This is a genomic window from Carnobacterium sp. AT7, assembly GCF_000171855.1.
Lineage (GTDB): Bacteria > Bacillota > Bacilli > Lactobacillales > Carnobacteriaceae > Carnobacterium_B > Carnobacterium_B jeotgali.
This window is the reverse complement of record NZ_ABHH01000008.1, coordinates 1-57,671: the sequence shown is the minus strand read 5'-3', so window position 1 is coordinate 57,671 and position 57,671 is coordinate 1. Positions and strand designations below refer to the sequence as shown.

Genomic DNA, 57,671 nt, shown 5'->3' with positions numbered 1-57,671 from the left:
AAGTTTATGGAAAAACAGAAGTTCATGAAGGTTTCTCAGTTGGAATGGAAGTTACCCAACCAGTTGACGTTTTAGTTAAAACAACGATAAACGACGTAACCTATTTTATTGATAAAAATGATGAATGGTTTTTTAATGGGTATGATTTACAAGTTAGTTTTGATAAAAAACGTGATGAACCTATTTATCACTTTAATAAGAATTAAAAAAAAGCCTCATACAACTCTTATCTTATAAGAAGAGTTTTGTATGAGGCTTTTTTATGAGATTAAACCGGCATAATAACCGGTAAAATCATAGGGTGACGTTCAGTCCGTTCATATAAGAACGGTTTTAAGCTTTCAATAATTGTATTTTTCAAAGATTGTTCTGTTACTTTGTCGTTTGCTAAGCTTTTATTTAAACTTTTCGTCATGACTTGTTGCGCGTCATTGATTAGTTCTCCTGATTCACGCATATAAATAAAACCACGTGAAAGAATATCCGGACCAGCTAGTACTTCTTTCGATTTGTAATCAATGGTTACAACTACGACTACTAAACCTTCTTCAGATAAAAGTTTACGGTCTCGTAAAACAACATTACCAATATCGCCTATGCCTTTTCCGTCTACATAAACATCCCCAGCTTCGAAGTGTCCAGCATGTCTAGCAGAATCTGCCGTCAATGCGATTACATCTCCGTTGTCTAAGATGAAAGAATTCTCTTTTGGAATTCCAACTAGTTCAGCAAGTCCAGCATGAATTTTTTGCATTCTGTACTCACCATGAACAGGAATAAAGTATTTAGGTTTCATTAAACGAAGCATCAATTTTTGTTCTTGTTGACCACCATGTCCAGATGTATGAACATTATTTACTTTTCCGTGAATAACATTTGCCCCAGCTTCTGAGAGTAAATTAATTACTCGATTTACACTTGAAGTGTTACCTGGAATAGGAGAACTAGAGAAAATAACAGTGTCGCCTGGTTGAATAGAGATTTGACGATGGGTTCCGTTAGCGATACGACTCAAGGCCGCCATCGGTTCACCTTGCGATCCGGTACATAAAATAATGCTTTCGCTTGCAGGAAGGCGATTAATTTCTCTTGGTTCTACAAAAGTTTCTTCAGGAGCAGTAATGTAACCTAATTGACGACCAGTTGCAACAGATGATTCCATGCTACGACCAAAAACGGCAATTTTTCTTTTCGTTTTAATTGCTGCATTTGCAACTTGTTGCAAACGAGAAATATTTGAAGCGAAAGTAGCAAATATAATACGTCCTTCTACTTTCTGCATGATGCTTGTAATGGATTCTCCAACTACTTGTTCCGATTTTGTAAAAGTAGGGACTTCAGCATTAGTACTATCTGACAATAGTGCAAGTACGCCTTCATCTCCTATTTTAGCCATGCGATGCAAGTTTGCGGGTTCTCCAACTGGAGTGAAATCAAATTTATAGTCACCTGTTAAGACAATATTTCCAGGTGGCGTTTTAACCACAATACCAAAAGCTTCGGGAATACTATGAGTTGTTCTGAAAAAACTCACACTTGTTTTACGGAATTTAATTACATCATCTTCACCAATTTCATGCAATTCAGTATCACGTAATAGACCATGTTCAGTCAATTTATTGCGAATCAAGGCAGAAGCTAATGGACCAGCATAGATAGGAATATTAGCTTGTCTTAGTAAGAAAGGAATCCCACCAATATGATCCTCATGTCCATGTGTGATCACTAAAGCTTTTACTTTATGAATATTTTGTACAATATAACTATAATCAGGAATAACATAATCGATTCCTAATAGATCGTCTTCAGGAAATTTAATACCGGCATCAATAATGATGATTTCATCTTGAAATTGAACACCATACGTATTTTTACCAATTTCCCCTAAACCCCCAATGGCAAAGACAGCAGCTTCGTTATTTTTTATAGAAGGTTTCATTAGTTAAACTCCACTAGTTTGAAGTCGGGACTAGTTTTTTCATATTCTAAATATTTACCATCAATTTGTTGAACAAATTCAATATTGTAGGGGGTATTTTGTTCAACTAATTCACGAGCTTCAACAACACTTCCTGCTTCTAAATAAAGTGTTTGCGTATCTTCTCTTTTCGGATTTCTTAATTTTGTTTCTTGATAATTGATTTTAAAAATCATTTATTTCTCTCCTCTGTAAACAATCTTTATTTGTAAAGATCATTTCGTTATTTTTATAAATACTTGGTGAAGTGTTTTGCATTACGAGAAATCAGCCTATGAAATAGTTTCACAGTTGATCAAACGAAAACCACGTCAGTTTAATTCCTTAACATGAATGTAAAGCGGCTAGAAAAAATCCTGGTTCATTCTTTTATTCAGTTTAGTATTTTTCCCGAACTAGTGGTTGTGGTAAGTACACAACAGCTATTTTTATTTTAACATAATTCATTAATTAAGTATAGAAAGTTAGTTATCATGAAAAAGAGTTGAGGTGACAATTCAATTCATTTGAAAAAGCTAGAGATGAGACTGCTTTAAAATTATAAACTATGCTATAGTATAATAGATATTTTTTTTATGGCTATTGTATAACGTAAAAGTCTATTTTTGTTTATACTGTAGATAAAGAAAGAAGCCTAGCAGCGCTAAAACTAATTTATAAAACAAGGAGATGATAAAATGAATTTAATGTGGAGATACACTATGAAATATAAAAAATTAGTATTTTTGAATTTTTTATGTGTTTTTGGGTTTATCCTAATTGAATTAGGGTTGCCAACATTATTGGCTCAACTGATTAATGAGGGGTTAATGTTTAATGACTTTGATGTCGTAACTTATTATGGAAAATGGATGCTTGTTATTTCTGTAATTGGGTTATTTGGATTAATTGGATTGGCTTATACGGTTAGTAAAATTACGACAAGGATTGTTCGAGATATCAGGAATGATATCTTTGAGAAAGTTCAATCTTTTTCACATAAAGAATACAATGAATTTGGTGTCTCATCTTTAGTAACACGTACAACAAATGATGCTTTCCAAATTATGGTATTTTTACAGATGGTGCTCAGAATAGGAATGATGACACCTCTTATGTTCATTTCAAGTTTTATAATGATTGTGCGTACTAGTCCATCATTATCGTATATTGTGTTAATTGCGGTTCCTTTTTTATTAGGAAGTGTTTATTTTATCGGAAAGTATTCAGGTCCGTTATCAAATAGACAACAAACGAATTTAGATGACATTAATTTAAACCTACGAGAAAATTTAACTGGATTAAGAGTCATCCGTGCATTTGTAAAAGAAAAATTTCAAGAACAACGTTTTCATGAAGTGAACGAAAATTATATGACGGTTTCTAAAAAGTTATTTAAATTAATGGCTTTAGCCATGCCGATTTTTTCAATCGTTTTTAACTTTATTTTTGCGATTGTGATTTGGCAAGGAGCGATTGAAATAAATTCCGGCGATTTACAAGTGGGGAGTTTAGTAGCCTTTATTGAGTATATCTTCCATGCTCTTTTTTCATTCATGATGTTCGCTAATATTTTTACGATGTACCCAAGAGCAGCCGTTTCTGCAAGACGTATCCAAGAGATATTTGATACAGAACCCTCGATTACTGAAAATGAGAATGGCGTTACAGAAACTAAAACGCATGGCTATCTAGCATTTGAAAATGTAACTTTTGCGTATCCAGGTAATACAGAAGAACCTGTCATTGAAAATATTAGTTTTACCGTTAAACCGGGAGAGACTACTGCTTTTATTGGCAGTACTGGGAGCGGTAAGTCTAGTTTGATTCAACTGATTCCACGTTTTTATGATGTTACTAAAGGGCGTATATTGGTAGATGGAGTAGACGTGAGAGAGTATAAATTAAGTGCTTTACGTCAAAAAATCGGTTATATTCCTCAAAAAGCCTTATTATTTACCGGAACAATTTCGGATAATATGCGTTATGGAAAATGGAATGCAAATATAAAAGAAGTTGATGAAGCTTCAGATATTTCGCAATCAAAAGACTTTATTTTAAAGAAACCTAATAAGTTTGATGAGTTTTTATCTGAAGGTGGAAGCAACATGTCAGGTGGTCAAAAGCAAAGGTTATCTATAGCACGAGCCATTATAAAAAAACCAGATATCTATGTTTTTGATGATAGTTTTTCGGCATTAGATTACCAAACCGATGCGAAATTAAGAGCGCGTTTGAAATTAGAAACAGAGAATGCGGCTGTTTTGATTGTTGCGCAACGTGTAGGAACAATCATGCATGCTGACAACATTATTGTCTTAAATAAGGGTGTGATGGTTGCTCAAGGGACACACGAAGAGCTCTTGAGAAAATCAGATGTCTATTATGACATTGCGTCATCACAATTGTCGAAGGAGGAATTAGCATGAGTCATATGAAGGATTCTATTCGTCGCATTTGGCAGTACATTAAACCTTATAAATTAGGATTTTTCTCTGCTATAGGACTAACCATTGTTTGTATGATTGTCAATGCAATTCAGCCTTTCATTATAGGGTTAGCAATGACAGAATTAGGAAAAAACGTCGCAGACATGTTAAAAGGAACTCCTGGTGCAACTGTTAATTTTCCTTATATTTTCAATATTGTTCTTATTATTTTAGGGATTGCAGCTATTTACCAAGTTACATTGTATTTATCTTCTTATATCATGACAAATGTTGTACAAAATACGATGCGAGATTTAAGAAATGAAATTGAACAAAAAATCAATCGTCTTCCAGTAGCGTATTTTGATCGCAATCAACAAGGAAACATACTCAGTCGTGTAACGAATGATGTGGATTCTATTAGTAATGCTATGCAACAAAGTCTGGTTCAAATGGTTAATTCGTTTATGGGAATCCTATTTGCCATTGTGATGATGCTCTATATTTCTATCCCATTAGCTTTAGTCATTATGGCTACAATCCCGCTTTCTTTTATCATTTCTAAAGCAGTAATCAATAAGTCTCAACCTTATTTTAAAGGTCAACAAGAATCGCTAGGAGCTATGAACGGACATGTGCAAGAAAGTTTTAGTGGCTTTACCGAAATCAAGTTGTATGGGAAAGAAGATGATAAACTAGAAGAATTTAAAGAAATCAATGAAATGTTGAATAAAAATGGTTTTAAAGCCGCGTTTATTTCGGGAATCATGAGTCCACTAGTTGGATTTGTTTCCAATGTAGCTTATTTTGGAATAGCTATAGGAGGAGGATACTTAGTTATTATAGGTACGTTATCTCTTGGAAATTTACAAGCGTTCACGCAATATATTTGGCAAGTTAACCAGCCTATTTCTCAAATCACACAACTCTCTGGAGTTATCCAAAGTGCAGCAGCGGCTATAAACCGCGTTTTTGAAATTTTAGATGAACCAGAAGAACTAATCAATGAAGCCGAACGCCCACTGCCTTCTTTAATAGAAGGAAATGTTGACTTTGAACATGTAGCATTTGGTTATGCGAAAGAGAAAACATTGATCAGTGATTTGAATGTTTCTGTAAAAAAAGGGCAGACGGTAGCTGTTGTCGGACCTACAGGAGCAGGAAAAACAACCTTAATCAATTTATTGATGCGTTTTTATGATGTAGATAAAGGAGCTATCAAAATTGACGGAATCGATACCAAATCGATGTCGAGACAAGATGTACGTTCTTTATTTGGAATGGTTCTGCAAGATGCTTGGGTCTATAGTGGCACCATTGCCGAAAATATTCGTTTTGGTAAATTAGATGCAACAGATGAAGAAGTAATTCAAGCAGCAAAAACAGCTAATGTCGATCATTTTATTCGTACGTTACCAGATGGATACAATATGAAACTAAATAAAGAGACATCTAACGTATCTTTAGGCCAGAAGCAGCTTTTAACCATCGCACGTGCTGTAATTTCTGATCCGAAAATTTTAATTTTAGATGAAGCGACTAGTTCAGTAGATACTCGTTTAGAAAGTTTGATCCAGAAAGCGATGAAAAAGGTAATGGAAGGCAGAACAAGTTTTGTCATTGCCCACCGCTTGTCTACTATACGTGATTCGGATTTGATCTTAGTTATGGATCAAGGAGAAATTATTGAACAAGGAACACATGAAGAGCTACTTGAAAAAGGAGCATTTTATGCAAATCTTTATAATAGCCAATTTAGTGAAGAAGAGTAGACTGAGTAAGTAGTAAAACAATCTTGAAGATCCCTAACTGTTGGGTCTTCAAGATTGTTTTTTTGGCTCTTCGTCAAATAGTGTGAATGGTTCTAAAAATTCTTTCGGAATAGACGGATTTGCTTGTAAGAGCCCTGGTACCGTCTTAAGCCTAAAGTCTTAAGATCTTTCAAGCCTCAAACACCGCTTAAACGCTAAAGCGTTAAAGCGATATAATTCGCATTGAATACTTTACAGGGCTACAAGCAATCCTATTCCTCCAGAAGTGTTAAGCATAGACTAAATTCATCTATCTAGACTAAAAAGTATAGAGTCGTTTTTTTTCTATCTGGTAGTTCACAGTATAAAAAGGTACAATTGCTTAGAAGTATGAATAAGAAGGGAAGAATTTAAATATGCAAAAGAAAATGATTTTTTTTGATATTGATGGTACTTTAGTAAATGACCAAAAAATAATTCCAGAAAGTACTAAATTAGCGATCAAAGAGCTGAAAAAAAATGGCCATGAAGTCGCAATTGCTACCGGTAGAAACTTATTTATGGCACAGGGAATTATTGATGAGTTAGATATTAGCAACTATATCGTTTGTAACGGAGCAGCAGGATATTTGGATAAGAAACAAGTTTATGAAAATCCGTTGGATCACGCTCAATTAGAGAAATTAATAAAAGTTGCGGATTCAAATAACCATAATATCATCTATGAAACTCCGGATACCTTAAGAAGAAGAAACGAGGAAGCTGATGTTAAAATAACGACGGCCATGAAATCTGTCGGATACGGCGTTCCTAAATACGAACCAGATTTTTATTTAAACCATTCGTTAGTTCAATGTTTGATTTTTTACCGAGAAGATGAAAAACAATATTATGAAAGTGGTCAGTTTTCGAAATTCCGCTTTGTACGCTGGCATGAATCTGGAGTAGATGTCCTACCGCATGATGGTTCAAAAGCTGCGACAGTTTTAAGAGTAGCATTAGAAAATGGTTATTCTGTAGAAGATACGATTGCATTCGGAGACGGTTTAAACGATTTAGAAATGATTGAAAAAGTTGGAACCGGAGTAGCGATGGGAAATGCTTTGGAAAGTGTGAAATTAAGAGCGGATAAAGTAACAAAAAGTTGCAATGAAGACGGGATTTATATTGCATTGAAAGAACTAGGTTTGATATAATAGAAGGAGTAAAGTTCAGCTGTTAGAATGTCTAATTGACAGCGGTTTACTCTGGGGTCTTGGTATAATGGGATTACGACTGGCTGGCAGCCAGTTAATACGGGTTCAATTCCCGTAGACTCCATCACACAATTTATAATAAGTCGTTAAAATGTTGGTATGAAAGTATCCTTAAGACGTTTTAACGGCTTATTTTTTATTAAAATTTAAAAAATAATTAAAGGAGTTGGTGCAGAATTAATAAGGAATAGTCTGTTTATTTTTTTTTTTACTGTCGGAGTAGCGGTGTCCGTTGCATTGCTTAAAAAAGAACCATTATCAGTATTGATGATGCGAGCTTAATTTGAAAGTTTGAATTATTAGTCAAATGGAACATAGTTTAGTATCTATTTGATAGCTATTAAGTTAGTAACTCTAAATGAAAACCTTTTCACAATGAATGCCAAATTAGAAGAAACTACAGATGAAAAAGCATTTTGTTTAGGAGAGAGTAGTCATGAGTTCTTTTATTTTACAGATTAGAACTTAATTTCTAACCACCAAAGTTAAGCGATTTTTATTTTAATTGTAGAATAGACGAACAAATGATGGTTTTTTGAGAGGTTAGTTAGAGTAAATTAAAAATCTGTACATTTTTTCACAGAAATGCACTTTTGGAGGATATAAACCTTGATTCTTAATTTAAACGTGTTAGAATTGGAGTTGAATTTAATTTTGTGAAATTAATCTAGGAGGACTATCAAAATGACAGAAGGCAAAACTAACATTAGTACAGCTTCATTAAAAGTGATGGCAGGATGGGGAATAGACACAATTTATGGAATTCCTTCAGGAACTTTAGCCCCTTTAATGGAAGCTTTAGGTGATCAAAAAGAAACAGATATCAAATTCCTTCAAGTAAAACATGAAGAAGTTGGAGCAATGGCAGCTGTAATGCAATGGAAATTCGGTGGAAAATTGGGTGTTTGTGTTGGATCAGGTGGCCCTGGTGCTTCTCACTTAATCAATGGTCTTTATGATGCAGCGATGGATAATACACCAGTTTTAGCTATCTTAGGATCTCGTCCACAAAGAGAATTAAACATGGATGCATTCCAAGAATTAAACCAAAATCCAATGTTTGATCATATCGCAGTATACAACCGTCGTGTTGCATACGCTGAACAATTACCAAAATTAATCGATGACGCAATTCGTACTGCTATCTCTAAACGTGGAGTTGCTGTATTAGAAGTACCTGGTGATTTCGGTTACCATGAAATCGATAATGATGCATTTTACTCATCTGGTCACAGCTACCGTGATTTCGTTTCTTCTGCAATCAACGAAGCAGATATCGATGCAGCTGTTGAAGTATTAAACAATTCTAAACGTGCTGTTATTTATGCAGGTATCGGAACTATGGGACATGGTCCAGCAGTTCAAGAATTATCTCGTAAACTTAAAGCTCCAGTTATTACAACTGGTAAAAACTTTGAAACTTTCGATTACGACTTTGAAGGATTAACTGGTTCAACATACCGTGTTGGTTGGAAACCAGCTAACGAAGCTGTTAAAGAAGCAGATACAGTTCTTTTCGTTGGTTCAAACTTCCCATTTGCTGAAGTAGAAAATACTTTCGCAAATGTTGAAAACTTCATCCAAATTGATAACAACCCAACAATGCTTGGTAAACGTCATAATGCAGATGTTGCTATTCTTGGAGATGCTGGTGAAGCAGTTCACTCATTACTAGAAAAAGTAGCACCTGTTGAAGAATCAGCTTGGTGGAATGCTAACTTGAAAAATATTCAAAACTGGCGTGACTACATGACTAAGTTGGAAACAAAAGAAAATGGTCCATTACAACTTTATCAAGTATACAATGCTATCAACAAATACGCTGATGAAGATGCAATCTATTCAATTGATGTTGGTAACTCAACTCAAACATCTATTCGTCACTTACACATGACTCCTAAAAATATGTGGAGAACTTCTCCATTGTTTGCTTCTATGGGTATTGCACTTCCTGGTGGTATTGCTGCTAAGAACGTATATCCTGATCGTCAAGCATTTAACTTAATGGGTGATGGTGCGTTTTCAATGAACTATCCAGATGTTGTTACTAACGTACGTTACAACATGCCTGTTATCAACGTAGTATTCACAAACACTGAATATGGATTCATCAAGAACAAATATGAAGATACAAACAAAAATACTTTTGGTACTGAATTTACTGATGTAGACTATGCTAAAATTGGAGATGCACAAGGTGCGGTTGGTTTCACAGTAAGCCGTATTGAAGACATGGATCAAGTAATGGCTGATGCTGTTAAAGCTTATAAAGCAGGTAAAACTGTAGTAATCGATGCTAAAATTACAAAAGAACGTCCAATTCCAGTAGAAACATTGAAATTAGACCCTACATTGTACAGTGCTGAAGAAATTAAAGCTTACAAAGAAAAATATGAAGCTGAAGAATTAGTACCATTTAGTGAATTCTTAAAAGCTGAAGGTTTAGAATCTAAAGTATCTAAATAATTTTATTGGATATCACTTAGTTTTTAATAGAAAGGTGAGTCACCATGTTAAAGTGGTGACTCACCTTTTTTTGTTAGGCAGATTTTATAAAGAAGTTAGTATAGGGTGCTGTTATGCAATCTGTACAAAGAGGTTATAAAATAATCGAAGTAGATAGTAATCTCTTTATTATTAAACACTATACAGATGAGATCTTTGAGAATGGGATTCAATGTAGAGATAGGGTGTGATTAATACAGTATTTATAGAAAAAAATAAATAATCATATATTCTTAGTATTATTGTAGTAAAATAGTAGCAACATACTTGAAAGGAAATTTCGAAAATGGATTTTAAAAGATTAATTCTATAAATTTTCGAAAAACTACAACGACCTTGCACAGGTGTTATTAACTGGTAATTTTAAAAAAGCTCCTAAGAGTTTTGGTAAAGATCTCTATGATGATGATTTTATGTCTAGTGAAAATAGGATACTGTTCAGTGTGCTGCTAGGAAAGAATTAGATAAAACTGAACGGCAAGAGATGCCATCTTTTATTGATGGATTATTGGGGTTTAAACCTAGTAATATAAGGTAATAAAGTAAGCTTTTTTTATACAGACCAAGAAATTGAGTTTAATTACCTAGTAAAGAAAGTCTTTTTGAAGCTCGTTTTGAATTAGTTAAAAAAATTAATGGTTATTTTAATTCTAGTATTGACATAAAAGCACCCTCATCTTTTAATGGTAATAATATAACCCGAAACTAATGTTTGATAATTAATTTTGTTGCATAAGATAATGAAATTCGTTTGTTAGATTGCGCTTGAAGAAGAGTAGTATGATAACTAACGTTTAGGTATCATTTGTTTTAAAATGATATTAATTTAAATGCGAGTATAGAATTTGAGTAAACTGAGAAAAGTTATTGTAGTAATAAGTTTGTGCTTTGAGAGGAATGTGAAGAAATGAGTAAGATCTCTAATCCAGTCATCTATGAAACAGATTATAGCTATGAAGCAGTGAAAAGTTTAGAAGGTGGAATTCTTCAAGAAGTAGGACCTAACGCAAAATACCTATTAGATTATCCCACGGTTTACATCGTTCATGATGAGAAAAAGAGTCGCGAATTTTCAGTTTATATCGGAGAAACTTCTGATATAAGACAAAGAACCAAACAACATCTTATTGAAGATCCCAAAAAACGGGAAGATTGGGAAAGTCTCGCAAATTCGGATAATTCAAAAATGTACATAATAGGCCATGATTATTTTAATAAATCATTGACATTAGATATTGAAAATAAATTGATGATGTATATGTCTAGTATCGATTCGGTTCAATCTGTGTATAATCGAAGAACCAATCAACAAAAAGAGTATTATACGGTAGATAAATTAGATGAGATTTTTTCTAATATTTGGAGAAAACTAAGAAAAAAGAATAAAACTCTTTTCCCTGTTGAAAAAATAATTAAAGACTCTGCTCTATTTAAAGCTTCGCCATTTCATAAACTAAGTGATGAACAAATCCAAGCTAAGGATAAAGTTATCTTAAAAATTATGGAGGCTTTAACGAGAAACCAGTCGGGAGAATTGATTTTAGTAACAGGAGAAGCTGGTTCAGGCAAAACAGTTTTAATGAGCAGTCTCTTTTACGAATTAAAACAGCTAGCTCAAGAAGAGTCAGAAAATATTGTTTTACAAGAAGCAAATAGTTATTTGTTGGTAAATCATGAGCAACAGTTGAAAGTTTATCAACAAATTGCAAATAAATTAGGTATTACGTCTAAGAAAGTGCCTAATTTAGTCAGTAAACCAACTACGTTTATCAATAATCATACTCCAGAGGAAAAAGCAGATGTTGTTATTGTAGATGAGGCTCATTTGTTATGGACACAAGGTAAGCAATCTTATAGAGGAAAGAATCAACTGTATGATTTAATGGATAGAGCAAAAGTAGTAGTAGCGGTATTTGATATCAATCAAGTTCTTACTACTGAACAATATTGGGAAGAAGAGGAACTGCTTACTTTAGAACATGAGGCAAATTTAAAAGGAAATTTTATCCATTTAGAAAATCAAATGAGGATTAACGCGAGTCAGAGCACTATTAATTGGATAAGGTCGATGATTGATGATAGAAAAATCAATCCTATTCTCAATGATATTAAAGGATATGATTTAAAAATCTTTAATCATCCTAAAGAGTTATATGAAGCTATTAAAGAAAAAGCAAAAGATGAAAATTCAGGTATTTCCCGAATTACTGCAACATTTGATTGGGAGTACGTTGATAAGAGGAAACCAGAAAATGATGATTATTGGAGAGTTAAGATAGGGGATTGGTCTCTACCTTGGAATCTGCAACTGCCTCAAATGAAGGAACAAAAGAGAAAGAATAGAAACCTTTCTTGGGCAGAACAAGAACAAACTATTTATGAAGTGGGTTCTACATTTACTATTCAAGGATTTGACCTAAATTACGCGGGTGTGATTATAGGTCCTTCTGTAAAATATAGAAATGGAGAAATCGTATTCGATAGAAGTTTCAGTCAAAATAAAAAAGCTACTCGTCAAAGAACATTAAAGAACGGAAAAAAAGAACAGTTTTCTGATATGTTGTTAAAAAACGAATTAAATGTGCTTTTAACAAGAGGAGTAAATGGTTTATATATTTACGCGGTAGATGAGGAACTTCAAAAAGCGCTAATAAATGCAGCAAAGGGGTAATAAAGTGATGGATAATGAGAAAAATAGTATGGAAAAGGTGAATAAATTCAGAGATGATAGAGATTGGCGTCAATTTCATAATGAAAAAGATTTAGCTATCTCTATTTCATTAGAAGCTTCAGAATTACTTGAATTATTTCAATGGAAATCAGCCGAAGAAGTAAAAGAATTTAACTTAGAACGGATCAAGGAAGAGTTAGCAGATGTATTGATTTATTCTTATATGTTGGCAGATAACCTCAATTTAAATATTGATTCGATCATTGATGAAAAATTAAAAAAAAACAATGATAAATACCCGGTAAGTAAAAGTAAGGGGAATAATAATAAATACACTGACTTTGAATAGCATTAGTATGTAAAAAGCCAACAAGCAGAAAATTGCTTGTTGGCTTTCTTTGTTATCAGTTACTTTCCGTGACATTGTTTGTATTTCTTACCGCTACCACAAGGACAAGGCTTATTTCGGCCAACTTTTTTTACTCGGATAGGTTCTTGCTTTCCTGTGTTCTCATTAGTGAAAGGAACCACATTATTAGGAACGGAAGATATTCTATTATAATTATTAGCTATTTCTGTTGGTGTATTGCCTTTGTTTGATAATTTGCGTGAATAGTTGTTTAAGTTCAAGTAGAAGGAACTAAATTCTTCTATGTATTCAACACTATCAAAAACAATGCTAAAATGGCTGTTTAGTTCGCCAACTAGACCTTGCATGTCTAAATCCAGTTTAATATAGATCATAATCAGATCCATGACATCTTTAAGTTTTTGTGAATTCAACTTCTTAGCTAAAAATCGACTCATTTTTTTATACTGAACAGTTCGCTCGTCAAATTCATGGTGAGCAAAATAAGTAATATCAGCTTTTGTAGGTTGATAGTAATCGTGGTGTGAAGAACTCAACAAGAAGTCAGGTACATTATTTTCATCTAAAATATAGTTATCAAAAATATATTCTAAGTTATCTGTAAAACGTAGTCGTTCATTAAACCAAGCTAACCCAATTAATTCAGTCAATACTTCAGTAAGGTCTAATGGGTACTGTTTGTTGTGTTGGTTCCATACTTTCAAGAAAAAGTCCGTTTCAAAAGCGCCATACAGGTTCATAAAAGCCTCTACATATCCACGGAGCAGACTTTTTCTTTTATGATCTTCTTTAAAATCAGAATCATCAATAAAACTTTTCAGCATCTCTTTAGTCTCTTTTGGCAGTACTAGGGTATAGGTATCTTCGTAATAAAATAAGAATACCCAACGGAAATGAAGCAAATCAAATAATTCTGGATTTTTGCGAGAGAAAGGAAGGAAATCGATTTCTTTTGGTCCATTCATCAATTCTTTTAAGAGGTGAAGATTTTCTTTGGGTTGATAAGATAATTGATGTTGGCTTCGTAAGGATAATTTTTTGAAAAAATCTTCAGCAATGACGGTTTTTGTTTTACTGCGACGCACTTTATAGTTAAGGTCATCAGCTAGTGCGATCATATCTTCTTTTGAATAAGTTGTTAGGCATTCCGTGAAATAAAAGACCGGTTTATGCAAAACGATGATGTGGCCATATAGTTCATCTTGCATTTCTTGAGTGAGTTCTTCTGACATTTAGTTTGTCTCCTTTAAAAAAGTATTTGTTCTTTTGGATAGTTTGAAAATAATCTAAAAATCATTCCCCTGCACAAAGAACTGAGCTTCTTCGTAATGGTATTTGATGTTGGAATAATTGAATGGACGACCACTGCTTAAATAATAGATACTTTCGATTGTTAAAGAAGGGTCGTGTGTTTCCAACTGTAAATATGCTGCTTCTTCTTGATTTAATTTTCCAATACGCATAAATAAATCTGAAAAACGAATATTTATTTTTAGGTCCTCAGTTAAATAGTTGAAAATAGATTGGCTGGCAATTTCTTCATTCAAATAAGGCACGACCGTCTTGAGGTAATAGGATTCTTCCACACAAAAGGGACGTGATTCGATGTAGCGGACGCGTTTAATGTAATAGATTGTTTCTTGATCTGTAAGCTCAAGTATTTCTGCGACATTTGAAGGTGCTTCGATTTCTTTTAATTCAATGACTTCTGAAGACAAATTGAATTCTCTAAAAATGCTGTGAAATCCTTGAACATCCGTTAAATTCACAAATCCTTTGCGATGACGACCCCGCACATACGTACCGCTGCCTCTTACTTGGTAGACAACGCCATTCGTCTCTAAAATTTCCAATGCTTTAATGACCGTATTTTTACTTACTTCGTATGTATTCGCTAACTCAGTGAGAGTAGGTAGTTTGTTTCCTCGTGTTAAATTATTTTCTTGAATAGACAGATTGATTTTATTTGCGACATCGTGGTATTTATTCATCACTTTGGCTCCTTTTCATAAAATTATAACATATTTCGAATTATATGGGCATTGACAAGTTATATGGGTATAATTTATGATGTGATTATACCCACATAATTTTAATGGAAATAGGGAAGACGAAAAAATTTGCAATTCTACGCACTGTGCGACCTCGTCTGTTCTTAGTATCAAAAGAAGTAACAGGTACTATATTAACAATCAAAAAATAGGAGGTAATAAAAATGTCTAAATTTCCAAAAGATTTCTTATGGGGCGGAGCATTAGCAGCCCACCAATTCGAGGGTGGCTGGGACCAAGATGGAAAAGGTCCAAGTGTCGCTGATGTAATGACTGCTGGTGCAGCTGGTAAGCCACGCGAAATCACCACAACGGTTGAGGAAGGTAAATTTTATCCGAATCACGAAGCCATTGATTTTTACAATCGTTATAAAGAAGATGTGGCGTTGTTCGCTGAAATGGGATTGAACAGTTTACGTACATCTATCAACTGGACACGTATTTTCCCGAAAGGTGATGAAGCTGAACCCAATGAAGCTGGACTTCAATTTTATGATGATTTGTTTGATGAATTATTAAAGAATGGTATTGAGCCGGTCATTACGCTAACTCACTTTGAAATGCCGCTTCACTTAGCACAAACTTATGGTGGATTTAGAAACCGTAAAGTAGTCGATTTCTTTGTTAAATTTGCCGAAGTTGTTTTTGAGCGTTACAAAAACCAAGTGAAATACTGGATGACGTTTAATGAAATCAATAACATGATGGACTATACAAATCCAATTTTCTTATGGACAAACGTTGGAGTTCAAGTTGAAGAAGGCGAAAACGCTAAAGAAGTGATGTACACTGCAGCGCACCATGTCTTGTTAGCAAGTGCTCTATCAGTGAAAATTGGTCGCGAAATCAATCCTGATTTCCAAATTGGAGCGATGGTTTCACATGTACCGGTTTATCCGTTAACGGCTCATCCAAAAGATGTAATGTTAGCTGAAGAATCGATGCATTTGCGTTATTTCTTCCCGGATGTACAAGTACGTGGGTATTATCCAAACTATACACTGAAAGAATTTGAACGCGATGGCTTGAATATTCCTATTCAAGAAGCTGACGCTGAAATATTAGCACAAGGTAAAGTGGATTATTTAGGGTTCAGTTACTATATGTCTAATGTGGTGGATCATAAAGATGAAAACAACGATGATGAAGCTGCTAACGTGCATGGTAAGATTCCTTATCAAGTAGATAACCCATATCTAAAAGCTAGTGACTGGGGTTGGACGATTGATCCTGTAGGTTTGCGTTACACGTTGAATCGTTTCTGGGATCGTTATCAAATTCCACTGTTCATTGTGGAAAATGGATTTGGTGCGATTGATACTGTTGAAGAAGACGGCAGTATCCATGATGAAGCTCGTATCTCTTATTTGCGTGAACACATCAAACAAATGGGCATCGCGATAGATCATGACGGTGTTGAATTGATGGGGTATACACCTTGGGGAATTATTGATATCGTTTCGTTCACTACTGGAGAAATGAAAAAACGTTACGGTATGATTTATGTCGACCGTGATAACGAAGGTAATGGAACAATGGAACGCAGTAAGAAAGATTCCTATGACTGGTATAAAAAAGTCATCGAATCTAATGGAGAAAACCTGTAAGTAGTTTGCGACTTATAGTGAGTAACTCCTATCAAATAAATAAATAGAAAGAAGCCATGCGTGATTATTATCAGGCATGGCTTCTTTTAGTATTAAGAAATGATTTTTACATCATCGTCAATTTTGAATGGCTGTTCTTGATTGATGTGATCGTAAAACATAATTCCATTGATATGGTCGATTTCATGTTGAATAACGATCGCTTGATAATTTTTTAACCGTATTTTATGAGCTTCCCCAGCTAGATCAAAGTAAGTAAGCGTGATACGACTGTGACGAGGAACGTAACCTGGAACTTCACGGTCCACAGATAAGCAACCTTCACCTTCAGTTAAACAAGCGCTTTGAACAGAGTGGCTGATAATTTTAGGATTAACCATTACAGTACTAATAATTGGTTCGTCAGTTCCTTCTTCAATTCCAGGAATATGAACAGCAATCATTCGTTTTGAAATGTCTAATTGCGGTGCTGCTAGACCTACACCTGCGCGTAAGCTGTATTTTTCAGCAATTTCAGGGTCTTGACTATTTTTTAGAAATTGCAACATATCTTCACCCAGTTGCTTTTCTTCAGAACTGATTGGTAAAGTTAATTCTTTAGCAACCATTCTCAAAGTTGGATGGCCTTCTTTGATAATATCTTCCATTGTAATCATAAATGTTCACTCCTAATAGTGTTTGGATAGTCTGTTTCTAAATGAAGAAAAACATTATTTGTTTCATCTTACTTATTTATCAGTAACGCACTATTTGCACGATGTATAAAAGACTAGAAAAACTTTTTTCGTATTCGATATGAGTATGGTGAGCATAAACTAATAGTTTAAATGAAGTAGAGGAGATAAATATGGTAGATGCAAAATATGTTAATGAAGTCTATTCTAAAGTTTCGAAGCGGATCCAGATCAACCCGAATATTTGCAAGCAGTAAAAGATTTTTTTGCTACTATCGAACCAGTCTTCGCAGCACATCCAGAACTAATTGAAAAAAATATCTTAGAACGTTTAGTAGAGCCAGAAAGAATCATTCAATTTAGAGTTCCTTGGGTTGATGATCAAGGAGTAGTGAATGTAAATCGTGGATTTAGAGTACAATACAACTCTGCTATAGGACCTTATAAAGGCGGTCTTCGTTTTCATCCATCAGTAACGCAAAGTATAGTAAAATTTTTAGGATTCGAACAAATTTTCAAAAACAGTCTGACTGGACTTCCTATTGGTGGAGGAAAAGGCGGTAGTGACTTTGATCCAAAAGGAAAATCGGATGATGAAGTTATGCGCTTTTGTCAAAGTTTTATGACTGAATTGCAACGTTATATCGGGCCAGATACCGATGTGCCAGCTGGTGATATTGGTGTAGGCGCACGTGAAATTGGCTTTTTATTCGGTCAATACAAAAAATTAAATAGTTTCCAAGCGGGAATCCTAACTGGAAAACCACTTTTCCTAGGTGGTAGTTTAGCGCGAACAGAAGCAACAGGTTATGGATTGGTGTACTTTACTAAAGAAATGTTAGATGATATTGGAAAATCTTTTAAAAATCAAAAGGTTGTTGTTTCCGGCAGTGGAAATGTAGCCATCTATGCGATTGAAAAAGTACAAGAATTTGGTGGTACAGTTATTGCTTGTTCGGATTCAGATGGATACATTTTTGATCCTGAAGGAATTGATTTGAGTATTATTAAAAAAATTAAAGAAGTCGACAGAAAAAGAATTTCAGAATATTTAACAGATCGTCCAAATGCCACATATGAAACTGGCAGCATTTGGGACTTAGAAGAAAGATATACTGTAGCACTTCCATGTGCGACTCAAAATGAAATTGATGGACCAACAGCTAAAAAAATGGTCAGTCAAGGAGTTGGGGCAGTAGCCGAAGGGGCAAATATGCCTTGTAATTTAGAAGCCATCAAAGAATTCCAAAAAGCTGGCATTGTTTATGGACCAGCAAAAGCTGCAAATGCAGGTGGAGTAGCTGTATCAGCTTTAGAAATGAGTCAAAATAGTCAAAGACTAAGTTGGACATTTGAAGAAGTAGATGAAGAATTGAAAAAAATTATGAAAAACATCTATAGTGAAATAAAAGATACAGCTGAAGCATACAATATGCCTGGCGATTTTGTAGCAGGTGCTAATATTGCTGGATTTACAAAAGTTTCAAAAGCGATGTTGAGCCAAGGAGTTATTTAAATAGTACGAAAAGAAAATCCGTTTAAAAGCGGATTTTTTTTGTTTTTTTAAAATACAATACTGTTTTTTTATTTAGTTATGAATAAAATTTACAAAAAATAAAAGCTGAAAATTCAAAAAGTGGCGGAAAAGTGAACATTTGGTGACAGCTAATCCAAAGAAAATATTTTGTGAAAAGAGATGTATCTAAAAAAATAAAGATAATTTTCAATAAAAAGTAATACAGTTTTTGAAAAATTATATAACAGTTTTGAAGGGGAATCTATTCATTTTTTACAGAAGTCAATTTAAAGTTAAAGTGCTATATAACAAAGTGCTCGAAAAAACAACTAGTGAAATATTTCACTATATGGATTCCTGTATGAATGAAATGCGAGACTTAAATCAGTAGAATAGGGATATTTTTGGTGGTCTAATGTTTAGTTTACTTGCATCTAGTTTGAAAGCGTGTTAAATTTAGATTGTAAAAAATTCTGAGTAATACAGTTTTCAAATCCGTATAAAACAGAATTTTGAAAATATAATTTTGTTATAGAGAGAGGAATGGGTTATACATGGTTAACAAAAAGCAACCGGTAGATTTTGAAGCATTGTTAAGCACAATTGATGCTGCTTTCCCAATGGTACAAATCTTAGATAAGGACGGTAAAGTCGTAAATAAAGATATCATGCCTGATCTATCTGACGATCAACTAGTTGAATTAATGGAAAAAATGGTTTGGTCTAGAATTTTACATGAACGTTCAATGGCTTTAGCTCGTCAAGGACGCTTAGGTTTCTACGCGCCAACAGCTGGACAAGAAGCTTCTCAATTGGCAAGTCATTACGCATTTGTAAAAGAAGATGTGTTATTACCAGGATACCGTGATATTCCTCAATTAATCCAACATGGATTACCTGTTTCAAAAGCCTTTTTATGGTCTCGTGGACATTCTGTAGGAAATGAATACCCAGCTGATTTAAATGCTGTACCACCACAAATCATTATTGGAGCTCAAATTATCCAAGCAATGGGTGTGGGTGTTGGTTTGAAAATACGTGGCAAACAAAACGTTGCTTTCACTTATACTGGTGATGGCGGTTCGTCTCAAGGAGATTTCTACGAAGGTTTGAACTATGCTGGTGCTTATAAAGCTCCTGTAGTATTCTTTGTTCAAAACAACGGCTATGCAATCTCAACACCTCGTCACAAACAAACAGCTGCTACAACATTGGCTCAAAAAGCTGTTGCTGCTGGTATCCCAGGAGTTCAAGTAGATGGTATGGACGCTTTAGCTGTTTATGCTGTTACTAAACAAGCAAGAGAATGGGCTTTAGCTGGAAATGGTCCTGTATTGATTGAAACAATTACTTCTCGTTTTGGTCCTCACTCAACATCAGGTGATGATCCAACACGTTACCGTGACAAAGACAGTTTTGACTACTGGGAACAACGCGATCCATTGATTCGTTTCCGTAACTTCTTAACTGAAAAAGGTTTATGGTCTGAAGAAAAAGAAAATGAATTAATTGAAAAAACTAAAGAAGATATTAAAGCATCTGTTAAAGAAGCTGACCAAGCACCAAAACAAAAAGTTTCTGATTTCTTGAAAAATATGTATGAAACACCAACTCAAGTTATCGCAGAACAAATTGCAACTTTCGAAGCAAAGGAGAGTAAATAAACATGGCACAAAAAACAATGATCGAAGCGATCACTGAAGCGCTAGACCAAGAAATGGAACGCGATCAAGATATTCTGATTTTCGGTGAAGATGTAGGTAAAAACGGTGGAGTATTCCGTGCAACTGCTGGTCTTCAAGAAAAATACGGCGAAGTACGTGTTTCAGACACACCACTTGCTGAATCAGGTATTGGTGGATTGGCTATCGGACTTGCTTTCCAAGGTTTCCGTCCAGTTCCAGAAATCCAATTTATCGGTTTCTTATTTGAAGTATTAGATTCAATCGTAGGACAAGCAGCGCGTACTCGTTACCGTATGAGTAGCACTCGCACAATGCCTATTACTATTCGTATGCCATTTGGTGGTGGGGTTCACACTCCAGAAATGCACTCAGATAACCTTGAAGGTTTGATTACTCAATCTCCTGGTATCAAAGTAGTTGTTCCGTCTAACCCATACGACGCAAAAGGTTTATTGATTGCTTCAATCCGTGACAATGATCCAGTAGTATTCATAGAACATATGAAATTATACCGTTCATTCCGTGATGAAGTTCCTGAAGAGTCTTATACAATTCCTCTAGGAAAAGCGGCAATTACTCGTGAAGGTACAGACGTTTCTGTTATCACATACGGTGCGATGGTACGTGAAGCTATCAAAGCTGCTGCTGAATTAGAAAAAGAAGGTATCTCAGTAGAAATCGTTGATTTAAGAACCATTTCTCCATTAGATATTGAAACGATTATCGATTCAGTTGAAAAAACTGGACGTGTTGTAGTTGTTCAAGAAGCACAACGTCAAGCAGGTGTTGGTGCAATGGTTATGTCAGAAATCTCTGAACGTGCGATCCTTTCGTTACAAGCTCCAATCGGACGTGTAGCAGCTCCAGATACAGTTTTCCCATTTGGTTTAGCAGAAAGTGCTTGGTTGCCAAATGCAACTGATATTGCTGACAAAGTAAGAGACACATACAATTTCTAATCTATTCATAATAAATGAAATGGCAAATGCGATAACCTATTAAAGTCTATTGCATTTGTTTCTTATAGTGTTAAAACTGAGATGATATTTCTAAAAGAATAGCTAAACAAAGAAGGGAAGAAAAATAACATGTCATTTAAATTTAAATTACCAGACGTTGGAGAAGGAATGGCTGAAGGCGAAATCGTAAAATGGTTAGTAGCTGAAGGCGATACAATTGAAGAAGAAGATTCAATTGTTGAAATCCAAAACGACAAATCTGTAGAAGAAATTGCAACTCCAGTTTCTGGAACCGTAAAAAAAATTATGGTTGAAGAAGGAACTGTAGCAACAGTTGGGCAAGTGATTATTGAAATTGATGCACCAGGATATGAAGATGAAGAAGAAGCAGCACCAGCTGCATCTACTCCAGAACCTGCAGCACCAGCTTCATCAGGAACTTCATTCTTCCAATTCAAAATGCCAGATGTTGGAGAAGGAATGGCTGAAGGCGAAATCGTAAAATGGTTAGTAGCTGAAGGCGATACTGTTAATGAAGAAGATTCTGTTGCAGAAATCCAAAACGATAAATCTGTAGAAGAAATTGCAACTCCAGTTTCTGGAACAATCAAAAAAATTATGGTTGAAGAAGGAACAGTCGCATTAGTAGGTCAAGTATTGATTGAAATCGATTCTCCAGAACACAATCCTAAAGGTTCAGCAGCACCCGTTGCTCAAGAAGCTCCTGCAGCTGAAACTTCAACATCTGCAGCAACACCAGCAGCAACTTCAAACAAAAATGTTTTAGCAATGCCGTCTGTTCGTCAATTTGCTCGTGAAAACAACGTAGATATCACTCAAGTTACAGCTACTGGTAAAAATGGTCGCACAACTAAAGAAGATATTGAAAACTTCAAGAAAAATGGTGGAGAAGCTCCAACAGCTGCACCAACGACAACTGCATCAGTTGAAAAAGCTCCTGAAACGAAAGCTCCAGCAGCTAAGAAAGAAGCAGCTCCAGCTAAAGCATTCAAATCTAACCAAGCTGAACTTGAAACTCGTGAAGCAATGACACCAATGCGTAAAGCAATCGCTAAAGCAATGGTAAACAGTAAAGCAACTGCTCCACATGTTACTTTGTTCGACGAAGTAGATTCAACTAAATTGATGGCTCACCGTAAGCACTTTAAAGATATTGCAGCAAGCAAAGGTGTTAAATTAACATTCTTGCCTTACGTTGTTAAAGCAATCGTTTCAGTATTACGTAAATACCCAGCATTGAATGCATCAATTGATGATTCAACTAACGAAATTGTTTACAAACACTACTTCAACATTGGTATCGCTACTGACACTGATCGTGGATTATTTGTACCAGTTATCAAAGACGCTGACGCTAAGAGTATTTTCTCTATTGCAGGTGAAATTACTGAACTTTCTGGTAAAGCTACAGAAGGTAAATTAGCAGCTAACGAAATGAGTAACGGTTCAATTTCAATCAGTAACATCGGTTCAATCGGTGGAGGTTGGTTCACTCCAGTAATCAACTACCCTGAAGTTGCTATTTTAGGTGTAGGCCGTATCGCTAAAAAAGCTGTTGTTAACGCAGATGACGAAATTGTTGTAGCACCAATTATGCAATTGTCATTGAGTTTCGACCACCGTATCATTGATGGAGCAACTGCACAAAAAGCAATGAATGAATTGAAAACATTGCTTGCTGATCCAGAATTATTGTTAATGGAAGGGTAAGGTGAAGGTTAAATGGTAGTAGGAGATTTCGCAATAGAGTTAGACACAGTTGTTATTGGTTCAGGTCCCGGAGGTTATGTAGCAGCTATTCGTGCTGCTCAAATGGGACAAAAGGTTGCCATCATAGAAAAAGAGTATATTGGTGGCGTTTGTCTTAACGTTGGATGTATTCCTTCTAAAGCACTTATCAGTGCTGGACACCACTATCAAGACGCCTTAGATTCTTCTGTTTTTGGAGTAACTGCTGAAAACGTGGTTCTTGATTTTGCTAAAACTCAAGAGTGGAAAAACAATAAAGTTGTAGCATCTTTAACTAAAGGTGTTGAAGGTTTATTGAAAAAAAATAAAGTAGAAATTCTTCGTGGTGAAGCTTACTTCAACGATGAACATACTTTACGTGTAATGACTGAAGTAGCTGCACAAACGTATTCATTTAACAATGCAATTGTTGCAACTGGTAGTCGTCCAATTGAAATCAAAGGTTTCAAATTTGGTAAACGTGTGATTGACTCAACTGGTGGATTGGCTTTACCAGAAGTTCCTAAAAAACTTGTTGTAGTTGGTGGCGGATATATTGGTAGTGAATTAGCTGGAGCTTACGCAAACTTAGGAGCAGAAGTAACGATTCTTGAATTTGCACCATCTATTTTACCAACATTCGAAAAAGACATGGTTAAATTAGTAACAGATAACTTTAAAAAGAAAAATGTTACGATTGAAAACAATGCAATGGCTAAAGAAGCCGTTGAAACTGAAAATGGCGTATCTGTCACTTATGAAGTGAAAGGCGAAGAAAAAACAATTGAAGCTGATTATGTAATGGTAACAGTTGGTCGTCGTCCAAATACAGATGAACTTGGTTTAGAATCAACGGGTGTTGAAATGAATGAACGTGGACTTGTTAAAGTTGACGCTCAAGGTCGTACAAACGTTAAGAATATTTATGCAATTGGAGATATCACTCCAGGAGCAGCTTTAGCTCATAAAGCTAGTTACGAAGCTAAAATTGCTGCAGAAGCTATTTCTGGCAAAAAAGTTGCGATAGATTACAGAGCTATGCCTGCTGTTGCTTTTACAGATCCTGAACTAGCAGTTGTTGGTTATACAGCTGCAGAAGCTAAAGAAAAAGGATTAGATGTGAAAACATCTAAATTCCCATTAGCTGGTAATGGACGTGCATTGTCTTTAAATGCTACTGAAGGATTTGTTCGTTTAGTAACTACTAAAGATGAAGGTATTATTGTAGGAGCTCAAATCGCTGGTGTGAGTGCTAGTGATGTAATTGCTGAACTTGCTTTAGCAGTTGAATCAGGAATGGTTGCAGAAGATATTGCTTCAACTATTCATGCACACCCATCATTAGCTGAAGTTTCTATGGATGCTGCTGAATTAGCATTGGGTCTTCCAATTCACGCTTAATCAAAAATCTACTTTTAGATAGTTATCTTAATTGTTCCAATTAGGATGTGTCCATACTGAAAAAGAGCTTCTCATTCTATTTTAGAGTGAGAAGCTCTTTTTAATTTCTAAAAAACAGTAGGTATCTTATTGCCACTTGAATGATGTATTTTGGTATACTAGTTAATAAAGCTCGCTAAACAACTAAAACGAAGCAAGGCACTGGGGGAGTAAAGATGAAAAGTGATGGAAAAATAATAGTAGTGGGATCGGATGATACTGCATATCAGCTTTGTTTGCTAAGTATGACCGCTTTACAATTGGAAGAAATTTATTTGTTTCCTTCTTCATCTCAACAAGATGACAAAGTCGATGATTTGCACTATGTTTCTGAATTGTTTTCTACGAACAAACTGAAAATTGCTACTGAGAAAGATTTTTCAGAAGCTAAAATGCTGATTTTAACGGCTAGAGAGACACGACTTGAAAATGAACCGGAATCTGAGTATATTAGAAGAAACATATTGTTGGTGCGTAAAATAGTTAATCGAATAATGGCTTCAGGGTTTAATGGACTTTTTTTAGTAGCAAATGAGATGAATGATTTATTTACATATTTAGTATGGAAATTTTCCGGCTTGCCTAAATCCAAAATATTTGGAATAGGGACTTACATCGATACGGTTTATTTTCAAAAATTATTGAGTGATACATTAGAAGTTTCTTTTTGTGATGTAAAAGGGTATATTATTGGAGGAAGAAAACCTACGCAAAAAATTGCAGCTTGGAGTCGTTCCAGCATTGGTGGGAATTCATTGCTAGGTTTAATCATGGACCCAAGTATTGCTATCAGTCAAGAAAATATGTTTGAGATTGAAGAAAAACTAAATAAACAGAATCTAACGAACGAGAATAGTGAATTAACAGTGACAACTGCGACCGCAGTGCTTAAATTAGTACAATTCATTTTAACTAATGAAAAAGCAGTGGTTCCTCTTGTTCATCTTATGGATATTGGAGAAATGAAAGATATCCCATTATCAGTGCCTGTATTATTGGGAGAAAGTGGAATAAGACAACTTGTTGGGTTGAACTTTTCTGATACAGAGCAAAAAGACTTGCTGACAATTGCTAAAGAAATTAGAACTCAGTTGGATTGGATAGAACAAGGCTAAAATATGGAGGGTAAAATGGATAAAAATTATAGTTATCCAATTGATTATGATTGGACAAAAGAACAAATGGAAAGTGTAGTAAATATTTGGCGCATGGTAGAATTGGCTTATGAAAAAGAAATTGACCGAGAAGAATTTTTAATGAAGTATAAAAAATTTAAACAAGTTATTCCTGCTATTGGAGAGGAAAAAAGATGGGGCAATAAGTTTGAAGCACTTTCAAATTACTCTCTTTACCGGGTAGTAAAAGAGGCGAAAACATCTACAAAAAAGAGAATCCACTTAATTGAAAGATAGACTATTTGTATTTTAGTTGATTTTATTGGTAGACTAAAACAAATTACTTTTGATAGGAAGTGAATTTTTTGAATCAATTTAAAGAAAGAAATCAACTGATAAAAGAATGGATTTATGAAGCTGCTGAAACAATCAAAAAATCATTTGATGCAGAATTAGATATTCAACAAAAATCAAATCGAAATGATTTAGTAACAAATATGGATAAAGCTATTGAAAAACACTTTATTGAAAAGATTCATCATTTTTTTCCTGGAGAACGGATTTTGGGAGAAGAAGGCTTTGGAGATGCTGTTCATAGTTTAGATGGAGTAGTATGGATTATTGATCCTATCGATGGGACACTGAATTTTATCAAACAACAGGATGACTTTGCTATTATGATAGCCGTTTATGAAAATGGAGAAGGTCAGTTAGGATACATCTATGATGTAATGCAAGACAAATTGTATGCTGCCCAAGTAGGTGAAGGAGCTTCCTGTAATGGAAAGCAACTCTCTCCTATTAAAGATACTTCTTTAAAAGAAGGACTTGTGGCTATCAGCAGTGCCCTTATGTCAGAAGAAACAGGTTTGGCTAGAACTGTTGGTAGAGCAAGTTCAGGTGTGCGATTAATCGGTTCAGCTGGTATCGAAACAGTTCATGTTGCTTCAGGACGTTTAGTCGCGTACTTGGCAGCCTCGCTAGCTCCGTGGGATATCGCTGCTGGTAAAGTAATTGCTGAAGAGGTAGGATTGGTTTACACAAAGTTAAATGGGGATAAAATCGATTTATTGCAAAAAAACCCTTCATTAGTTGCCACTCCTACAGCACATCAGGAAATCGTTGATTTGTTAAATTCAAATGGGAAAAGTTATATGTGAATTACTTAATGAATAAATCGCTTTCAGTAAAAAAGTTGCAGTTATCCCGTCTTTTTTCTTTTCAAATGGATATTTAAGTGTTAGAATAGACAAGTTGATAGTTGTCTTCATAAGTTTTCAATGCGTTTTCATCAAAGAATTGCAAAAAACTTATGGATAGTTCAAGTGCAGAAAAGTATTGAACAATTTTTTTATTCGTAGATAGCGATTCAGTAGCATTGAAATAATAAGAAGAATCTTGGAGGAATACATTAATGAAAAGAAGAGAAAACCTTAGAAACGTAGCCATAATTGCCCATGTCGACCATGGTAAAACAACACTAGTTGATGAGCTATTAAAACAATCAGATACATTAGATGCACGTAATCAAATGGGTGAACGTGCAATGGATTCAAATGCAATCGAACAAGAACGTGGAATTACAATTTTAGCTAAAAACACAGCTGTTAAATACAAAGACACTAATATCAACATCTTGGACACACCAGGACATGCTGACTTTGGTGGAGAAGTTGAACGTATTATGAAAATGGTTGATGGTGTAGTTTTAGTTGTCGATTCTTATGAAGGAACAATGCCTCAAACACGTTTTGTATTGAAAAAAGCTTTGGAACAAAATGTTGTTCCTATCGTTGTTGTAAATAAAATCGATAAAGATTCAGCTCGTCCTGCAGAAGTAGTTGACGAAGTGTTAGAATTATTTATTGAATTAGGTGCAAATGATGATCAATTAGATTTCCCAGTTATTTACGCTTCAGCAATGAACGGAACAACTAGTTTATCAGATGACAAAAATGATCAAGAACCAACAATGGATTACATCTTTGATACAATTATTAAAGAAATCCCAGCTCCAATCGATAATTCTGAAGAGCCTTTACAATTCCAAGTATCATTATTAGATTATAATGACTATGTTGGACGTATTGGTATCGGACGTGTATTCCGTGGAACAATCAAAGTTGGAGATTCTGTAACATTGAGTAAATTAGACGGATCAACTAAAAACTTCCGTGTAACAAAACTTTTCGGATTCTTTGGATTAGATCGTATCGAAATTCAAGAAGCTAAAGCAGGAGATTTAATTGCTGTTTCAGGTATGGAAGATATCTTTGTTGGAGAAACGGTTACACCAGTTGACCACGTTGATCCATTACCAATTCTTCATATTGACGAACCAACATTACAAATGACTTTCTTAGTAAACAATTCTCCTTTCGCAGGTCGCGAAGGTAAATGGGTAACTTCACGTAAAATTGAAGAACGTTTAATGTCAGAATTGCATACCGATGTTTCATTACGTATTGATCCTACTGATTCTCCAGATGCATGGATCGTTTCAGGTCGTGGAGAATTGCATTTAGCAATCCTTATTGAAAACATGCGTCGTGAAGGTTACGAATTGCAAGTTTCTCGTCCAGAAGTTATCTTAAAAGACTTTAATGGTGTTCAATGTGAACCGTTTGAATTAGTTCAAATTGATACTCCAGAAGAATACATGGGTTCAATTATTGAATCTTTAAGCGCTCGTAAAGGTGAAATGACAGACATGGTTAATAATGGGAATGGCCAAGTTAAATTGACATTCTTAGCACCAGCTCGTGGATTAATCGGATATTCTACTGAATTCCTTTCAATGACTCGCGGATACGGAATCATGAACCACACATTTGATCAATACTTGCCACGTTTAAAAGTTAAAATTGGTGGCCGTCGTAATGGAGCTTTAGTTTCAACTGAAACGGGTAAAACTACAACTTACGGTATCATGGGTGTTGAAGACCGTGGAACGATCTTCATTGAACCATCTACTGAAATTTATGAAGGAATGATCGTTGGAGAAAACTCTCGTGAAAATGACATTACTGTTAACATCACGAAAGCTAAACAAAAAACTAACGTCCGTTCTGCTAATAAAGACCAAACTAACGTAATCAAAGCACCTCGTCATTTAACACTTGAAGAATCATTAGAATTCTTAGGTGATGATGAGTATTGTGAAATTACACCTGAAAGTGTTCGTTTACGTAAACAAGTCTTAAACAAAAACGAACGTGAAAAATCTGCTAAGAAAAACAAAGCTTCACAAAACTAAAAATTAAAAGACAGTTTTCCAAAAGTGGCTAACCCCTTTTGGAAAACTGTCTTTTTTTTATGGCTCTTCGTCAAATAGTGTGGCTGCTTCAAAAAATTCTTTCAGAATAGCAGGATTTGCTTGTAAGAGCCCTGGTACCGTCTTAAGCCTCAAACACAGCTTAATCGCTAAAGCGTTAAATCTGTGTCATTCACATTGAATACTTTACAGGGCTACAAGCAATCCTATTCCTCCAGAAGTGTTAAGCATGAACTAAATTCATCTATCCACACTAAAAAGTATAGAGCCTTTTTTATCGGAATTCTCCATTAAATAGGCCATTAGGTTAAATTAGCACCCTTTGTTATTGTTGGATAGATATTTTGTTGCTATAATAACAGTGTTGCAGAAATTTTCATGGGTTACGAATAACTTAGTGTGTAACCAATACATGAATAAAATCAAAGAATAAGGGAGGCTAAAGGCTTCTTTTAGCCGCAAATATGAAAAAATTTAAATATCTTGATTACTATATTTTCATCCCTTATTTAGTTTTATCTATCATAGGGATTTTGATGGTATACAGTGCTAGTAGTTATATTGCTATAAATCAATACAATAATTCTCAATATTATTTTACTAGACAAGCCTTCTTTGTTGTGTTGGGTTTAATTACATGCTTGTTTGTTTTTTTATTCAAATATAAGCTATTAAAAAATAAACGTTTTTTAATTGTTGCTAGTGGGGTTATTGCACTGCTGTTGGTCTACTTGTTTTTCTTTGGTACAGTAACAAAAGGAGCAAAAGGTTGGATTTATATTTTGGGGTTTGGTTTTCAACCAGCTGAATTTGCAAAGATAGTTGTTATTTGGTATTTTGCTTATATTTTTTCTAAAAAGCAAAATCAGCTAGTACACAACTTTAAAGAAACGGTAACACCACCGTTAACACTGTTTGGTTTTTATATATTGTTAATTATTTTGCAACCCGATGTAGGTGGGGCAGCTATTTTACTCGTTACTGGAACGATTATGATTTTAGCAAGTGGGGTTTCTACAAAATTAGCAGCTGCTGTTGGAACAGTAGGAGTGGCTTTAATTGGAGGAATACTTGGGCTTGTGCGTGTATTTGGAATGAGTTTACCATTCCTTGAAGAGTATCAATACGATCGCTTTTTAGCTTTTTGGGATCCCTTTGCTGTTTCGGAAAGTGCTGGGCTTCAATTAGTCAATTCTTATTATGCATTAAAGCGCGGGGGTATTTTTGGAGTAGGAATAGGGGAAAGTATTCAAAAAACTGGTTATTTGCCAGAACCCTATACAGATTTTATTATGTCTATCATTGGAGAAGAATTAGGATTATTTGGTGTTTTCCTTATTGTTGGGTTATTCGGATTATTGATTCTACGTATTTATCTAGTCGGTATTCGTGCAAAAGATTCTTTTGGATCGCTTATTTGTATTGGAATTGCTACTATGTTATTAGTTCAAGGATTAGTCAATTTAGGCGGAGTTATCGGCTTGATGCCCATAACGGGAGTGACTTTTCCATTCATTAGTTATGGAGGGTCAAGTACGATTGTATTGACTATTTCAATTGGCTTAGTACTAAACGTAAGTGCAATAGATAAAAAGAATAGGCAACAAGAGTTAGAAAGAAAGCAATCTAAATAAAATAACGTTAAAAAATAGTTAGTGTGTCAATTTTCTTAAATGTAAATAAGCTTAAAAAGCCTGTTAAGCGGGTAATGAAATACAAGGATTAGGAGTGAGAAAGTGAAAAAAGTATTAGTAGCTAACCGCGGTGAAATCGCGATTCGTATTTTTAGAGCTTTAACAGAATTAACAATTGAAACGGTAGCAGTCTATGCACAAGAAGATGAAGGTGCCGTTCATCGTTTTAAAGCCGATGAAGCTTATTTAGTAGGAAAAGGAAAGAAACCAATCGATGCTTATTTAGACATTGAAGACTTGATTCGTATCGCAAAAGATTCAGGAGCAGATGCCATTCATCCAGGATACGGTTTTTTATCTGAAAACATTGATTTTGCTAGACGTTGTGAAGAAGAAGGCATTATTTTTATTGGTCCAAAATTGCATCATTTAGATATTTTCGGAGATAAAATAAAAGCTAAAGAAGCAGCTATTGCGGCTGGAATTCAATCTATTCCAGGGTCGGATGGTCCTGTGGCTGATTTAGAAGGTGTTAAAGCCTTTGGAAAACAATACGGATATCCTATTATTATCAAAGCGGCTCTTGGTGGAGGCGGACGCGGAATGCGTGTTGCCAAAACAGAAGCTGATGTGAAAGATAGTTTTGAAAGAGCACAAAGTGAAGCTAAAGCTGCATTTGGTAGTGGTGAGATTTATGTCGAACGTTATATACAAGATCCAAAACATATCGAAGTTCAAATTTTAGGAGATACTCACGGCAATATCGTTCATTTATATGAAAGAGATTGTTCTGTGCAACGTCGTCATCAAAAAGTTGTTGAGGTAGCACCGTGTGTTTCTATTTCAGATGAACTAAGAATGAAAATGTGTGAATCAGCTGTTCAATTGATGGAGCATGTTGGGTATGTAAATGCTGGAACTGTCGAGTTTCTATTAGAAGGCGAAAACTTTTACTTTATTGAAGTGAATCCTCGTGTTCAAGTTGAACACACGATTACTGAAATGATCACTGGAATCGATATCGTTCAAGCACAAATATTAATCGCTCAAGGCAAAGACTTGCACAAAGATATTCATATCCCACAACAAAAGGATATTCCGTTAATCGGCGCAGCCATCCAATGTCGTATCACAACTGAAGACCCTATGAATAATTTCCTGCCAGATACAGGTAAAATCAATACGTACCGTTCTCCAGGTGGATTTGGTATTCGTTTGGATTCAGGAAATGGATTTCAGGGAACTGTTGTAACGCCTTTCTTTGATTCGTTGCTGGTTAAACTTTGTGTCCAAGCATCAACATTTGAATTAGCTGTTCAAAAAATGGCTCGTTCATTAAAAGAATTCCGTATTCGTGGTGTGAAAACGAATATTCCATTCATGCAAAATGTAATTTCTCATCCAGTGTTCTTATCTGGGCAAGCCAAAACAACTTTTATTGATACTACACCTGAGTTGTTTAAGTTTTCTAAGGTTAGAGACCGTGGAAATAAAACGATGCATTATATTGGAAATATTACTGTCAATGGATTTCCAGGAATTGAAAAAAGAGATAAAAAATTCTTTGAGCCAGCAAGAAAACCAGCTAAATTAGTGTTGTTAAATAATGATTATGAAAGTGCAAAAAATATACTAGATAAAAATGGTGCAGATGCAGTAGTCGAGTGGATCAAAAGCAAGAATGAAGTGTTGTTGACGGATACGACGTTCAGAGATGCTCATCAGAGTTTATTAGCTACTCGTGTGCGAACACAAGACTTCTTAAACATTGCTGAAGAGACGCAAAAAGGAATTCCACAATTATTTTCTTCAGAGATGTGGGGTGGAGCGACTTTCGACGTAGCTTACCGTTTTTTAAATGAAGATCCGTGGGAAAGATTAGAAAAATTGCGTAAAAAAATGCCGAACACGTTATTTCAAATGTTGTTTAGAGGCTCAAATGCGGTTGGATACCAGAATTATCCAGATAATGTTATTGAAGCATTTATCCAAAAAGCAGCTCAAAATGGCATAGATGTATTCCGTATTTTTGACAGTTTGAACTGGATTCAACAAATGGAAAAAAGCATTCAAAGTGTTCGTGACAATGGCAAGATTGCTGAAGCAACTATTTGCTATACTGGAGACATCAATGACCCTTCAAGAGACAAATATACAGTAGAATACTACAAAGATATGGCCAAAGAATTGGAAAACCAAGGAGCTCATATTATTGCAGTAAAAGATATGTCAGGAATATTAATGCCTCAAGCTGCTTATCGACTGATTAGTGAATTAAAAGAGACAGTAAATGTCCCAATTCACTTGCATACGCATGATACGAGTGGAAATGGTATCTTTACCTATGCGGCAGCTGTAAAAGCTGGTGTGGACATTGTAGATGTGGCTATGAGTGCTATGAGTGGAGCAACTAGCCAACCTAGCATGAATAGTTTGTATTATGCATTGCTAAATGCGGATAGAGCTCCTGATATCAACATTAATAATGTTCAACAAATCAATCACTACTGGGAAGATGTTCGTTCGCTTTACAGTGATTTTGAAGTAGGTATCAGTGCACCTTCGACTGAAGTCTATCAACATGAGATGCCAGGTGGACAATACACTAATCTACAACAACAAGCTAAAGCCATCGGTCTAGCTGAACAATGGGATGAAATCAAAGGGATGTATGCGACGGTTAATAAAATGTTTGGCGATATCGTTAAAGTAACGCCTTCATCAAAAGTCGTTGGAGACATGGCCTTGTTTATGGTTCAAAACAAACTTTCAGAAGAAGATGTTTATGAAAAAGGCATGACTATTGATTTCCCTGAATCGGTTATCAGTTTATTTATGGGAGACTTAGGTCAACCGACAGGCGGTTTTCCTGAAAAACTGCAACGCATTGTTTTAAAAGGCAAAGAGCCCATCACCGTTCGTCCTGGTAGTTTAGCTAAACCAGTTGATTTTAATGAGGTTAAAAAAGAATTAGCTGAAAAAATAGAAGCAGAGCCAACAGAAGAAGATGTTCTTAGTTACATCATGTATCCGCAAGTATTCTTGGAGTATCGAAACAATCTTGAAACTTTTGGTGAGGTAACATTGTTAGATACGATGACATTTTTCCACGGTATGCGTACGGGTGAATCGATCGAAGTACAAATTGAAAAAGGAAAAACCTTGATTATAAAACTGAATCAAATAGGCGAACCTAATTCTGAAGGTATGCGTATTTTGTACTTCGATTTAAACGGCCAGGGTAGAGAAGTAGTCGTAAAAGATTACAGTATTACAAGTACAAAAGCTGTTCGTAAAAAAGCAGAGCCGACTAATAAAGAACATGTTGGTGCTACTATGCCAGGTTCTGTCTTAGATGTATTAGTTCAAAAAGGAGAACGAGTAACTCTGGGACAACCAATCATTATAACGGAAGCCATGAAAATGGAAACAACTATTAAAGCAAATGTGGAAGGAATCATTGATCAAATTTACGTTACTAATGATGATGTTATTGAAACAGGAGATTTATTAATTGAGATAAAAGTTAAATAAATCTTAAGTAGACTAATGGACTATAAAAGCTGACTTGTTAAAATAGAAGAAATTGTAGTTTAGAATACTTTAGCTACCAAATTGAGGAGGCTAAATGAGTGAAGACCTTTTTAAGAGCCTTGCCTTTGGTTATTATTATGCTGTGTGCCACTTACTGGCTACCAGAAATTATTTCCAAAAATCCAGCTGATATTATCACGCCAAAAGAAGAAAGTGAATCGATTCAATCGGATTCTTTTGACTATCAAACAACGGATTTAAAGCCTGAACAACTGCCAATTTCAGGTTTAGGCAGTTATATAGGGCAAAAAGTCGAAAATTTCACCGGAAAGTTTGGTGAGCCAAGTCGAAAAGATCCGACTAGTTACGATGAGGAACAGTGGATTTTTGGGGAAGATGAAACGGACTATATTCAATTAGGAGTAAAAAACGGCGTAATCACGAATTTATTTGCATTGGGATCTAATTTAGATGTTGCGCCCTTTAAAATTGGCATGTCTATTACAGAGGTATTTCAAATTGCTAGTTTTTATCCAACTTATACTGTAGAGAGCCAAGATGAGCAAGTGACTTTGGAATTAACAGAAAGAGATTTGAACTATCGACCGCTCATTGCTTTTGATAATCAAACATTTGCGGTATTAATGATGGATCGTTCGACAAACAATATTACTGCAGTTCGCTATTTGGATGCTGCATCTTTACTTCAGTTAGGCGTATATGATAATGGTTCTGTAGCCAGTAAAAACGCTGCTATTAAAATGGATGAAGCAAAGCAACAAGCAATTAGTGAAGCCAATAAAAATCAAGTATATGAGATAGTAAATATCTTGCGTCAAAGGTATGAGCTGCCTGCTTTGAGTCAAAGTGATGCTTTATCTGAAGTTGCTCAAAACATCTTTGTTGATCATGAAGCGCAGCTGTCTCGTCAAACAGAAGAAAGCAACTCTGCTGAATCGACAAGTTCTAGTGAACCTGAAACGAGTGATTCTGCTTCTATTGAAACATTTATCCTTGAAGATGAACGTGCACCTAATCAAGATAAAGTAGATCAAGAGATTCAATCGCTCACTAGTGACCAAATAGAACTCACTTTACAAGAAACCGATTTGAAACTAAATGAAGTTCGGGTTTTGTATTCAAATCAGAAAACGGATATGACTTGGTTGGTAACAAATTGGTTCACACTTGAAACTGAACGGAATTTTCTAATGGATGAAAAAATGGTAGAGATTGGCATAGCGTATCGTGATGAGGATATCTTACTCATTCTTCATTAAAAAATAGGTTTAGTCTAAAGAATAAAAGTTTAATAAAAGAGGAGGGAAGATATGGAGTTAGCCACAAATGAAAGACAAGGAATCATTGTTTGGGTATACAGTCTAAGACACTTTAAAACACTTAAACGTTTTGGGTTGATTCATTATGCTTCTCGGAGAATGAAATATGTTGTGATGTATATTAATCAAGCGGATGTAGAAATGACACAAAAAAAGCTAGCAGAACTTCATTTTGTTCGAAAAGTAGAATTGTCATACAGACCCTTTATTAATTTGGATTTTAAAGATTTTTTTGGAAAAGAAAACAAAAGTGCTAGTAAAGAGCAGAGTGAAGATAGCGATTCTAAAGAAACCGTTTTTTAATCATAAATGCTAAACAAATCGATAGATACATCGGTTTGTTTAGCATTTAGTTTTATGGAAGATGTTTCTGTTTAAATCGGTAAATTGAAAAACGAAAGGAAGTTTAAAGATGCGAATTATTACAGGTGAATACGGAGGCAGAAAATTAAAGGCTGTTCCTGGAAACAATACGAGACCAACGACGGATAAAGTGAAAGAATCTATCTTTAATATCATTGGTCCTTATTTTGACGGCGGAGTTTGTTTGGATTTATTTGCTGGAAGTGGCGGATTGGCTATCGAAGCTGTTTCTCGTGGGATGGAAAAAGCAGTGTTAATTGATCAAGATCCGCTAGCTATTAAAACAATCAAAGAAAATATTAGTGTAACAAAAGAAGCGGACAAATTTGATGTTTATCGTAACGATGCCAATCGTGCAATTACATTATTAAAAGGAAATAAAAAATTCGATCTTTTATTTTTAGATCCTCCATACGCTAAGCAAGAAATTGAAAAGCAAATTGAAAAAATAATTGATTCTGAATTATTAAATGATAAAGCGATTATCATTTGTGAGTTAGATAAACGTACACAATTGAAAGAGGTTATTGGAGCAGCAACTGTTTTTAGACAAGAATTTTATGGAGCAAGTCAGATTGTTATGTATGAATATAACAGTGAAGAGGAGGAAACAAATGGATAAAATAGCTTTGTTTCCCGGGAGTTTTGACCCTTTTACCAATGGTCATTTAGACACTGTCGAAAGAGCGTCAAAGTTATTTGATCAAGTTGTAATAGCCGTTGCAACTAATTCAACTAAAAATGCATTGTTTTCTTTAGAAGAAAAAATCACGTTTATAAAAAAAGCAGTCGAACACATTGAAAATGTCAGTGTAACCGAGCATAGTGGTGGGCTAACAGTTAATCTAGCAAAGAAAATCGGTGCGGTAACTTTATTAAGAGGATTGCGGAACAATGCGGACTTTGAGTATGAATCGACGATTGCAACAATGAATAAAATTCAACATAAGGATATTGAAACGATGTTTTTAATGTCAAATGAGAAATACCGTTTCTTAAGTTCAAGCTTAATTAAAGAAGTAGCGATGTTCGGAGGAGATGTTTCTAGTCTTGTTCCAGCGGGTGTTAATGAAGCCATAAAAATAAAATACCAAAAATAAACGCAAATGATGGATAAATTTATGCATACAGAGGGTGAATGGAATGAACGCTAAGGGAAAAAAGAAACGGAAAGACCTGTTTATTTTACTAATTGTCGTGATTCTTTTAGGAATACTTGTGCCAATTCCTTATTATATAGAAGGACCTGGCTCGGCGGTTCAGCTAAACGAATTAGTAAAAGTCAATAATAAAACAGATCAAGAAGCTGGTCATTTTATGTTGACGACAGTTGCTATTCGCAGAGCTACTCCATTGACGTATTTTATGAGATACTTGCCTTTTCATGAAGGGCTAACCAAAGAAGAGCTTTATGGAACAGGCACTTCTGATGCAGAATATACAAATTTGCAACATTATTATATGACTAGTTCCATTAATTCAGCTATTGAATTAGCCTATGATGCAGCTGAAGAATCCTATCAGCTGAGTTACAATGGAGTTTATATTATGTCAATTTTAGAAGGTTCTGATTTTGACGATAAGTTAGAAGTTGGGGATACCATTCTTTCGCTTGATGGGCAAACGTTTGCTAGTTCTGCTGAATTTATTGATTATGTTCAACAACAAAGCATTGATCAAAAAATTGAAGTAGCCTATGAGCGCGATGGTAAAAAACACACAACATCAGGTAAATTGATGGAAATGCCCGAAACTAAAAAAGCGGGTTTAGGTATTTCTTTAGTAGACAACACTTCAATTGAAACAGATATCCCGGTAGCTATAGATGCTGGAGAAATTGGAGGCCCGTCAGCTGGTTTTATGTTTGCTTTACAGATATATACACAATTAACTGGTGAAGATTTGCGCGATGGTCATGAAATTGCGGGTACAGGAACGATAGCACCAGATGGAACAATAGGTCGCATTGGTGGAATTGATAAAAAAGTTGTAGCAGCTAGCAAAGAAGGCGCATCAATCTTTTTTGCACCAGATGATACCATTGATCCAGTGATTCAAGCCAATTACCCTGATATGACTTCTAACTATCAAGAAGCCCTCAAAGCGGCAAAAAAAATTGATACAAAAATGAAAATAGTTCCTGTTAAAACATTTCAAGATGCAATTGATTATTTAGAAGGCTTATAATCCCATAAAATGAAATGAACGAATAAGAAAAAAGGCTAGGACGAAAAAATGTCCTAGCCTTTTTTTGTGAATTTTTAAAAATGATATGGATTTTTTTTAGTTGTTCCACGATTAATGACGAATGAAGCAATGATTCCTATCAAAAGGATAACAGCTAAAACAATTGTGACCAATGCGATTAAACGGTGATCAGGCAAGTTTTTTGTAAATATCCCATACATTGCCCAAACAAATACTAATACAATAGCCCAATCTTTTAAATAAAAAATAATTCCTAATCCCACCAGAGTGGTCAAACCTAAGAGTGCATAGGTTAATACTGTTTGAATGCTTGTTTCAATTCCAACGCTAGCAACTAACCAATAACTGAAATTTGTGATTGTAGCAACGATAATCCATCCTAAGTAAAGTGAAATAGGAATGAGATAGAGCATGGAAGAAGAAGCTTTTTTTTGAGCTTGATATAAAAAGATAAGCGCTAGAAGCAGTAAGAAGATAATAATAAAAGCAATACCGTCTAAAAGAAAATGCCAAACTAAAATCCAACTCGTATTAAGTAAACAAGTTAATAAAAATCCCCAGTATTGTGAAGGACTTAAAGTTTGCTTTTTAAAACTAACACTTAACAGCCATAACAACAGCGCTAAGTAAATGACTCCCCAAATGCTAAAAATGAATCCCGCTGGAGTAAAAAACACATCATGCATATCTGAGATTTCACCCGTTTGGTAACCGTTTATTGGGAGAATGTTCGCTAAAGCGTTTACAGCAATCATGAGTACATAAGCTGCATAGAGTACAATTTGTTTTCCGATAGTCATCTCGTCACCCCTTATTTAATAGTGTTCTTTAATCTACTCAACCATACTACAATTTTGTAAAAAAATAAATTAAAGCGACTGTTTAAAAGAAAATAAGCTTTTTTACGCATAGTATTTATAGAAGGACTCGAAAAGGAGTGTAAGGGGATGTTGAAAACTAGCAAAGAATGGTTTGTCAAAAAAAGATTACTGATTGAAATAGGTCTGCTTGTTTGTTTGATTCTCAGTATAGTAGGGGTTAGTTTTCTATTTTTTAAAGATGCAAAAGCAGTCGAAGAACCTTCAACTATGATGAGTTATTTGGCAAGTGAAAATAAAAGTTCAAAAAATTCGATTCAAATGGAACAAAGTTCTGAAAGTCTCATAGATAAAATGTATGTTGATGTCAAAGGAGCCGTATACTTTCCTGGGGTGTATGAAGTGACAAGTGATATGCGATTGATTGATGCGATTAAACTAGCTGGTGGATTTAGTGAGAAAGCCAATCAGAATCCAGTTAACTTATCATTGAAATTAACAGATCAAATGGTCATATTCATTTCAGAAGTCGGAACAGAAGAATCAGAAGAAACAAATGAAGCAGTCAAAGAACCTTCAGCAGCTGTTATTGAAGAAACTGTGATTACGCTACCTAAAGAAAGTGAGGGAAATACAAATGCTACAAAAGTGAATATCAATCTTGCAGACGCTATCGAATTGCAGCAATTATCTGGAATAGGTGAAAAAAAAGCAGAACAAATCGTACTTTATAGACAAGAAAATGGTTCTTTTCAAACAATTGAAGATTTGAAAAATGTGTCCGGTATTGGAGAAAAAACTTTTGAAGCATTAAAAGCGAGTGTGACAGTGGGCAGTGACTAAAAAGAGCAGAAATAAAAATGAAGTGTTGAAAGTCTTAATGGCCTTTTGTATACTTGAGAAAATGTTTAAGATAATTGAATAGCTTAAACGGATAAATTAGTAGGAGGATGAGTATGACGGAACGCATACCATGGGATCAGTATTTTATGTCTCAAAGCTTATTGCTGTCTTTACGAAGTACCTGTACGCGATTAACTGTTGGAGCAACAATTGTAAGAGAGAAAAGAATTATTGCGGGAGGTTATAACGGTTCGGTTAGTGGAGATGTACACTGCATAGATGAAGGTTGTTATGTCGTTGACGGTCATTGTTTGCGAACAATACATGCAGAAATGAACGCCATTCTTCAATGTGCAAAATTTGGCGCACAAACTCAAGGTGCTGAAATATACGTTACTCATTTTCCGTGCTTACAGTGTACAAAAATGATTATTCAAGCGGGTATAACTAAAATATATTATTTAGAAGATTACCATAATGATCCTTATGCATTAAAGTTGATTGAACAAGCCCATGTTCAATGTCAAAAAGTTGCACTTCCAAAAGATTTTTTCCAACAACTCGATTTCACTACAAAGACACAAAGTAGTTTAAATCGTAGTGATGGCACATACCAATCCAATAGTTGAAGGGATATGCCCTTTTTTCAGCCATCTCCTGTTTATTGTGCGCGATTATTGTATTAACAACGCACTGGTTAAGCTATCTTTTACTTTTTATTTGGCTAATTCGGTTGGCAGCTACACGCAGAAAAGAATTGATTATTTATACTTGTTTGCTAATGAGTGCAACCTTTTTTTTTGCAGGATTTGAAAAGAATCATAACCGAACCGCCTTACTTGCAGAAGACCAATTATTTTTAATTGAACTCGATCCAAACAAGCTGAAGATTGATGGAGATCAAATTCAATTTTATGGCACGGTTAAAGAAGCCGGAACAAAGGTAAAACTTGCTGAAAAAGTGGTTGTTTTTTATCGATTATCTACTGAAGAAGAAAAGAATAATTGGAAGAAACAACAAAAGGTAGAAGATTTTATAGTGACGGGTTCTTTAGCTAAACCTGAAAAAAATAGAAATTTAAATCAATTTGATTACCATCGTTATTTGTACCGCAATAAAATCCATTGGATAGTAGAAGCGACTACTATTGATATCCATTCTGAACTACAGCAACAAACTTTTTTTGATAAACTAAATTTAAAAAATTTAAGACAAAATATCTTAGCTCATATTGAAAGTGAAACAACAGCTACTATTGCAAGTTACATAAAAACGCTGTTGTTTGCGGATACTAGCTCGATTGATGATCAAGTGATGAGCGGGTATAAAGAAATTGGTATTATTCATTTATTGAGTATTTCTGGCTTACACATTCAATTTTTTATAACAGGTCTAACCTATATTCTTTGGCGATTAGGTGTGACACGAGAACGAACCTATTTACTCTTATTGATTTTTCTACCATTATATGGCAGTTTAACCGGTTGGGGAACAAGTATTTTCAGAGCTATTGTAATGAGTTTACTCAGTCAAACAGGTGCACGTATTCGAAAACCTATTTCTGGTCTAGATGCATGGTCGTGGACGTTAATTTTTGGACTTTGGCTAAACCCTTATCAAATTTTTTCTATCGGCTTTCAGTTAAGCTATTTACTCAGCTTAACGTTAATGTTATTTTCGGACTCTTTGTTCAATCGGTCAAAACTGGCTAGTATAAATAATGTGGTTATTTCATTTATACTAACCCTTATTTCTATTCCAATTCTCAGCTTTCACTTTTTTGAGTTCTCATGGATAGGAATGTTTGCTAATTTAATTTTTGTTCCATTATTTACTTGGGTGGTCATGCCATTATCAATCTTCCTCTTTGCGAGTTCTTATCTGCTTTCAGGAACGCTTTTTTTTCATTTCCTGTCAAATTTAATGGAAAGTTTATTGGAGATGACTGAATGGCTGGTTTTAAAAATTAAACTCTTTCCATACAGTACGATTGTTACAGGCAAAGTTCCCTTTGGTTTATTCATCCTAATGATCATCGGATTGATTCTTTTTATTGTGGCTTTAGAGGGGCGAAAAAAAATAAAACGTTCCGTGGTTTTACTAGTAGTTGTTTTCACTATTTTTATTTATTACCAAAAATACAACCCTTTTGGAGAAGTTTTGGTATTAGATGTCGGTCAAGGAGATGCTATTTTAATTAAAAAGCCTTTTGGAGCCGGCGTATACCTGATTGATACGGGCGGAGCAATGGCATTTGAAAAAGAAGAATGGCAAATAAGAAAAAAACAATCCACTGTGGCAAGCCGAGTGTTAATACCCGTCATTAAGTCTTTAGGAGTGACGCAAATAGACCAAGTATTTATTACGCATGGTGATGAAGACCATATATGTTTTTGTTTAAGAATGTTGTTAGTTTAATGTTTGTAGAGATTTTTAAATTGGTTACAACTTTAAAAGGGGCAGAAAAGGGGCATTAATTATAATAGTCGTTTAATTTTTGCATTACTCCTTGTTGCATTTTCTTAGTGACATGCGTATAAATACCAAGAGTTGTTTCTGGTCTTTCATGTCCTACACGATCCATTATTGCTTTTAAAGGAACGCCTATTTCAGATAATATTGAAATGTGTGTATGCCTCAAGACGTGTGATGTAAGATTCTTTTCAATGCCACATTTTTTAGCAGCGATTTTAAGCGAAGTATTATACGTTGCAATATCAATAGGGTTACCGTACTTAGTAACAAAGATATAATTTTTTTCTTGGAAATGTTCTTCCTTTTTCAAAAGCTTATTTTCTAGTATAACTTCAATAATGATTTCTTTAGCTCGATCGCTTAAATCGACATTACGATTAGCTTTACCCGTTTTAGCAGTCGTTTTAATGCCGGCCGAGGATTTATGAGTGTGGTAGTCTAAAGTCCCGTTAACCTCAATAAAATCGTTTTTAAAATTATCATACGTTAAAGCTACTGCTTCACCAAAACGCAAGCCAGTTAGAGAAAGAAATTCCGTTAAATTTGCATTTCTTCTTCCACTTTTAAAAGAACGCAGACAATCTAGGACAGTTTTCAGTTCATCAGGTTCCAAGTATTTATTTCCAATTTTTTCTATTTGTTCGAAAGTTTTCGGTTTCTTTTTTATTTCTACTTCTAATACAGGGTTAACAGCAATGATAGTTTTCTTTTTAGCAAATTCCAATATTGAATTTAATAATGTTTTGCATTGTTTTGTAGAAGAAAAAGAATAATTTTCAGTATAATAAATCGATTCGATTGTTTCTTGTATAAACACCGAATTGATATTCCTTACAATATAATCATCTGGTATGTATCTTTTGATAATTTTTAATGTCAGGGTACTTCTTAGATAAGTGTTTGGTTTAACTCTATTTTTGTAGACATGTTGCCATTTAGTTGTTATTTCTCCAAATGTTATATCAGATTGAGAAATTGTTTTTATTTTTTTATCAATGCGATTGTTTAATTCACGTTGTGCTTTATTCCAAGCAACACGACTATCAGAAGTCATTGTAATAGAAATCTTTTTATATTTTTCTGTCATTGGATCAATATAACGTTCTACATATTTAAACTTTCCATTGTCTAATGTTTCTATCCACATAGATAAAACCTCCTATTTTGTGATACAATAGGGCATAGAAAAGAGACCTATTGCAGGTTGATTTTTAATGGTTGAACACTCACAAACTCTGGTAGGGGCGTGGGTGTTCTTTTTTTATTTTTTGAATAAATCAAATATAGAAAATGTTGTTTTTTTATAGACTTTATTGTAAACAGCTTTTTTAGGATTCTTAACTAAGCCCATACCTTTTTTTCCGTAACCAGGTACTACAGCTTTTTTAACTGCTCTTTTAGCTTTACCAGTTGTTCTGGCACTAATAGACTTTTTAATACTTGGTTTTCTCATTCCTATTTTAATCTTGGCCACTCCTTAAATTAAAGATTTAGCAACTCGTTTTTCTTTCTATCAAATTCATCTTTAGTGATAATATCCATATCTAACAATTCTTTTAATTCTTTAACTTGCTCTGCAGCTGATTTTCCAGAATGTGCGTTAACAATTGTTGTGGATCCTTCATCTCTGAAGATATATTCTTCAATATATCCTTTCAATTCAACCATATCGTTATAATGCTTTTTAGAGAACATTATCGTATTTTCATCTTGAGTTGCAGCAAAGACTCCACCTTTACTCTCGTTCCCTCCCAATACACCAAACTGGATATATCCGCTTGTCATACCAGGTTTCTTTAATTGAACTGCAGTAATGTTCTTTAAAGGAATAGTCTTATCACCCTTAAGACCTTGATTCATTAAATTAACAAAACCTTTTCTTGTAATATTGATTGCTTTGTCTGTTAAATTGATACTAACTTTATTAGGACTTTTTACATAAAATTCTTTTTCCAACTTAAATTCCTCCTATATGGTTATGGTGCTAATTATTCAAAAAATACGTTTAAGAATAAATAGCGTGTTATAATGTATTTAGGATAAGATATTTGCTCTAGCCACTGTTACCAGCAGTGCCTAGGGCTTTTTTTATTTGAAATTACATTCCCAACCTAAACCTAAGTTGTAATTCTGTAATACATCAGAATAATTAAATTGACCATCTGCTTCGTTAATTAAATATGTAATCATATACTTTGTTGCTTCATATTCCATTTTTGTACGGTAAGAAGGATTGTTATACAAAGAAGCTAAATCCTTATGATTAAGAACATGTCCTAATTCATGAAGAATTACTTCTTTTTGTTCATCTTCATCCAATTTTTCATTAATGAAGATAACTTTTAATTCAGTATTATAATAACCGCAGCTTTTCATATCCAGTAAAACCATTTCAACGTTGTTAACTTTAAGCATCTCAAAGATATCATCCATAAAATCATCCTCACTTATTGCTAAATCTTCCCTCTAAATAAGCACGAATCGCCTCTCTGTCATGATCATTCATAGGCTTTCCATCGAAACTCATAGTGTTATCTAATATTTCGTTAAGATCAACAGGAGAAGTTTCTTTAGGTTCTCTTCCTAACAGATAATCTGTAGTTACACCGAAGTAATCAGCAACTTTTTCTACCTTATCAATACCAGGACTGTTTTCTTCCCATCTTCTGATAGTTCCATTCCCGTAATCTAAATCCTCTTCTAATTTACGAATAGATATTTTTCTTTCTTTAGCTAATAATTTTATTTTTTCGTATAATCCCACTGTTATCAACCTTTCAACAGCTCAAAGAAAATAGATTGTACAAATATGCTACAAAATGGTTGACGTGTAGAATATTTGCATATATACTATATCCATAAGCTAATTCATTCAGCTAAAGGCAATCAGAAATAAACTATAAAATCACGTTCCCCAACGTATTAACAGCATATCTATGGCTTATTTAGCTATGCACTGATTGTAGCATATTTGTATAAACGTGTAAACAATTAGCTGAAAGTTTTAGCTTATTTTCTAAAAAAAGAAAAGGAGTGATGAAATGAGTAAAGATTTATCGATTAAAGTCAGAGTTAAATTAGTAGAAAAAGACTTAACTATGACTCAATTAGCAAAAGAATTAGGAATGTCAGCGGCTTATCTGTCAGATATTATCAACGGTAAGAAAGATGGTCCTAAGGCACAAGAGCACATTAAAAGAATTAAAAAAATATTAAGCATATAGGAGGAACAGTAGATGAATGTTCTAAAAGCATTGAGTTCAACTATGGCAATTGATTCAAGAGAAGCTGCTGAAATGGTTGGAAAAGAACACAACAAATTATTGAGAGATATTCGCACTTATGTTGAATATTTAGGAGAAGCCAATATTGGACAGTCCGATTTCTTTATTGAAAGTTATTACATTAATTCCCAAAACAAAAAACAACCATGTTTCTTATTAACGAAACAAGGATGCGAAATGGTGGCCAACAAATTAACTGGTAAAAAAGGTGTTCTATTCACAGCAAAATACGTTATGAAGTTCAATGAAATGGAATCAAAACAATCACCAGCTTCTTATATGATTGCTGATCCAATCGCTAGAGCAAAACAATGGATTGAAGAGCAACAACAAACACAATTATTAATTGAAAAAAACGCTGTCCAAGAACAGTTGATTGCAGAATACGAACCAAAGATCACTTATCTTGACGAAATTCTTAATTCAAAAAATACAATGGCCATTACTCAAATAGCCGCTGATTATGGAATGAGTGCAATTGAATTGAATAGAGTTCTTGCGTTTCAGGGTGTGCAAAGAAAAGTAGGAGGTCAGTGGGTTCTTCTTACAAAACACATGAACAACGGCTACACAAAATCAAAAACTTATACAAACGATACAGGTGCTTATCCTCGTACAAAATGGACGCAGAAAGGCAGAATCTTTATTCATAACTTATTAGAATCACTTGGTCATACAGCTTTAGTTGATGAACAAATAGAAATAGAGGTGTAATCAATGGCTAAACCAATAACTATTAATTTAAATGAAGTGAGCCAAGATCCCGACCGGGCAAAAATTAAATACGGAAACAAAGCGGTTGTCTGCAAAATGTACAGCATGAACAAATCAACTCTTAATGATTGGTTAAAGGATATGAGAAGTAATCCAAAGTTTGCTGATGCAGTAGTTAATCCCACTCATAAAATTGTATTAATCAATCTTGATAGATTTGAAGATTACTTCAGATGGCTTGAAAAAAATAGATATAGGAGATGATCGTATGTCACTAGAAACAATCAAAAAGCTAATCTGGTCATCTAACATGTATTTCTTTGGAAGTAGAAGAATAGCTAAAAAAGATTTTTATATATTTTACGGATCCATTGCAGCAATGATCATTATCTGTTTACCGCTGTTGATTCTGTTCTATGTAAATTGAAGGGAGGTGAGAAGTATGCCGTGGAAGTTTAAAAACAAAAACTTTGTCGATTACTACAGCAAAGAAGAGGGTGAGCTTGAAGTAAGGATTACTAAGATGTCTGATTTCAATAAAGTTTCTATTCATAAAGACAATGAGTTGATCAGCAGCAAGAAGTTAGCTGCTAAGAATTCTTTAGAATTTTTATTTGAAACAGGAGAAAAGATGTTGGCACAACAAAAAGACTGAAAGGACGGCTATCCAATCAGTCGGTGAAACAATATTTTTATACCGAAATTATAGCACAAATAAGGAGTGAATGAATTGAAAGATATTAAAATTAATTGGATCCGTTACGAAAACTTTAAAGGGTTAAAAGATTACAAATTAGTTTTAGACGGTAGCAACGCAGATGTATCAGCTCAAAACGCAGTAGGAAAGACAACTTTATACGATGGCTTCTTATGGTTGTTGTTTGGGAAAGACAGTGCTGAAAGGTCCAAATTTAAAGCTAAACCATTCGATAAAGAGCGTAATGAAATTTTAGGCAAGGAACCAGTTGTTGAAGCTGAACTCATGGTAGATGGTCAACGCATTTTATTGAAACGTGAACTTGTTGAAGTGTGGTCCAAAATTAAAGGACGTACAGAGAAAGAACGTAAGTCGGATAAAACAAAGTATTACGTTAACCAGGTCCCTTGCAACACAGCAAAAGAATTTCGGGCATACATCGATGCATTGATTGATGAAGATACATTCAAATTACTAACCAATCCTGCAGCGTTCAATTCACTTGATTGGACTAAGAGAAGAGAAGTTTTACTTCAGTTAGTGGATGGTGTAACAGATGAAGAAGTAATTGAAAAGAATGAAGAACTTTCTGGACTAACTAAAATTCTTGATGGCCGTAGCGTTGAGGAACAAAAGAAAATCATATCAGCTAAGAAAAGAGACGTTGCTAATTCTATTGACGGAATGACAGCACGTTTTGATGAAGCAGAAAGAGCCATTCCAAATACTGAAGGAATTGACCAGGAACAATTAAATGCACTTGTCGCAACAAATAAAACCAAAATTGAAGAAGGTCAAAATAAGATCGCTGAATTAAAAAATGGCGGAGCAATAACTGACTTAAAAAACAAACGCGGCCAACTTGATTTGAAGTTAACTGAAGAAAAGGCTCGCTTCTTTCAAACGAATCAGCTATCAACTGAAACACTTATCAATGATATTAATAAATTGAATATAGATTTGAATGAAAAGAATCAAGCAGTTTGGGAAAAAGAATCTCAAATCTCTAACACTGACCAAACGTTAACAAGAGAAATAGATTCTAAAGGGAATTTGTTGAGGATCTATAAAGCAAAAAAAGAAGAAACGTTTGATGTTCACAGAACCGCTTGTAAAATGTGTGGCCAAGAATTGCCGGCTGATCAAACAGAACAAATGAAATCAACCTTCAATAAGGAAAAAGCTGAAGAAGTTGAAAAACTTCTTGCACAAGGCAAAGCATCCGCTGAAAAAGTTCGAAAATTAGAAACTGAAATAAAACAACTAACTAATGATTTTCATTCTTTAATCTCAAAACGTGATATTGCTAAAGACACATTGGATCGATTCAAAGAAGAGTTGAGCTTAACAAAAGAACGCCATGGCCAATTCGAAGATTCAAAAGAAAGCAAATCAATCATTGCTGAAATTCAAAAAGTAACGCAATCCATGATTGAAGAACAAACTTCTACACAATCTGAAATTGAAGAGTACAACAATCTTATCCGTGAATCATCTGCTGCAGTCGATTCAGCTAGACAGCAACTTTCTTTATTCAGTCAAAAAGAAAAACAATTGAATCGTATCCAAGAACTGAAGGATGAACACAGCAATCTAGCTTCAACTTATGAAGAGCTTGAACGTCAAGAGTATCTTACAGATGAATTTACTAGACGTAAAGTTCAACTCTTGGAGAAAGAAATAAACGCAAAATTCAGCATGGCCAACTTTAAATTATTCGATATTCAAAAGAATGGCGGAATCAATGAAGTATGTGAAGCAACGTATGGTGGTTCTGAATACAGCACCAACTTAAACAATGCTGCACGAATCAATGTTGGGTTAGATATTATCAATACTCTTTCAAATCATTACCAGGTATCGGCTCCAATATTTGTAGACAATGCCGAATCCGTAAATGAATTGATTGATACACAAGCGCAAATGATTTCATTGATTGTTAGTGATGACCCAGTATTTAAAGTGGAGGTGCAGTAGTGGTTGAATACGCAGTTTACAAAGGCGAGGACTGCATTACTATCGGTACAGCAAAAGAGTGTGCAATAAAAATGGGAGTTAAACCGGATTACATTCAATGGATGACTACTCCAACAGGTAAGAAAAGATTTGAATCAAGAAAGAACAAATCGAAATGTACGACTGCAGTTAAATTAGAGGAGGAAATATAAAATGGCAAACAACGAATTAGTATTACAACAAAAACAAATCGCGGATAGCGTAGAAAAAAAGGTGTCTCTATTCGTAAAAGAAGGGCAACTAGATTTACCAGGTGATTATTCTCCAGGAAATGCAATGAGATCAGCATGGTTAAAACTTCAAGAGGTTCAAACAAAAGATTATAAACCAGCACTTGAAGTTGCTACAAAAGATAGTGTGGCCAACGCATTATTAAGCATGGTTGTTCAAGGACTGAATCCAGAAAAGAATCAAGGATACTTCATTATGTATGGAAGTAAGTTAACATTCCAACGTTCTTATTTTGGAACGATGGCCGTCACTAAAAGAGTAACTGGTGCTACTGACATTGTAGGTCAAGTGATCTATGAAGGTGATGACGTAACTTATGACTTAACAAATGGAACGATTAAGAACCTGGTCCACAAACAAAAATTTGGAAATATTAACAAAGATAAAATAATCGGCGCCTATGCAACGGTAGTGATGCCAGATGAAAAAGAAAACCATATTGAGTTGATGACATTTGAAGAAATTACTGCAGCATGGTCTCAATCAAAAATGTGGGGAAAAGACCAGAAGGCACCTAAAGCAGGTAGCACTCATGATAAATTTGCTCAGGAAATGGCCAAGAAAACAGTAATCAATCGTGCATGTAAGAATTTCATTAACAGTTCGGATGATAGCAGCGTAATGACTGAATTCTTCAATAAACAAAGTGATGAAATTAAGGAAGCTGAAGTTGCAGAAGAAGTCGAAGAGAAAGCTAATACAGAATACTTCGAAGCTCATTACACTGAAGTGAATGAAGATGGAGAAATAATTAATCACGAAGAAAAACCAGTTCATGAAAATAATGAAGCTCCAACTGAACAAGATCCCTTTTGATTAACATAAAATCTTTTGGTAGTGGAAGTGCTGGGAATGCTTATCTAATCGATGATGGTATTTCCCAGATATTAATTGAATGTGGAATCAAGCTAGAACTGGTTAAACAAAAAATGATGTTTGATTTTAGACGAGTGGCCGGAATGTGTATTTCTCATGAACATGGTGATCACTCAAAAGAAATCAAGAAAGTATTGAATACCACTTCAATTGATATTTTCGCTTCAAAAGGAACTTTAAACGCATTAAGTGTACCGAATCATCGAGCAACCGTACTTGCAATAGGTAAGAGCGTACAAATTGGTTCCTGGTCAGTCACTTCATTTGATGTGAATCATGATGCTGCAGAACCTACTGGATTTCTTTTCAAGAATCAATTAGGTGAACAATTATTATTTGTAACTGATACCTATTACGTGAAATACAAATTCAAAGGTATTACGCACATGATGATTGAAGCAAATTATTCTTTAGACATCATTAGAAAAAAAGTTGAAGAAAAAGAAGTCGCACAATATTTAAAGAATCGAATCTTAACAAGTCACTTTGAATTTGAAAACTCAAAAGAATTTATAAAAGTAAATGCGAGTGATCAACTGCAGGAAGTATGGTTGCTTCACTTATCAGATTCAAATAGTGATGAAGACTTATTCAAACTTGAGGTACAAGAATTAACTGGTGTTCCAGTCTATATAGCATAGGAGGTGTAGAGCGGAGTGGAAATTGGTTATATAAAACTTTATAGGAAAATAACTAATTCATTCGTTTGGACAAATCCAAATATGCTAAAGCTTTGGATGCTTTGTTTAATGAAGGCTAGTCACAAAGGAAGCAAGTTTATTTTTAACGGAAAAGAGATACAGCTGAACAGCGGTCAATTCGTCACAGGGCGCGATGCGATAACAAAAGAAATGAATGAAGGTGCCATGCGTGAACATCAAGTGAACAGCGGTTCTGTATGGAGATGGTTAAAGAAATTTGAAAAAGAAGAAATGTTGAACATCACATCAACCACGAAATACAGCGTGGTTACAATAAAAAACTGGCATGAGTACCAAGTGAGTGAACATCAAGTGAACAGCGACCGAACAACAAGTGAACAACAAGCGCACACATACAAGAATGATAAGAATGAAAAGAATGATAAGAATAAAGATATATATAGTCCGGTTGTGAATTATCTGAATGAAAAAGCTGGGACGAATTTCAAAGCATCTAGTAAAGCTACTCAACGATTAATAGATGCAAGATTGAATGAAAAGTTTTCTGAAGATGATTTTAAAAAAGTGATTGATAACAAAGTTAATGAGTGGTCATCAAAACCAGATATGATTCAGTATCTTCGGCCAACTACTTTGTTCGGAACTAAGTTTGAGGGTTACTTAAATCAAAAACCTAAATACTCACAGCAAAAGGGGAATGAAAATGGATGGCCTGAATTTTGATTTACTGAAAAAATTAAAAGAATCAAACGTTGTTTGCGAGATTCATAATCAACCAATGATTCAAATTAATGATTCCAGCAAGCCGTTTTGTGTCACCTGCACTCACGAAAGAATGGAACAAGAAAACGAACAAACTATAAAAGAAAGAACAGATAGCCATATGAAACGATCAACATATGGTTGGTTAGGTAATCTATCTTTACTTGCAGATGAAACAATCAAAAATGCTACTTTTGCAACTTACGAAGAAGACGAACCGGAAACAGCCATTAACAAAAAACGAGCTAGATTAATTGCTAAAGATTATCTGGATGGGAAAGTATTCAATACCTTAATGAGCGGTAACCCAGGAACAGGTAAAAGTCACCTATCAATGGCTATTCTTCAAGCAGTTAATGACAACAGTACTCCTTACAGGAAATGTTTATTTGTATCAGTTGATGAATTAATGCGACGTATTAAAGATAGCTTCAGTAATAGAGGAGCTGATTATACAGAAAAATCATTAGTAGAAAGATTAGGTAAAGCTGATTTATTAGTCTTGGATGATTTAGGAGCTGAAACTGGAGCGATTAGTAGCGATAAAACAGCGACTGATTTTACAGTGAGGACTTTGTACGCAGTAATTAACGCAAGGATGAATAAACCGACCATCATTACTACAAATCTCACCAGCACTGAATTAAATCGTATGTATGATCAAAAATTATTGAGTCGTATGTATAGAGGAGCTAAAGCAGCTGACAGCATTATTACATTTAAAAAAATTAAAGATAAACGATCCGAAATAATCTTTTAGGAGGAAATGAATTGGAAAAATGTAATCATCCGAATTGTGTCGATGGAGTGATGCATGAAAAGAAATTTACTGGAGTTGTGGAAATTAAAAAATGCGAGTATTGCATTCATGATAGACAATCAACGTCAGATTATCTGAAAGAAATTAGAGCAAAGAAAGCAGCTTTAAATTTACAAATTGCCGAGGTGTCGTATGGAAATTAAAATTACTGTACCTGGTCAACCAGTACCACAAGGAAGACCAAAGTTCACAACTATTGGTGGCCATGCAAGAGCATATGATCCCAAGAAGAGTGTTGATTATAAAAAGATAGTTGCTTATCACGCAATGCAACATAAGCCTAAACAGCTATTAGAAGGCGAGTTAGAGGTTGAAATACTTATTTATAAAGAGTCTCTCAAATCTTTCAGCAAAAGAAATATGGAACTTGCTGAACTTGGCCAACTTAGACCAATAACTAAACCAGATGCTGATAACTATGCAAAAGGTATTTTAGATGCACTAAAAGGCATCATCTGGAAAGATGATGGCCAAGTAGTTGATTTAATTGCTAGAAAATATTATTCCAGTAAGGCCAGAATTGAAGTAACAGTTAGAACTTTAGTAGAACATCAAATTAATTTACTTTGATAATTTAGCAGATGCCTTATCTGAATCAATCTTTAATATATCAGCAAATAATTGCTCAGTTTCATGACGATTTATGTACCACTCTTTAATGAGGTACTCAATTAATTTAATCAACTTTTCAGCTTCATCAGGATCGATTTCAACAATTACATTAATATCTTTTTCCATATGTGCTCCAATATTACCGATTTTTCTCACTGCATCTAGTACAGACCATTGTTGAGCAGTAACTTTATCTTTGATGTCGTCTATTTCTTTATATAAAGTTCCTTTTGATACATCCCAATAGTCGCGAATCATACCTTGCAAACATCTTCGAGACAAAGTTGCAGATGCTTTAGGACTTAAAGATTTGATTAAACTTGCTTCTTTATAATCATTTCTAATAGCTCGAGGAACATAGGTTGGTAATTCCTTAGAATGTCCGAAAGGTAGAGCCCTAAAATTAATGGATTTGGTTTCTATTCCTTTTCCCTTTAGATCTATGGAATATTTAGAGCATTCTGGACAATGATAAAAGGCAATTTCAACTTCAGAAACTGGAATTACTCTTTCTCCTGATTCTATATAACCTCGGTTAGAATTATCCTAAAATCTAAAGTCAGGCCTATATTCACTATAGTTTACATCGGAAAGAGAAAATGTAGTTTCACAGTAAGGACATATATATTTTGACAAAAGGATCACCTCATTTATGTATTTAATAAAATATAACACAAAAAAGGAGAAAAAAGATATGACAAAAACAGTAGAATTCAGACCAACAATTAAAGCGGTAAAAATGAACAAAGGTGGCAAACAAGAAATTGTCCTTTCAATCGAAAACGGATCACTAGATGGCAAGTTTGAAAGTATCAATCAACTAATCGGAGAATCAGTAAACGTGGTGATCCAACCTTCAGTAATCAGCTACAGCATTCCTTATGATTCAGTCAATGATACTCCTTACTTCAAATATATGGTTAACGGTGACGGCATTGTAGTTGAAGTCAAAGAAGAACAAACATCAATTGATGGTATCGATAATAAAGTAATCAAAGACTTCATTGTTGAAATGGATGATGTTGATTCATTTATCAGAGATACATCTTCACTCACTATGCCGCCAAACGTAGAATTAAACCCAAGAACGATTCTTGAATACTTGGGTGATGGCATGACTTATGAACAAATCGCTGAAGAAATGGAAACTAAAGAAACTGCAGTCGTGAATGATCTGGACAAAGCAAGACAGTACTTTGCTCCTTATGCTGCAGCTTGGGTTGAGTATAAAAAATGACAAAGAAAGTTTTGATTTTGGAAGATGCTAGATTCATTTGGGATGAAGAAGAAGTTAAGACATTCGTTGAAATGTGGAACGACAATAAAAGCAGCACTGAAATCGCCAGGGTTTTGAATTGCAAGATCCTGGATGTTGCTTTATTGGTAATGGACCAGGCAGAGAAAAAGAAAATCCAACAAAGAAATCGAGGGATAGTATGAATCCAAGAAATAGAAGGCAATGGATTGGCGAAGAGCGTAACGAGCTTTTTATCGATACAAGAGATCCAGATAAGTATCAAAGTCTAGCTGATGATAAAGCTTTTATGAGAACTATAAGAGTTAAACGTCCAGATTTAATTACAATCAGTGAACGTAGAAAAGTTAATTCAATCGCTCAGCACGGATTAGATATTAGAAACAATATTGATTTAGCAATCGCTGATCTTTATAGAAATAAAGCTGTAGCAATCAAGATGTTTAATGAATCAGAACAAATTGAATTTACTCGGCAAATTAAACTTTTGGAGAGAGTGAGGGATGCGGAATGGATGAATCCAACAAAGTAATCCAAAATGCATTAGTCGCATTCGGTCTACTAGCAATAATCGGAGCTGTCGTATTTATTTCATTATCTATCTGGTATGGAGCTTGGGTGGTACTGATTAAGATATTAACTTTAGTAGGAGGTTGGATCAGTGGTTAGAAGATCAAGAGACGGAGAGTGGAAGACTCCGATTCCGAAACCGGTTATTCCAGTACCGGAAAACAAAAAAGTTCATCAAGTTTATTGCGGTACTGATGAAGAAGTAAATTATTGGCTTAAGAATAGACCAGATATTGAAGTAGTTGATATTAAAATAGCAGGTACTCAAGATGAAGAACTGGTTATGGTCGTATATAAAATTGAATTGGAGGAAGTGGAATGAAGAAGGAAGAATTAAGAACAGCAATACAAGAAATGAACACATATCAGTTTGGCCAGAAAAAAGAGTTAACTAATAAACTGAGTAAGGTAAGGAGCTATGTTGCTAAACAAGAAGTATTAGATATGGTTAGCAAGTTAGATAAACAAATTGAAGAAGTTAAACCAGAACTACCAGTGATTCCGCAGTTTGTTGCTGATTTTATTAAAGGTAGAACTGTTTCAGAGTGTTTTTATTATTCTTATATAATGCCAAATGAGTGTAATCAAGAAACTTATGAATGGATTAATGACAACCAAACAGAAACTGCAAGAGCTATTCTAGATGGTTATACGATTGAACCAGAACAGCCAAAGACACGTCAAGTACTCGTTAAGTTCTTTGATAATGAAGAATACAGAACTGAATTAACTGAAGAATCTGCAAAGGAGTTAATCGAATTCTTGGAGGCTAATAAACATGAATAAGCGGATAAAACAGAAAGTGGCCAAACGTATTATAAATAAAATTGGTACCGAAAAGCTACTAACTGATTTTGAAAGAAAGTATTTCATCAAATTCTTTTGGAAACCACTTAGAAAAGAAGTTACTAGAATTGTTGAAGAGTTAAAGATTGAGGAGTTATCTGTTATAGAAGAAACTGCAGTTGAACAAGCTGAATGGTTAGGTGGAATTGATTTTGCTGAAGGTCCTGACATGACGGTTCATTCAGTTAAAGAACCTACAGAGGTAGAAAGGTTTCAGAACGCCATAAATGACATGAATAATTTCGGGTCACAACTTAATCCAGAATCACCAGCTCCAGTAGAAGAACCTGGCAAATGGAATAAGTTAAAAGTTAAAGTTAAAGGGTGGTTTGGTAAATGAATTCAATAAATATCATTGGAACATTAGGAAGAGATCCACAAATCAACGCAGCCGGAACAATGGCCAGTTTTAGTATTGCTGTTAAAAGAAAATTCAAGAACAAACAAACAAATGAATATGAAACAGATTGGTTCAACTGCAAAGCTTTCAACAAGACAGCAGAACTCGTTAGAGATAATTTCTCCAAAGGTTCTCAAATCGCATTCGAAGGACATCTTCAAAATAACAATCATGAGAAAGACGGCAAGATGGTTTATCGTGATGAAATCATAGTAGATGGCATTACCTTTATTGGCTCTAAAAACAGCGCACAATCAAATGGAGACTATCAACAGACAAATACTCAACAATACAATTCAAATCAATCTAGCAATCAGAATAGTAGTCAGTTTTCGAATCGTGATCCGTTTGAATCTAATGGACAACCAATTGATATTTCAGATGATGATTTACCATTTTAACAGAACAATAAGTAGAGGTAGGTGATCATCATAAAATTCCAATGGCTGAAAGATTATCAAGAGACTGAAGAAAGAATTGCTTATCTTAAATGGAATATCAGAAGAACAAAGTACGAATTAGAACGTTGGGAAGATAGTACAGACTTAGGTAAAGTATTCCTAGTCAAAGAATCAAAAGGTTCGAAAGTTGAAAAAACATTAGAACTACTAGAAAACGAATTAACCTTTCAAGAAGAGATGCATGCGTCTTTACTTCTTTTAATTAATACATTTAAAGGATTAGAGAACCAGATACTTAAGATGAAGTATGTTGAAGGTAAATCCTTAGAAGTTGTTGCTGAAGAACTAAATTACTCGCATGGTCATATCAGGCAGAAACACGCTGAATTAAGAAGGAGATTAGACTTTCTAGATGATTGGGAAGAAGTTCAAAATAAGATGCATCAAATGTCAGATTAATGTAATAACAGTACTTGTATTTTTTATTGCTTTTAAAAGATTATAGTAACAACATAAGAAATCGACGAAAGAGCAGCTGCTTAAATGTAGTTGCTCTTTTGTTATACAAAAAAAGGAGAGGTTGATAATGCGAACAGAAATTAGAAAGACAGCACAAGGAACTGAATACTGGGACAACATTGAAAAACGCAGCGTGTTTGTACCTGCTGGAAAGAAGCCAGGCTTTGAAGTAACAGAAAATCCTAAGTCAATGGTTCATGTGGAAGAAAAGAAAAAGGTTGAAGAAGTAGACGTTGATTCAATGAACCTTAAGCAATTGAAAGAACATGCTGCATCATTAGAGATTGAGCTGCCTAAAGAAGTTAAGACTAAAGCAGAAGTACTGAAGCATATCAAAGGTGAAGAAGTAGTTGAGGAAGATGAAGTACTGTGAGTTTAATGGATGCACCAACAAGATAGCCAAAGGTGCACACTGTGACGAACACAAGCGATCTAAGAAGTCTGCTGCTAAGAAAAAGAAGCAAAAGGATATCTATCACCACGAGAACAAATCATTTTATAAATCTGATGAATGGAAAACTACAAGAGATTTTATTTATGAAAGAGATCTCGGTTGTTGTCAGCGATGTGGCAAGTTCGTCTTTGGAAGAAGTGCACACGTGCATCACAAGATACCAATTAAAAAGAATCCTTTATTGAAATTAGATTTAAATAATTTAATTCTTCTTTGTCCTAAATGCCATATTAAAGAAGAAAACAAAGTTGGCGAAGAAAAAGTATTTCCAACCTATTTCGGATAGGCCCCCCTACCAAAATTTTTTTATTTTTTATTTCGGGGGAT

General features: G+C 34.6%; 60 protein-coding genes, 1 tRNA gene and 3 pseudogenes (1 of these 64 running past the window's edge). 52 read left to right on the top strand and 12 right to left on the bottom strand.

Annotated elements, in window-relative coordinates; genetic code table 11:
• On the top strand, positions 1–206 hold the 3' portion of the coding sequence (locus CAT7_RS04785) for a HesB/YadR/YfhF family protein (protein ID WP_007722559.1). 88 nt of this gene lie to the left of the window's left edge; the window shows 206 of its 294 coding nt (coding positions 89–294); the start codon falls outside the window, past its left edge; it ends in the stop codon at positions 204–206.
• Positions 207–268: 62 nt separating this feature from the next.
• On the opposite strand, the gene rnjA is transcribed toward CAT7_RS04785, so the two are convergent.
• Together rnjA and CAT7_RS04775 are read right to left on the bottom strand one after the other, a co-directional pair.
• Positions 269–1,939, bottom strand: a complete 1,671-nt coding sequence (gene rnjA / locus CAT7_RS04780; protein ID WP_007722556.1) for a ribonuclease J1 — start codon at positions 1,937–1,939, stop codon at positions 269–271.
• A complete protein-coding gene (locus CAT7_RS04775) occupies positions 1,939–2,154 on the bottom strand; it encodes a DNA-directed RNA polymerase subunit epsilon (RefSeq protein ID WP_007722554.1) in 216 nt (71 codons plus the stop codon). The genes rnjA and CAT7_RS04775 overlap by 1 nt, the downstream gene beginning before the upstream one ends.
• A gap of 501 nt (positions 2,155–2,655) precedes the next feature.
• On the opposite strand from CAT7_RS04775, the gene CAT7_RS04770 reads away from it, so the two are divergent.
• The 7 genes from CAT7_RS04770 to CAT7_RS04740 all read left to right on the top strand — a co-directional run bounded on the left by CAT7_RS04770 (position 2,656) and on the right by CAT7_RS04740 (position 12,918).
• Positions 2,656–4,386: an ABC transporter ATP-binding protein gene (locus CAT7_RS04770; RefSeq protein WP_007722552.1), complete on the top strand. Its 1,731-nt coding sequence runs from the start codon at positions 2,656–2,658 to the stop codon at positions 4,384–4,386.
• Positions 4,383–6,158: an ABC transporter ATP-binding protein gene (locus CAT7_RS04765; RefSeq protein ID WP_007722550.1), complete on the top strand. Its 1,776-nt coding sequence runs from the start codon at positions 4,383–4,385 to the stop codon at positions 6,156–6,158. The genes CAT7_RS04770 and CAT7_RS04765 overlap by 4 nt, the downstream gene beginning before the upstream one ends.
• A 395-nt stretch (positions 6,159–6,553) precedes the next feature.
• On the top strand, positions 6,554–7,333 hold the full coding sequence (locus CAT7_RS04760) for a Cof-type HAD-IIB family hydrolase (protein WP_007722548.1): 780 nt from the start codon (positions 6,554–6,556) through the stop codon (positions 7,331–7,333).
• 53 nt (positions 7,334–7,386) lie between these two features.
• Positions 7,387–7,457, top strand: a tRNA-Ala gene (locus CAT7_RS04755).
• A 620-nt stretch (positions 7,458–8,077) separates the two neighbouring features.
• Complete coding sequence (gene spxB, locus CAT7_RS04750) at positions 8,078–9,859, top strand: pyruvate oxidase (RefSeq protein WP_007722547.1); 1,782 nt, start codon at positions 8,078–8,080, stop codon at positions 9,857–9,859.
• A gap of 946 nt (positions 9,860–10,805) precedes the next feature.
• The gene (locus CAT7_RS04745) at positions 10,806–12,569 is read left to right on the top strand and encodes a DUF2075 domain-containing protein (RefSeq protein WP_007722545.1); all 1,764 of its coding nucleotides are present in this window, start codon (positions 10,806–10,808) and stop codon (positions 12,567–12,569) included.
• A gap of 7 nt (positions 12,570–12,576) precedes the next feature.
• Positions 12,577–12,918 carry a nucleotide pyrophosphohydrolase gene (locus CAT7_RS04740; RefSeq protein WP_007722543.1) on the top strand — a complete coding sequence of 114 codons (342 nt, stop codon included), beginning with the start codon at positions 12,577–12,579 and terminating at the stop codon, positions 12,916–12,918.
• A 59-nt stretch (positions 12,919–12,977) separates the two neighbouring features.
• Here CAT7_RS04740 and CAT7_RS12675 read toward each other — a convergent pair.
• Both CAT7_RS12675 and CAT7_RS04730 read right to left on the bottom strand, forming a co-directional pair.
• Positions 12,978–13,085: pseudogene (locus CAT7_RS12675) on the bottom strand (SEC-C metal-binding domain-containing protein); the annotation flags it as partial.
• A 1,140-nt stretch (positions 13,086–14,225) separates the two neighbouring features.
• Positions 14,226–14,930 (bottom strand): GntR family transcriptional regulator, encoded by a 705-nt coding sequence (locus CAT7_RS04730; RefSeq protein WP_007722540.1) that lies wholly within the window; start codon positions 14,928–14,930, stop codon positions 14,226–14,228.
• A gap of 224 nt (positions 14,931–15,154) precedes the next feature.
• Here CAT7_RS04730 and CAT7_RS04725 point away from each other — a divergent pair, with 224 nt between their 5' ends.
• Positions 15,155–16,597, top strand: coding sequence for a 6-phospho-beta-glucosidase (locus CAT7_RS04725; RefSeq protein ID WP_007722538.1), 1,443 nt, complete (start codon positions 15,155–15,157; stop codon positions 16,595–16,597).
• Between the two features lie 92 nt (positions 16,598–16,689).
• Here CAT7_RS04725 and def read toward each other — a convergent pair whose 3' ends face one another.
• The gene (def, locus tag CAT7_RS04720; protein WP_007722537.1) at positions 16,690–17,253 is read right to left on the bottom strand and encodes a peptide deformylase; all 564 of its coding nucleotides are present in this window, start codon (positions 17,251–17,253) and stop codon (positions 16,690–16,692) included.
• Positions 17,254–17,444: 191 nt separating this feature from the next.
• On the opposite strand from def, the pseudogene gdhA reads away from it, so the two are divergent.
• From gdhA to CAT7_RS04640, 16 genes and pseudogenes are all read left to right on the top strand, one after another.
• Positions 17,445–18,787 (top strand): annotated as a pseudogene (gene gdhA / locus CAT7_RS04715) (NADP-specific glutamate dehydrogenase).
• A gap of 554 nt (positions 18,788–19,341) precedes the next feature.
• Positions 19,342–20,451 (top strand): pyruvate dehydrogenase (acetyl-transferring) E1 component subunit alpha, encoded by a 1,110-nt coding sequence (gene pdhA / locus CAT7_RS04710; RefSeq protein WP_007722533.1) that lies wholly within the window; start codon positions 19,342–19,344, stop codon positions 20,449–20,451.
• 2 nt (positions 20,452–20,453) lie between these two features.
• Positions 20,454–21,431, top strand: coding sequence for an alpha-ketoacid dehydrogenase subunit beta (locus CAT7_RS04705; protein WP_007722530.1), 978 nt, complete (start codon positions 20,454–20,456; stop codon positions 21,429–21,431).
• 129 nt (positions 21,432–21,560) lie between these two features.
• Positions 21,561–23,162, top strand: a complete 1,602-nt coding sequence (locus tag CAT7_RS04700) for a 2-oxo acid dehydrogenase subunit E2 (RefSeq protein WP_007722528.1) — start codon at positions 21,561–21,563, stop codon at positions 23,160–23,162.
• Between the two features lie 12 nt (positions 23,163–23,174).
• On the top strand, positions 23,175–24,581 hold the full coding sequence (gene lpdA / locus CAT7_RS04695) for a dihydrolipoyl dehydrogenase (protein ID WP_007722527.1): 1,407 nt from the start codon (positions 23,175–23,177) through the stop codon (positions 24,579–24,581).
• Positions 24,582–24,796: 215 nt separating this feature from the next.
• Positions 24,797–25,735 carry a lactate/malate family dehydrogenase gene (locus tag CAT7_RS04690; protein ID WP_007722526.1) on the top strand — a complete coding sequence of 313 codons (939 nt, stop codon included), beginning with the start codon at positions 24,797–24,799 and terminating at the stop codon, positions 25,733–25,735.
• Between the two features lie 15 nt (positions 25,736–25,750).
• Positions 25,751–26,032 carry a UPF0223 family protein gene (locus CAT7_RS04685; RefSeq protein ID WP_007722525.1) on the top strand — a complete coding sequence of 94 codons (282 nt, stop codon included), beginning with the start codon at positions 25,751–25,753 and terminating at the stop codon, positions 26,030–26,032.
• A 59-nt stretch (positions 26,033–26,091) separates the two neighbouring features.
• Positions 26,092–26,895, top strand: coding sequence for an inositol monophosphatase family protein (locus tag CAT7_RS04680; RefSeq protein ID WP_155860438.1), 804 nt, complete (start codon positions 26,092–26,094; stop codon positions 26,893–26,895).
• Between the two features lie 254 nt (positions 26,896–27,149).
• On the top strand, positions 27,150–28,991 hold the full coding sequence (gene typA, locus CAT7_RS04675) for a translational GTPase TypA (protein WP_007722523.1): 1,842 nt from the start codon (positions 27,150–27,152) through the stop codon (positions 28,989–28,991).
• A gap of 482 nt (positions 28,992–29,473) precedes the next feature.
• A complete protein-coding gene (locus CAT7_RS04670) occupies positions 29,474–30,643 on the top strand; it encodes an FtsW/RodA/SpoVE family cell cycle protein (protein WP_007722522.1) in 1,170 nt (389 codons plus the stop codon).
• Between the two features lie 102 nt (positions 30,644–30,745).
• Positions 30,746–34,177 carry a pyruvate carboxylase gene (locus CAT7_RS04665; RefSeq protein WP_007722520.1) on the top strand — a complete coding sequence of 1,144 codons (3,432 nt, stop codon included), beginning with the start codon at positions 30,746–30,748 and terminating at the stop codon, positions 34,175–34,177.
• 98 nt (positions 34,178–34,275) lie between these two features.
• Positions 34,276–35,457 (top strand): CAP-associated domain-containing protein, encoded by a 1,182-nt coding sequence (locus CAT7_RS04660; RefSeq protein WP_007722518.1) that lies wholly within the window; start codon positions 34,276–34,278, stop codon positions 35,455–35,457.
• 51 nt (positions 35,458–35,508) lie between these two features.
• On the top strand, positions 35,509–35,820 hold the full coding sequence (locus CAT7_RS04655) for a YlbG family protein (protein WP_007722517.1): 312 nt from the start codon (positions 35,509–35,511) through the stop codon (positions 35,818–35,820).
• A gap of 106 nt (positions 35,821–35,926) precedes the next feature.
• Positions 35,927–36,502 (top strand): annotated as a pseudogene (gene rsmD / locus CAT7_RS04650) (16S rRNA (guanine(966)-N(2))-methyltransferase RsmD); the annotation flags it as partial.
• Positions 36,495–36,980 carry a pantetheine-phosphate adenylyltransferase gene (gene coaD / locus CAT7_RS04645; RefSeq protein ID WP_007722515.1) on the top strand — a complete coding sequence of 162 codons (486 nt, stop codon included), beginning with the start codon at positions 36,495–36,497 and terminating at the stop codon, positions 36,978–36,980. The pseudogene rsmD and the gene coaD, both read left to right, overlap by 8 nt.
• A gap of 43 nt (positions 36,981–37,023) precedes the next feature.
• Positions 37,024–38,067, top strand: coding sequence for a SepM family pheromone-processing serine protease (locus CAT7_RS04640; protein WP_007722514.1), 1,044 nt, complete (start codon positions 37,024–37,026; stop codon positions 38,065–38,067).
• 74 nt (positions 38,068–38,141) lie between these two features.
• Here the strand turns inward: CAT7_RS04640 and CAT7_RS04635 are convergent, their stop codons facing one another.
• Positions 38,142–38,888, bottom strand: a complete 747-nt coding sequence (locus tag CAT7_RS04635) for a tryptophan-rich sensory protein (RefSeq protein WP_007722513.1) — start codon at positions 38,886–38,888, stop codon at positions 38,142–38,144.
• A gap of 147 nt (positions 38,889–39,035) precedes the next feature.
• Between CAT7_RS04635 and CAT7_RS04630 the strand changes: the two genes are divergently transcribed.
• From CAT7_RS04630 to CAT7_RS04620, 3 genes are all read left to right on the top strand, one after another.
• A complete protein-coding gene (locus tag CAT7_RS04630; RefSeq protein WP_007722511.1) occupies positions 39,036–39,749 on the top strand; it encodes a helix-hairpin-helix domain-containing protein in 714 nt (237 codons plus the stop codon).
• 113 nt (positions 39,750–39,862) lie between these two features.
• Positions 39,863–40,378 (top strand): ComE operon protein 2, encoded by a 516-nt coding sequence (locus CAT7_RS04625; protein WP_007722509.1) that lies wholly within the window; start codon positions 39,863–39,865, stop codon positions 40,376–40,378.
• Entirely contained in the window at positions 40,375–42,168 is a 1,794-nt protein-coding gene (locus tag CAT7_RS04620; RefSeq protein WP_332247921.1) for a DNA internalization-related competence protein ComEC/Rec2, read from the top strand. The genes CAT7_RS04625 and CAT7_RS04620 overlap by 4 nt, the downstream gene beginning before the upstream one ends.
• A gap of 55 nt (positions 42,169–42,223) precedes the next feature.
• Here the strand turns inward: CAT7_RS04620 and CAT7_RS04615 are convergent, their stop codons facing one another.
• The 5 genes from CAT7_RS04615 to CAT7_RS04595 form a co-directional block, all read right to left on the bottom strand.
• Positions 42,224–43,372 (bottom strand): tyrosine-type recombinase/integrase, encoded by a 1,149-nt coding sequence (locus CAT7_RS04615; protein WP_007722500.1) that lies wholly within the window; start codon positions 43,370–43,372, stop codon positions 42,224–42,226.
• 114 nt (positions 43,373–43,486) lie between these two features.
• Positions 43,487–43,690 carry a hypothetical protein gene (locus tag CAT7_RS04610; RefSeq protein WP_035019412.1) on the bottom strand — a complete coding sequence of 68 codons (204 nt, stop codon included), beginning with the start codon at positions 43,688–43,690 and terminating at the stop codon, positions 43,487–43,489.
• 17 nt (positions 43,691–43,707) lie between these two features.
• Positions 43,708–44,181, bottom strand: a complete 474-nt coding sequence (locus tag CAT7_RS04605) for a DUF4429 domain-containing protein (protein WP_007722494.1) — start codon at positions 44,179–44,181, stop codon at positions 43,708–43,710.
• A 132-nt stretch (positions 44,182–44,313) separates the two neighbouring features.
• Complete coding sequence (locus CAT7_RS04600) at positions 44,314–44,658, bottom strand: ImmA/IrrE family metallo-endopeptidase (protein ID WP_007722489.1); 345 nt, start codon at positions 44,656–44,658, stop codon at positions 44,314–44,316.
• Positions 44,659–44,668: 10 nt separating this feature from the next.
• A complete protein-coding gene (locus tag CAT7_RS04595) occupies positions 44,669–44,989 on the bottom strand; it encodes a helix-turn-helix domain-containing protein (RefSeq protein WP_007722488.1) in 321 nt (106 codons plus the stop codon).
• Positions 44,990–45,266: 277 nt separating this feature from the next.
• Between CAT7_RS04595 and CAT7_RS04590 the strand changes: the two genes are divergently transcribed.
• From CAT7_RS04590 to CAT7_RS04530, 13 genes are all read left to right on the top strand, one after another.
• Complete coding sequence (locus CAT7_RS04590; RefSeq protein WP_007722487.1) at positions 45,267–45,449, top strand: helix-turn-helix domain-containing protein; 183 nt, start codon at positions 45,267–45,269, stop codon at positions 45,447–45,449.
• Between the two features lie 12 nt (positions 45,450–45,461).
• Positions 45,462–46,223 (top strand): phage regulatory protein/antirepressor Ant, encoded by a 762-nt coding sequence (locus tag CAT7_RS04585; protein WP_007722486.1) that lies wholly within the window; start codon positions 45,462–45,464, stop codon positions 46,221–46,223.
• A 3-nt stretch (positions 46,224–46,226) separates the two neighbouring features.
• Positions 46,227–46,487: a hypothetical protein gene (locus CAT7_RS04580; RefSeq protein WP_007722485.1), complete on the top strand. Its 261-nt coding sequence runs from the start codon at positions 46,227–46,229 to the stop codon at positions 46,485–46,487.
• Between the two features lie 4 nt (positions 46,488–46,491).
• Positions 46,492–46,650 (top strand): hypothetical protein, encoded by a 159-nt coding sequence (locus CAT7_RS12300; protein WP_156780512.1) that lies wholly within the window; start codon positions 46,492–46,494, stop codon positions 46,648–46,650.
• 15 nt (positions 46,651–46,665) lie between these two features.
• Positions 46,666–46,878: a hypothetical protein gene (locus tag CAT7_RS04575; protein ID WP_007722484.1), complete on the top strand. Its 213-nt coding sequence runs from the start codon at positions 46,666–46,668 to the stop codon at positions 46,876–46,878.
• A 66-nt stretch (positions 46,879–46,944) separates the two neighbouring features.
• Positions 46,945–48,897 carry a hypothetical protein gene (locus tag CAT7_RS04570; protein WP_232208112.1) on the top strand — a complete coding sequence of 651 codons (1,953 nt, stop codon included), beginning with the start codon at positions 46,945–46,947 and terminating at the stop codon, positions 48,895–48,897.
• Positions 48,897–49,088: a hypothetical protein gene (locus CAT7_RS04565; protein WP_007722479.1), complete on the top strand. Its 192-nt coding sequence runs from the start codon at positions 48,897–48,899 to the stop codon at positions 49,086–49,088. The genes CAT7_RS04570 and CAT7_RS04565 overlap by 1 nt, the downstream gene beginning before the upstream one ends.
• Before the next feature lies 1 nt (position 49,089).
• The gene (locus CAT7_RS04560) at positions 49,090–49,983 is read left to right on the top strand and encodes a recombinase RecT (protein ID WP_007722478.1); all 894 of its coding nucleotides are present in this window, start codon (positions 49,090–49,092) and stop codon (positions 49,981–49,983) included.
• Positions 49,980–50,684, top strand: coding sequence for an MBL fold metallo-hydrolase (locus CAT7_RS04555; RefSeq protein ID WP_007722474.1), 705 nt, complete (start codon positions 49,980–49,982; stop codon positions 50,682–50,684). The genes CAT7_RS04560 and CAT7_RS04555 overlap by 4 nt, the downstream gene beginning before the upstream one ends.
• Before the next feature lie 15 nt (positions 50,685–50,699).
• On the top strand, positions 50,700–51,428 hold the full coding sequence (locus tag CAT7_RS12515; RefSeq protein ID WP_007722473.1) for a conserved phage C-terminal domain-containing protein: 729 nt from the start codon (positions 50,700–50,702) through the stop codon (positions 51,426–51,428).
• On the top strand, positions 51,409–52,227 hold the full coding sequence (locus CAT7_RS04540) for an ATP-binding protein (RefSeq protein WP_007722472.1): 819 nt from the start codon (positions 51,409–51,411) through the stop codon (positions 52,225–52,227). The genes CAT7_RS12515 and CAT7_RS04540 overlap by 20 nt, the downstream gene beginning before the upstream one ends.
• An 11-nt stretch (positions 52,228–52,238) precedes the next feature.
• Positions 52,239–52,430 (top strand): hypothetical protein, encoded by a 192-nt coding sequence (locus CAT7_RS04535; protein ID WP_007722471.1) that lies wholly within the window; start codon positions 52,239–52,241, stop codon positions 52,428–52,430.
• The gene (locus CAT7_RS04530) at positions 52,420–52,857 is read left to right on the top strand and encodes a RusA family crossover junction endodeoxyribonuclease (RefSeq protein ID WP_007722470.1); all 438 of its coding nucleotides are present in this window, start codon (positions 52,420–52,422) and stop codon (positions 52,855–52,857) included. The genes CAT7_RS04535 and CAT7_RS04530 overlap by 11 nt, the downstream gene beginning before the upstream one ends.
• On the opposite strand, the gene CAT7_RS04525 is transcribed toward CAT7_RS04530, so the two are convergent.
• A complete protein-coding gene (locus CAT7_RS04525) occupies positions 52,849–53,244 on the bottom strand; it encodes a DUF4145 domain-containing protein (RefSeq protein WP_269479105.1) in 396 nt (131 codons plus the stop codon). The two genes, CAT7_RS04530 and CAT7_RS04525, sit on opposite strands and share 9 nt — an antisense overlap.
• A gap of 349 nt (positions 53,245–53,593) precedes the next feature.
• Here CAT7_RS04525 and CAT7_RS04520 point away from each other — a divergent pair, with 349 nt between their 5' ends.
• The 11 genes from CAT7_RS04520 to CAT7_RS04475 all read left to right on the top strand — a co-directional run bounded on the left by CAT7_RS04520 (position 53,594) and on the right by CAT7_RS04475 (position 57,630).
• A complete protein-coding gene (locus CAT7_RS04520) occupies positions 53,594–54,136 on the top strand; it encodes a sigma-70 region 4 domain-containing protein (protein WP_007722468.1) in 543 nt (180 codons plus the stop codon).
• Complete coding sequence (locus CAT7_RS04515) at positions 54,133–54,339, top strand: hypothetical protein (protein WP_007722464.1); 207 nt, start codon at positions 54,133–54,135, stop codon at positions 54,337–54,339. Before CAT7_RS04520 ends, CAT7_RS04515 begins: the two co-directional genes overlap by 4 nt.
• Positions 54,336–54,686, top strand: coding sequence for a hypothetical protein (locus tag CAT7_RS04510; protein WP_007722461.1), 351 nt, complete (start codon positions 54,336–54,338; stop codon positions 54,684–54,686). Before CAT7_RS04515 ends, CAT7_RS04510 begins: the two co-directional genes overlap by 4 nt.
• Positions 54,665–54,823, top strand: coding sequence for a hypothetical protein (locus CAT7_RS12290; protein WP_007722459.1), 159 nt, complete (start codon positions 54,665–54,667; stop codon positions 54,821–54,823). The genes CAT7_RS04510 and CAT7_RS12290 overlap by 22 nt, the downstream gene beginning before the upstream one ends.
• On the top strand, positions 54,816–55,046 hold the full coding sequence (locus CAT7_RS04505; protein ID WP_007722456.1) for a hypothetical protein: 231 nt from the start codon (positions 54,816–54,818) through the stop codon (positions 55,044–55,046). The genes CAT7_RS12290 and CAT7_RS04505 overlap by 8 nt, the downstream gene beginning before the upstream one ends.
• Positions 55,043–55,510, top strand: coding sequence for a DUF1642 domain-containing protein (locus CAT7_RS11995; RefSeq protein WP_007722448.1), 468 nt, complete (start codon positions 55,043–55,045; stop codon positions 55,508–55,510). Before CAT7_RS04505 ends, CAT7_RS11995 begins: the two co-directional genes overlap by 4 nt.
• The gene (locus CAT7_RS04495) at positions 55,503–55,910 is read left to right on the top strand and encodes a hypothetical protein (protein ID WP_007722444.1); all 408 of its coding nucleotides are present in this window, start codon (positions 55,503–55,505) and stop codon (positions 55,908–55,910) included. The genes CAT7_RS11995 and CAT7_RS04495 overlap by 8 nt, the downstream gene beginning before the upstream one ends.
• On the top strand, positions 55,907–56,371 hold the full coding sequence (locus tag CAT7_RS04490; RefSeq protein WP_007722442.1) for a single-stranded DNA-binding protein: 465 nt from the start codon (positions 55,907–55,909) through the stop codon (positions 56,369–56,371). The genes CAT7_RS04495 and CAT7_RS04490 overlap by 4 nt, the downstream gene beginning before the upstream one ends.
• A gap of 21 nt (positions 56,372–56,392) precedes the next feature.
• On the top strand, positions 56,393–56,830 hold the full coding sequence (locus tag CAT7_RS04485; RefSeq protein WP_007722440.1) for a sigma factor-like helix-turn-helix DNA-binding protein: 438 nt from the start codon (positions 56,393–56,395) through the stop codon (positions 56,828–56,830).
• Positions 56,831–56,957: 127 nt separating this feature from the next.
• Positions 56,958–57,263, top strand: a complete 306-nt coding sequence (locus CAT7_RS04480) for a hypothetical protein (protein ID WP_007722438.1) — start codon at positions 56,958–56,960, stop codon at positions 57,261–57,263.
• Positions 57,250–57,630 (top strand): HNH endonuclease, encoded by a 381-nt coding sequence (locus tag CAT7_RS04475; RefSeq protein WP_007722434.1) that lies wholly within the window; start codon positions 57,250–57,252, stop codon positions 57,628–57,630. The genes CAT7_RS04480 and CAT7_RS04475 overlap by 14 nt, the downstream gene beginning before the upstream one ends.
• Positions 57,631–57,671 lie beyond the last annotated feature (41 nt).

Excerpts from the sequence above, each read along its gene's own strand:
- CAT7_RS04590 (WP_007722487.1), top strand. The coding sequence starts at position 45,267 with ATGAGTAAAGATTTATCGATTAAAGTCAGAGTTAAATTAGTAGAAAAA.
- CAT7_RS04490 (WP_007722442.1), top strand. The coding sequence starts at position 55,907 with ATGAATTCAATAAATATCATTGGAACATTAGGAAGAGATCCACAAATC.
- typA (WP_007722523.1), top strand. The coding sequence starts at position 27,150 with ATGAAAAGAAGAGAAAACCTTAGAAACGTAGCCATAATTGCCCATGTC.
- pdhA (WP_007722533.1), top strand. The coding sequence starts at position 19,342 with ATGGTTAACAAAAAGCAACCGGTAGATTTTGAAGCATTGTTAAGCACA.
- CAT7_RS04630 (WP_007722511.1), top strand. The coding sequence starts at position 39,036 with ATGTTGAAAACTAGCAAAGAATGGTTTGTCAAAAAAAGATTACTGATT.
- CAT7_RS04575 (WP_007722484.1), top strand. The coding sequence starts at position 46,666 with ATGCCGTGGAAGTTTAAAAACAAAAACTTTGTCGATTACTACAGCAAA.
- CAT7_RS11995 (WP_007722448.1), top strand. The coding sequence starts at position 55,043 with ATGAAGAAGGAAGAATTAAGAACAGCAATACAAGAAATGAACACATAT.
- CAT7_RS12300 (WP_156780512.1), top strand. The coding sequence starts at position 46,492 with ATGTCACTAGAAACAATCAAAAAGCTAATCTGGTCATCTAACATGTAT.
- CAT7_RS04775 (WP_007722554.1), bottom strand. The coding sequence starts at position 2,154 with ATGATTTTTAAAATCAATTATCAAGAAACAAAATTAAGAAATCCGAAA.
- CAT7_RS04745 (WP_007722545.1), top strand. The coding sequence starts at position 10,806 with ATGAGTAAGATCTCTAATCCAGTCATCTATGAAACAGATTATAGCTAT.
- CAT7_RS04580 (WP_007722485.1), top strand. The coding sequence starts at position 46,227 with ATGGCTAAACCAATAACTATTAATTTAAATGAAGTGAGCCAAGATCCC.
- CAT7_RS12290 (WP_007722459.1), top strand. The coding sequence starts at position 54,665 with ATGGATGAATCCAACAAAGTAATCCAAAATGCATTAGTCGCATTCGGT.
- spxB (WP_007722547.1), top strand. The coding sequence starts at position 8,078 with ATGACAGAAGGCAAAACTAACATTAGTACAGCTTCATTAAAAGTGATG.
- CAT7_RS04725 (WP_007722538.1), top strand. The coding sequence starts at position 15,155 with ATGTCTAAATTTCCAAAAGATTTCTTATGGGGCGGAGCATTAGCAGCC.
- CAT7_RS04670 (WP_007722522.1), top strand. The coding sequence starts at position 29,474 with ATGAAAAAATTTAAATATCTTGATTACTATATTTTCATCCCTTATTTA.
- CAT7_RS04540 (WP_007722472.1), top strand. The coding sequence starts at position 51,409 with ATGGATGGCCTGAATTTTGATTTACTGAAAAAATTAAAAGAATCAAAC.
- CAT7_RS04475 (WP_007722434.1), top strand. The coding sequence starts at position 57,250 with ATGAAGTACTGTGAGTTTAATGGATGCACCAACAAGATAGCCAAAGGT.
- CAT7_RS04495 (WP_007722444.1), top strand. The coding sequence starts at position 55,503 with ATGAATAAGCGGATAAAACAGAAAGTGGCCAAACGTATTATAAATAAA.
- CAT7_RS04700 (WP_007722528.1), top strand. The coding sequence starts at position 21,561 with ATGTCATTTAAATTTAAATTACCAGACGTTGGAGAAGGAATGGCTGAA.
- CAT7_RS04730 (WP_007722540.1), bottom strand. The coding sequence starts at position 14,930 with ATGAATAAATACCACGATGTCGCAAATAAAATCAATCTGTCTATTCAA.
- CAT7_RS04600 (WP_007722489.1), bottom strand. The coding sequence starts at position 44,658 with ATGGATGATATCTTTGAGATGCTTAAAGTTAACAACGTTGAAATGGTT.
- CAT7_RS04685 (WP_007722525.1), top strand. The coding sequence starts at position 25,751 with ATGGATAAAAATTATAGTTATCCAATTGATTATGATTGGACAAAAGAA.
- coaD (WP_007722515.1), top strand. The coding sequence starts at position 36,495 with ATGGATAAAATAGCTTTGTTTCCCGGGAGTTTTGACCCTTTTACCAAT.
- rnjA (WP_007722556.1), bottom strand. The coding sequence starts at position 1,939 with ATGAAACCTTCTATAAAAAATAACGAAGCTGCTGTCTTTGCCATTGGG.
- CAT7_RS04625 (WP_007722509.1), top strand. The coding sequence starts at position 39,863 with ATGACGGAACGCATACCATGGGATCAGTATTTTATGTCTCAAAGCTTA.
- CAT7_RS04760 (WP_007722548.1), top strand. The coding sequence starts at position 6,554 with ATGCAAAAGAAAATGATTTTTTTTGATATTGATGGTACTTTAGTAAAT.
- CAT7_RS04740 (WP_007722543.1), top strand. The coding sequence starts at position 12,577 with ATGGATAATGAGAAAAATAGTATGGAAAAGGTGAATAAATTCAGAGAT.
- CAT7_RS04765 (WP_007722550.1), top strand. The coding sequence starts at position 4,383 with ATGAGTCATATGAAGGATTCTATTCGTCGCATTTGGCAGTACATTAAA.
- CAT7_RS04770 (WP_007722552.1), top strand. The coding sequence starts at position 2,656 with ATGAATTTAATGTGGAGATACACTATGAAATATAAAAAATTAGTATTT.
- CAT7_RS04515 (WP_007722464.1), top strand. The coding sequence starts at position 54,133 with ATGACAAAGAAAGTTTTGATTTTGGAAGATGCTAGATTCATTTGGGAT.
- CAT7_RS04690 (WP_007722526.1), top strand. The coding sequence starts at position 24,797 with ATGAAAAGTGATGGAAAAATAATAGTAGTGGGATCGGATGATACTGCA.
- CAT7_RS04585 (WP_007722486.1), top strand. The coding sequence starts at position 45,462 with ATGAATGTTCTAAAAGCATTGAGTTCAACTATGGCAATTGATTCAAGA.
- CAT7_RS04520 (WP_007722468.1), top strand. The coding sequence starts at position 53,594 with ATGACAAAAACAGTAGAATTCAGACCAACAATTAAAGCGGTAAAAATG.
- CAT7_RS04705 (WP_007722530.1), top strand. The coding sequence starts at position 20,454 with ATGGCACAAAAAACAATGATCGAAGCGATCACTGAAGCGCTAGACCAA.
- def (WP_007722537.1), bottom strand. The coding sequence starts at position 17,253 with ATGATTACAATGGAAGATATTATCAAAGAAGGCCATCCAACTTTGAGA.
- CAT7_RS04655 (WP_007722517.1), top strand. The coding sequence starts at position 35,509 with ATGGAGTTAGCCACAAATGAAAGACAAGGAATCATTGTTTGGGTATAC.
- CAT7_RS04615 (WP_007722500.1), bottom strand. The coding sequence starts at position 43,372 with ATGTGGATAGAAACATTAGACAATGGAAAGTTTAAATATGTAGAACGT.
- CAT7_RS04640 (WP_007722514.1), top strand. The coding sequence starts at position 37,024 with ATGAACGCTAAGGGAAAAAAGAAACGGAAAGACCTGTTTATTTTACTA.
- lpdA (WP_007722527.1), top strand. The coding sequence starts at position 23,175 with ATGGTAGTAGGAGATTTCGCAATAGAGTTAGACACAGTTGTTATTGGT.
- CAT7_RS04530 (WP_007722470.1), top strand. The coding sequence starts at position 52,420 with ATGGAAATTAAAATTACTGTACCTGGTCAACCAGTACCACAAGGAAGA.
- CAT7_RS04560 (WP_007722478.1), top strand. The coding sequence starts at position 49,090 with ATGGCAAACAACGAATTAGTATTACAACAAAAACAAATCGCGGATAGC.
- CAT7_RS04635 (WP_007722513.1), bottom strand. The coding sequence starts at position 38,888 with ATGACTATCGGAAAACAAATTGTACTCTATGCAGCTTATGTACTCATG.
- CAT7_RS04480 (WP_007722438.1), top strand. The coding sequence starts at position 56,958 with ATGCGAACAGAAATTAGAAAGACAGCACAAGGAACTGAATACTGGGAC.
- CAT7_RS04510 (WP_007722461.1), top strand. The coding sequence starts at position 54,336 with ATGAATCCAAGAAATAGAAGGCAATGGATTGGCGAAGAGCGTAACGAG.